Source organism: Marinobacter pelagius, assembly GCF_900114925.1.
GTDB classification, from domain to species: domain Bacteria; phylum Pseudomonadota; class Gammaproteobacteria; order Pseudomonadales; family Oleiphilaceae; genus Marinobacter; species Marinobacter pelagius.
Genome location: NZ_FOUR01000008.1, coordinates 55,185 through 112,855, shown reverse-complemented (window position 1 = coordinate 112,855; position 57,671 = coordinate 55,185). Strand labels below are relative to the sequence as shown.

The 57,671-nt window shown below is 58.6% G+C and carries 45 protein-coding genes and 1 riboswitch (2 of these 46 cut by a window edge); of the genes, 18 read left to right on the top strand and 27 right to left on the bottom strand.

The features are described from left to right. The 9 genes from BM254_RS15350 to BM254_RS15310 form a co-directional block, all read right to left on the bottom strand. Window positions 1-543, bottom strand: partial view of an FAD-dependent oxidoreductase gene (locus tag BM254_RS15350; protein ID WP_092005842.1) — the start only. Its footprint begins 876 nt before the window's first position; 543 of the gene's 1,419 nt are visible here — the first part of the coding sequence; the start codon lies at window positions 541-543; its stop codon lies off the left edge, out of view. A gap of 78 nt (window positions 544-621) precedes the next feature. Further along, a complete protein-coding gene (gene gltB / locus BM254_RS15345) occupies window positions 622-5,070 on the bottom strand; it encodes a glutamate synthase large subunit (RefSeq protein ID WP_092005679.1) in 4,449 nt (1,482 codons plus the stop codon). Window positions 5,071-5,217: 147 nt separating this feature from the next. Continuing rightward, entirely contained in the window at window positions 5,218-6,312 is a 1,095-nt protein-coding gene (gene aroB, locus BM254_RS15340) for a 3-dehydroquinate synthase (RefSeq protein ID WP_092005676.1), read from the bottom strand. Beyond that, window positions 6,305-6,871: a shikimate kinase AroK gene (aroK, locus tag BM254_RS15335; protein ID WP_092005673.1), complete on the bottom strand. Its 567-nt coding sequence runs from the start codon at window positions 6,869-6,871 to the stop codon at window positions 6,305-6,307. The genes aroB and aroK overlap by 8 nt, the downstream gene beginning before the upstream one ends. Before the next feature lie 89 nt (window positions 6,872-6,960). Beyond that, the gene (locus tag BM254_RS15330) at window positions 6,961-9,027 is read right to left on the bottom strand and encodes a type IV pilus secretin PilQ (protein ID WP_175497288.1); all 2,067 of its coding nucleotides are present in this window, start codon (window positions 9,025-9,027) and stop codon (window positions 6,961-6,963) included. Window positions 9,028-9,092: 65 nt separating this feature from the next. Next, complete coding sequence (locus tag BM254_RS15325; RefSeq protein ID WP_092005666.1) at window positions 9,093-9,641, bottom strand: pilus assembly protein PilP; 549 nt, start codon at window positions 9,639-9,641, stop codon at window positions 9,093-9,095. A gap of 2 nt (window positions 9,642-9,643) precedes the next feature. Beyond that, entirely contained in the window at window positions 9,644-10,255 is a 612-nt protein-coding gene (locus BM254_RS15320) for a type IV pilus inner membrane component PilO (RefSeq protein ID WP_092005663.1), read from the bottom strand. Then, window positions 10,255-10,818, bottom strand: coding sequence for a PilN domain-containing protein (locus BM254_RS15315; RefSeq protein WP_092005660.1), 564 nt, complete (start codon window positions 10,816-10,818; stop codon window positions 10,255-10,257). The genes BM254_RS15320 and BM254_RS15315 overlap by 1 nt, the downstream gene beginning before the upstream one ends. Further along, on the bottom strand, window positions 10,818-11,882 hold the full coding sequence (locus tag BM254_RS15310) for a pilus assembly protein PilM (RefSeq protein WP_092005657.1): 1,065 nt from the start codon (window positions 11,880-11,882) through the stop codon (window positions 10,818-10,820). The genes BM254_RS15315 and BM254_RS15310 overlap by 1 nt, the downstream gene beginning before the upstream one ends. 196 nt (window positions 11,883-12,078) lie before the next feature. On the opposite strand from BM254_RS15310, the gene BM254_RS15305 reads away from it, so the two are divergent. Beyond that, window positions 12,079-14,604: a penicillin-binding protein 1A gene (locus tag BM254_RS15305; protein ID WP_092005654.1), complete on the top strand. Its 2,526-nt coding sequence runs from the start codon at window positions 12,079-12,081 to the stop codon at window positions 14,602-14,604. A 66-nt stretch (window positions 14,605-14,670) separates the two neighbouring features. Here BM254_RS15305 and BM254_RS15300 read toward each other — a convergent pair whose 3' ends face one another. Continuing rightward, window positions 14,671-15,936, bottom strand: a complete 1,266-nt coding sequence (locus tag BM254_RS15300) for a malic enzyme-like NAD(P)-binding protein (protein ID WP_092005651.1) — start codon at window positions 15,934-15,936, stop codon at window positions 14,671-14,673. 222 nt (window positions 15,937-16,158) lie between these two features. After that, complete coding sequence (rpmE, locus tag BM254_RS15295; protein WP_092005648.1) at window positions 16,159-16,380, bottom strand: 50S ribosomal protein L31; 222 nt, start codon at window positions 16,378-16,380, stop codon at window positions 16,159-16,161. A gap of 245 nt (window positions 16,381-16,625) precedes the next feature. Here rpmE and BM254_RS15290 point away from each other — a divergent pair, with 245 nt between their 5' ends. The 6 genes from BM254_RS15290 (at window position 16,626) to hslU (ending at window position 24,635) form a co-directional block, all read left to right on the top strand. Continuing rightward, a complete protein-coding gene (locus tag BM254_RS15290; RefSeq protein WP_175497285.1) occupies window positions 16,626-18,806 on the top strand; it encodes a primosomal protein N' in 2,181 nt (726 codons plus the stop codon). A gap of 407 nt (window positions 18,807-19,213) precedes the next feature. Then, window positions 19,214-19,840 (top strand): hypothetical protein, encoded by a 627-nt coding sequence (locus tag BM254_RS15285; protein ID WP_139227091.1) that lies wholly within the window; start codon window positions 19,214-19,216, stop codon window positions 19,838-19,840. A gap of 134 nt (window positions 19,841-19,974) precedes the next feature. Then, on the top strand, window positions 19,975-21,660 hold the full coding sequence (argS, locus tag BM254_RS15280; RefSeq protein ID WP_092005639.1) for an arginine--tRNA ligase: 1,686 nt from the start codon (window positions 19,975-19,977) through the stop codon (window positions 21,658-21,660). 9 nt (window positions 21,661-21,669) lie between these two features. Next, window positions 21,670-22,299, top strand: coding sequence for an SPOR domain-containing protein (locus BM254_RS15275; RefSeq protein ID WP_092005636.1), 630 nt, complete (start codon window positions 21,670-21,672; stop codon window positions 22,297-22,299). A gap of 461 nt (window positions 22,300-22,760) precedes the next feature. Next, window positions 22,761-23,291, top strand: coding sequence for an ATP-dependent protease subunit HslV (gene hslV / locus BM254_RS15270; protein WP_092005633.1), 531 nt, complete (start codon window positions 22,761-22,763; stop codon window positions 23,289-23,291). 12 nt (window positions 23,292-23,303) lie between these two features. Next, entirely contained in the window at window positions 23,304-24,635 is a 1,332-nt protein-coding gene (hslU, locus tag BM254_RS15265) for an ATP-dependent protease ATPase subunit HslU (RefSeq protein ID WP_092005630.1), read from the top strand. A gap of 227 nt (window positions 24,636-24,862) precedes the next feature. Here hslU and BM254_RS15260 read toward each other — a convergent pair whose 3' ends face one another. The 3 genes from BM254_RS15260 to BM254_RS15250 all read right to left on the bottom strand — a co-directional run bounded on the left by BM254_RS15260 (window position 24,863) and on the right by BM254_RS15250 (window position 29,060). Continuing rightward, the gene (locus tag BM254_RS15260) at window positions 24,863-26,104 is read right to left on the bottom strand and encodes a patatin-like phospholipase family protein (protein WP_092005627.1); all 1,242 of its coding nucleotides are present in this window, start codon (window positions 26,102-26,104) and stop codon (window positions 24,863-24,865) included. 103 nt (window positions 26,105-26,207) lie between these two features. Continuing rightward, complete coding sequence (gene ptsP, locus BM254_RS15255) at window positions 26,208-28,514, bottom strand: phosphoenolpyruvate--protein phosphotransferase (protein ID WP_092005624.1); 2,307 nt, start codon at window positions 28,512-28,514, stop codon at window positions 26,208-26,210. Window positions 28,515-28,529: 15 nt separating this feature from the next. Beyond that, window positions 28,530-29,060 (bottom strand): RNA pyrophosphohydrolase, encoded by a 531-nt coding sequence (locus BM254_RS15250; RefSeq protein ID WP_092005621.1) that lies wholly within the window; start codon window positions 29,058-29,060, stop codon window positions 28,530-28,532. Window positions 29,061-29,231: 171 nt separating this feature from the next. On the opposite strand from BM254_RS15250, the gene BM254_RS15245 reads away from it, so the two are divergent. Then, the gene (locus BM254_RS15245) at window positions 29,232-29,888 is read left to right on the top strand and encodes a histidinol-phosphatase (protein ID WP_092005618.1); all 657 of its coding nucleotides are present in this window, start codon (window positions 29,232-29,234) and stop codon (window positions 29,886-29,888) included. A 162-nt stretch (window positions 29,889-30,050) separates the two neighbouring features. Here BM254_RS15245 and BM254_RS15240 read toward each other — a convergent pair whose 3' ends face one another. The 3 genes from BM254_RS15240 to BM254_RS15230 form a co-directional block, all read right to left on the bottom strand. Further along, window positions 30,051-31,247 (bottom strand): class I SAM-dependent rRNA methyltransferase, encoded by a 1,197-nt coding sequence (locus BM254_RS15240; RefSeq protein WP_092005615.1) that lies wholly within the window; start codon window positions 31,245-31,247, stop codon window positions 30,051-30,053. A 291-nt stretch (window positions 31,248-31,538) separates the two neighbouring features. Next, entirely contained in the window at window positions 31,539-31,931 is a 393-nt protein-coding gene (gene gcvH / locus BM254_RS15235) for a glycine cleavage system protein GcvH (protein WP_092005611.1), read from the bottom strand. Between the two features lie 45 nt (window positions 31,932-31,976). Then, entirely contained in the window at window positions 31,977-32,867 is an 891-nt protein-coding gene (locus tag BM254_RS15230; protein WP_092005608.1) for a LysR family transcriptional regulator, read from the bottom strand. 130 nt (window positions 32,868-32,997) lie between these two features. Here BM254_RS15230 and metE point away from each other — a divergent pair, with 130 nt between their 5' ends. Further along, entirely contained in the window at window positions 32,998-35,310 is a 2,313-nt protein-coding gene (gene metE, locus BM254_RS15225) for a 5-methyltetrahydropteroyltriglutamate--homocysteine S-methyltransferase (RefSeq protein WP_092005605.1), read from the top strand. Here metE and cpdA read toward each other — a convergent pair. The 4 genes from cpdA to thiC form a co-directional block, all read right to left on the bottom strand. After that, entirely contained in the window at window positions 35,304-36,110 is an 807-nt protein-coding gene (gene cpdA / locus BM254_RS15220; protein ID WP_092005602.1) for a 3',5'-cyclic-AMP phosphodiesterase, read from the bottom strand. The genes metE and cpdA overlap by 7 nt on opposite strands. 161 nt (window positions 36,111-36,271) lie before the next feature. Beyond that, window positions 36,272-36,757: a DUF1249 domain-containing protein gene (locus BM254_RS15215; RefSeq protein WP_092005599.1), complete on the bottom strand. Its 486-nt coding sequence runs from the start codon at window positions 36,755-36,757 to the stop codon at window positions 36,272-36,274. Then, a complete protein-coding gene (locus BM254_RS15210; RefSeq protein ID WP_092005595.1) occupies window positions 36,757-37,374 on the bottom strand; it encodes an NUDIX domain-containing protein in 618 nt (205 codons plus the stop codon). Before BM254_RS15210 ends, BM254_RS15215 begins: the two co-directional genes overlap by 1 nt. 487 nt (window positions 37,375-37,861) lie before the next feature. After that, window positions 37,862-39,739 carry a phosphomethylpyrimidine synthase ThiC gene (thiC, locus tag BM254_RS15205; protein ID WP_092005592.1) on the bottom strand — a complete coding sequence of 626 codons (1,878 nt, stop codon included), beginning with the start codon at window positions 39,737-39,739 and terminating at the stop codon, window positions 37,862-37,864. Between the two features lie 90 nt (window positions 39,740-39,829). Continuing rightward, window positions 39,830-39,945, bottom strand: a riboswitch (TPP riboswitch). A gap of 184 nt (window positions 39,946-40,129) precedes the next feature. Between thiC and BM254_RS15200 the strand changes: the two genes are divergently transcribed. Then, window positions 40,130-41,488: a TolC family outer membrane protein gene (locus BM254_RS15200; protein WP_092005589.1), complete on the top strand. Its 1,359-nt coding sequence runs from the start codon at window positions 40,130-40,132 to the stop codon at window positions 41,486-41,488. 36 nt (window positions 41,489-41,524) lie between these two features. On the opposite strand, the gene waaA is transcribed toward BM254_RS15200, so the two are convergent. Beyond that, a complete protein-coding gene (gene waaA, locus BM254_RS15195; protein WP_092005586.1) occupies window positions 41,525-42,778 on the bottom strand; it encodes a lipid IV(A) 3-deoxy-D-manno-octulosonic acid transferase in 1,254 nt (417 codons plus the stop codon). A gap of 102 nt (window positions 42,779-42,880) precedes the next feature. Between waaA and lpxL the strand changes: the two genes are divergently transcribed. From lpxL to BM254_RS15175, 4 genes are read left to right on the top strand one after another with little or no spacing between them, the layout of a single operon-like run. Next, window positions 42,881-43,834, top strand: coding sequence for an LpxL/LpxP family Kdo(2)-lipid IV(A) lauroyl/palmitoleoyl acyltransferase (gene lpxL, locus BM254_RS15190; RefSeq protein ID WP_092005840.1), 954 nt, complete (start codon window positions 42,881-42,883; stop codon window positions 43,832-43,834). A 15-nt stretch (window positions 43,835-43,849) separates the two neighbouring features. Then, the gene (locus BM254_RS15185; RefSeq protein WP_092005837.1) at window positions 43,850-44,812 is read left to right on the top strand and encodes a mitochondrial fission ELM1 family protein; all 963 of its coding nucleotides are present in this window, start codon (window positions 43,850-43,852) and stop codon (window positions 44,810-44,812) included. Continuing rightward, on the top strand, window positions 44,809-45,921 hold the full coding sequence (locus BM254_RS15180) for a glycosyltransferase family 4 protein (RefSeq protein ID WP_092005583.1): 1,113 nt from the start codon (window positions 44,809-44,811) through the stop codon (window positions 45,919-45,921). Before BM254_RS15185 ends, BM254_RS15180 begins: the two co-directional genes overlap by 4 nt. A gap of 44 nt (window positions 45,922-45,965) precedes the next feature. Beyond that, window positions 45,966-46,952, top strand: a complete 987-nt coding sequence (locus BM254_RS15175) for a glycosyltransferase (protein ID WP_175497283.1) — start codon at window positions 45,966-45,968, stop codon at window positions 46,950-46,952. Here the strand turns inward: BM254_RS15175 and BM254_RS15170 are convergent. After that, the gene (locus tag BM254_RS15170; protein WP_092005578.1) at window positions 46,934-47,749 is read right to left on the bottom strand and encodes a glycosyltransferase family 2 protein; all 816 of its coding nucleotides are present in this window, start codon (window positions 47,747-47,749) and stop codon (window positions 46,934-46,936) included. The genes BM254_RS15175 and BM254_RS15170 overlap by 19 nt on opposite strands. A gap of 127 nt (window positions 47,750-47,876) precedes the next feature. Here BM254_RS15170 and BM254_RS15165 point away from each other — a divergent pair, with 127 nt between their 5' ends. From BM254_RS15165 to BM254_RS15150, 4 genes are read left to right on the top strand one after another with little or no spacing between them, the layout of a single operon-like run. Next, a complete protein-coding gene (locus BM254_RS15165; protein WP_092005575.1) occupies window positions 47,877-49,298 on the top strand; it encodes a mannose-1-phosphate guanylyltransferase/mannose-6-phosphate isomerase in 1,422 nt (473 codons plus the stop codon). Then, window positions 49,295-50,200 (top strand): lysophospholipid acyltransferase family protein, encoded by a 906-nt coding sequence (locus BM254_RS15160; RefSeq protein WP_092005572.1) that lies wholly within the window; start codon window positions 49,295-49,297, stop codon window positions 50,198-50,200. The genes BM254_RS15165 and BM254_RS15160 overlap by 4 nt, the downstream gene beginning before the upstream one ends. A 15-nt stretch (window positions 50,201-50,215) precedes the next feature. Further along, window positions 50,216-52,102, top strand: a complete 1,887-nt coding sequence (locus BM254_RS15155) for a DUF3413 domain-containing protein (protein ID WP_092005569.1) — start codon at window positions 50,216-50,218, stop codon at window positions 52,100-52,102. A gap of 11 nt (window positions 52,103-52,113) precedes the next feature. Further along, a complete protein-coding gene (locus tag BM254_RS15150) occupies window positions 52,114-54,132 on the top strand; it encodes an O-antigen ligase family protein (RefSeq protein WP_217647762.1) in 2,019 nt (672 codons plus the stop codon). A gap of 24 nt (window positions 54,133-54,156) precedes the next feature. Here the strand turns inward: BM254_RS15150 and BM254_RS15145 are convergent, their stop codons facing one another. The 4 genes in view from BM254_RS15145 to BM254_RS15130 are tightly spaced (each overlapping or abutting the next) and all read right to left on the bottom strand, a layout consistent with a single transcriptional unit that may run on beyond the window. Then, entirely contained in the window at window positions 54,157-55,146 is a 990-nt protein-coding gene (locus BM254_RS15145; RefSeq protein WP_092005563.1) for a polysialyltransferase family glycosyltransferase, read from the bottom strand. Beyond that, window positions 55,143-56,216 carry a CDP-glycerol glycerophosphotransferase family protein gene (locus BM254_RS15140; RefSeq protein WP_092005561.1) on the bottom strand — a complete coding sequence of 358 codons (1,074 nt, stop codon included), beginning with the start codon at window positions 56,214-56,216 and terminating at the stop codon, window positions 55,143-55,145. Before BM254_RS15140 ends, BM254_RS15145 begins: the two co-directional genes overlap by 4 nt. Next, window positions 56,217-57,338, bottom strand: a complete 1,122-nt coding sequence (locus BM254_RS15135; protein WP_092005558.1) for a glycosyltransferase family 4 protein — start codon at window positions 57,336-57,338, stop codon at window positions 56,217-56,219. It lies immediately after the preceding gene. After that, on the bottom strand, window positions 57,335-57,671 hold the end of the coding sequence (locus tag BM254_RS15130) for a 3-deoxy-D-manno-octulosonic acid kinase (protein WP_092005834.1). Its footprint extends 380 nt past the window's final position; only the last 337 of its 717 coding nucleotides appear in the window; its start codon lies off the right edge, out of view — the gene reads right to left on this strand; it ends in the stop codon at window positions 57,335-57,337. The genes BM254_RS15135 and BM254_RS15130 overlap by 4 nt, the downstream gene beginning before the upstream one ends.

The following is a 57,671-nucleotide window of genomic DNA, read 5'->3' as shown; positions in this document are numbered from 1 at the left end:
GTAGCGATCGAACACCACCGGCTTGACGCCGTTACGGACGAGGATGTCCGCACAACCCAGTCCGGCAGGACCGGCGCCGATCACCGCAACCTTCTTGTCGGTCCACTTCACCCGGGACATATCGGGTTTCCAGCCCAGGGCAAAGGCGGTATCGGTGATGTATTTCTCCACGGAACCAATGGTCACCGCCCCGAAACCGTCGTTGAGAGTACAGGCACCCTCGCACAAACGGTCCTGCGGGCACACCCGGCCACACACTTCCGGCAGCGAGTTGGTCTGGTGGCACAACTCCACCGCCTTCATGATGTTACCCTCGGAAACCAGCTTCAGCCAGTTCGGGATGTAGTTGTGTACCGGGCACTTCCATTCACAGTACGGGTTACCGCAGGCCAGGCAACGATGGGCTTGGGAGGCGGCGTTGTCCGCCGTGAACGGGTGGTAGATTTCGCCAAACTCTTTCTTCCGCTTTTTGGCCGGAACCTTCTTGGGGTCGATCCGCCCAACTTCGACAAACTGGAAGTCGTTACTCAGTCGTTCTTTCATCATGATGCTCTCATCAGCTCAATTTCGACCGGGGTGCCGGACCCGCCGTACACCCCCAAACCTCTTCGAACCGGGCGGTTACTCCGGGCGCGCCCGGGTGCTGGCCAGCAGGCTGCGCAGACTCGCCGCCTTGGGCTTGACCAGCCAGAAACGGCCGATGTAGTCGTCGAAATTCTCAAGAATGTGCTCCGCCCACTCACTGCCGGTCTCCGCGATATGCTCACGGATAACACCGCGCAAGTGGTTGCGGTAGGACTCCATTTCCTCGCTGGAAATACGCTGGATCTCTACCAGTTCGTGGTTGTACTTGTCCACGAAGGCATTGTGCTGGTCCAGTACGTAGGCAAAACCACCGGTCATGCCGGCACCGAAGTTATGCCCGGTGTTACCGAGTACCGTTACCAGGCCGCCGGTCATGTATTCACAGCAGTGATCACCGGCACCCTCGACCACCGCGTGGGCACCGGAGTTACGGACCGCGAAACGCTCACCGGCAGTACCCGCTGCAAACAGTTTGCCACCGGTGGCACCGTACAGACAGGTGTTGCCCATGATGGAGGTTTCCTGGCTCTTGAAACCGCTGTTGCGGGGTGGCTTGATGACCAGCTTGCCACCGGTCATGCCCTTACCTACGTAATCGTTGGCATCACCTTCGAGGATCAGGTTCAGACCACCCACGTTCCAGACACCGAAACTCTGGCCGGCAGTGCCAGTAAGATCCAGGGTAATCGGAGCGTCCACCATGCCCTGGTTACCATGCCGCTCGGCAATCTCGCCGGACAGGCGGGCGCCGATGGAACGGTCACAGTTGGTAACCCTATAGGACCAGGCTCCACCGGACTTGTTCTCGATGGCGGTCGCCGTATCCTTCACCATCTGCTCGGCCAGGGTACCCCGGTCGAACGGCTCGTTCCGCTCAACCTGGCAGGTCTGGGGCTTGTCCGCCGGAATGCTGTCGTTCTCCAGCAGGCGGGTCAGGTCCAGCTTCTTCTGGCGCTCGGTATCACCCGGCAGACGCTCCAGCAGGTCCACGCGGCCCACCAGCTCTTCCAGGCTGCGAACGCCGAGTCTGGCCATCCATTCCCGGGTCTCTTCCGCCACGAAGCGGAAGAAGTTCATCGCCATTTCCACCGTGCCCTTGAAGTGCTCTTCACGCAGGTGGTCATTCTGGGTGGCAACACCGGTGGCACAGTTGTTCAGGTGACAGATCCGCAGGTACTTGCAGCCCAGCGCCACCATTGGAGTGGTACCGAAGCCGAAGCTCTCGGCACCGAGAATGGCGCCTTTGACCACGTCCAGGCCAGTCTTGATACCGCCGTCAGTCTGCAGGCGGATCTTGCCACGCAGGTCATTCGCGCGCAGGGCCTGCTGGGTCTCGGTCAGGCCCAGCTCCCAGGGGGAGCCGGCATAACGGATGGAGGTCAGCGGACTGGCCGCGGTACCGCCGTCGTAGCCGGAGACGGTAATCAGGTCGGCGTAGGCCTTGGCCACACCGGCCGCGATTGTGCCGACGCCGGGTTCGGAAACCAGCTTCACGGAAACCAGCGCCTGCGGATTGACCTGTTTAAGGTCAAAGATCAGCTGCGCCAGGTCCTCGATGGAGTAGATGTCGTGATGCGGCGGCGGCGAGATCAGGGTGACACCGGGCACGGAGTACCGCAGGCGGGCAATCAGGTCGTTGACCTTGCCGCCCGGCAGCTGGCCGCCCTCACCGGGCTTGGCGCCCTGGGCCACCTTGATCTGCATGACATCGGCGCTACGCAGGTATTCGGCAGTCACACCAAAGCGGCCAGACGCCACCTGCTTGATCTTGGAACGCTTCTCGGTGCCGTAACGGGCCGGATCTTCACCGCCCTCTCCAGAGTTGGAGCGCCCACCCAGGGTGTTCATGGCTACGGCAAGAGCTTCGTGTGCCTCCGGAGACAGGGCCCCGAGGGACATGGCTGCGGAATCGAAACGCGGGAAGATGTTCTCCACCGGCTCCACTTCGGAGATATCAATGGGCTTGAGATCCTTTCGGAAGCCAAGCAGGTCCCTAAGAGTTGCCACCGGGCGCTCGTTGACCAGGCCAGCATATTCCTTGTAATGGCCGTAATCGCCGCTGGTTACCGCTTCCTGCAGCTTGCCGACCACATCCGGATTGAAGGCATGGTACTCCTGGCCGTGAACATACTTTAGCAGGCCGCCCTGGGAGAGCGGCTTGCGGGCCTTCCAGGCAACGGAAGCCAGCTTCTCCTGGTCTTCCTGGAAATCGATGAAGCCCGCACCCTGGATACGACTGGGTACGCCCTTGAAGCACAGATCCACGACGTCATCCGCCAGACCAATAGCCTCGAACAACTGGGCACCACGATAGGACGTGATGGTTGAGATACCCATCTTGGACAGGATCTTCAGCAGCCCCTTGTTGATACCCTTGCGGTAGTTGTTCTTGGCCTCGATCGGATCAATCAGCACCTCACCGGTGCGGATCAGGTCGTTCAGCACCTGGTAGGAAAGGTATGGATAAACCGCGGTGGCACCGAAGCCGAACAGCACGGCAAAGTGGTGCGGATCCCGAGCCCAGCCGGTTTCAACAATGATATTGGAATCACAACGAAGACCCTTGCGGACCAGGTGATGATGGACTGCACCAGTGGCCATCAGGGCATTCACCGGCAACTCGCCTTCTTTCAGATCCTTGTCAGTCAGGATCAGCAGGACCTTGCCGTCACGTACCGCCTGCTCCGCGCGATCGCAGACATCACGAATCGCCTGCTCCAGGCCCAGTTCCGGCCAGTAGCTCATGGGAATCCGTGCCACCTCGAAACCGGGACGGTCGTTATTGCTGATGCGAAGGTACTTGGCCGGAGACAACACCGGCGTCGTCAAAATGATCCGGTCCGCGTGCTCCGCGGTTTCCTCGAAAACATTCCGCTCTGCCCCAAGACAGGTCTCGAGGGACATGACGATGGATTCACGCAGCGGGTCAATCGGCGGATTGGTCACCTGGGCAAACTTCTGGCGGAAATAATCCGCCACATGGCGCACTTTGCTGGAAAGCACGGCCATGGGGGTGTCATCACCCATGGAGCCCACGGCCTCCTGACCATTTTCGGCCAGCGGGCGCAGCACCTGGTCACGCTCTTCAAAGGAGATATTGAACATCTTCTGGTGTACCAGGAGCTCGTCGGGATCCATCAATTTGAATTCCGGGGTGTCCTGGTTGAGCGTGGTTTCAATGCGCAGTGCGTTTTCACGCAGCCAGCGTTTGTAAGGCTGTGCGGTCTTCAGGCGCTGATCGATGTCCCTGGTGTGCAACACTTCACCGGACTCGGTATCGATCGCCAGCATCTGGCCCGGACCGACCCGACCCTTGGCGACCACATCATCCGGCTCATAACTGTAGGTGCCAATCTCGGAAGCCAGGGTGATGAAATCATCCTTGGTAATGACCCAACGCGCCGGACGCAGGCCGTTGCGGTCGAGCATACACACAGCGTAACGGCCATCGGACATAACCAGACCCGCCGGACCGTCCCAGGGCTCCATGTGCATGGAGTTGTACTCATAGAACGCCCGCAGCTCGGAATCCATGGTGTCCACATTCTGCCAGGCGGGCGGAATCATCATGCGCACCGCACGGAACAGGTCGACGCCACCGGCCAGCAGTACTTCCAGCATATTGTCCATGCTGGAGGAGTCGGAGCCGGTCAGGTTAACCAGGGGCTGCAGAGTCTGCAGATCCGGCAGTTCCGGCGAGCTGAACTTGGCCGCCCGGGCAATCGCCCAGTTCCGGTTGCCATCGATGGTGTTGATTTCACCGTTGTGGGCCAGGTAGCGGAAGGGCTGTGCCAGCGGCCACCGGGGCATGGTGTTGGTAGAAAAGCGCTGGTGGAACACACAAATGGCGGTCTGCAGGTCCGGATCACCCAGATCCTTGTAGAAGTTCGCCAGATCCGCCGGCATCATCAGGCCCTTGTAGGCCAGGGTGCGGTGCGAAAGGCTGCAGATATAGAACTCTGAATCATCAGCCATATCGCTCTCGGCGTGGCGCCGGCCGATAAACAGACTGATTGCGAACTCTTTCTCGGCCTTTCCCGCCGGCACCACGAAAACCTGCTCGATTCGGGGCAGGCAATCCAGTGCCATGGGGCCAAGGCAGCTGTCATCAACGGGCACTTCCCGCCAGCCCATCACTTCCAGCCCCTGCTCTGTCAGGCGCTTTTCAAGCGCCGCACGGCCCGCGGCAGCCTTGCTTTCCTCCTGAGCTAAAAAAACCTGGCCAACTGCAAACAAGCTGCCAGGTTTTTTGCCAAACGCCGCTTCAGCAGCTTTTTGAAGGAAGGCCGTGGGACTCTGTATAAGCAGGCCACAACCATCGCCCGTCTTGCCATCGGCGGCAATGCCTCCACGATGGGTCATGCAGGTAAGGGACTCGATGGCCGTTTGCAACAGCTTATGGCTAGCCTCGCCCTTCATATGGGCAATCAGGCCAAAACCACAGTTGTCCCTGAACTCATCGGGATGATACAAGCCTGTTGTCATAAGCGTTCTCTCGCGTATAAATGCTTTTCAATCAGTGAGTTACGCACCAAAATGGTGCAAAACATGCACTGACTCCAAAAAAATGGGGAAGCGATTTTACACACGTAGATCTACGTATACAAACTTTTTTGTTTTTCTTCCCGGTTTTCAGGCCTCCTGACAAAAAGAGCTCAGGGTCCCAGAAAGGTGTCCAGAGGAAGCACCAGCTGTCACTATTGCATTACCGATGGCTTTCAGCAAAACCAAACGCAACTGACCGTCCACGTTTTTCTTGTCCACTGCCATCAGACGCATAAAATCATCCGGCACCATGGTTTCCGGGGGTAATCTCGGCAACCCAGCGCGAATGATGAGATTCGCGGTACGCTCGTAATCGGTTCGCGAAATCATGCCTTCACGAACAGACAGGTCCGCCGCCATGAGCATTCCGGTACCCACTGCCTCGCCATGGAGCCAGGTTCCATAACCGGCGAATGTCTCGATGGCGTGACCAAATGTGTGGCCCAGGTTAAGGATGGCCCGCAGCCCCCCTTCCCTCTCATCAAGAGCCACGACCTCCGCCTTGCAGGCACAGGAGCGATAGATCGCTTCGGCCAGCGCCCCTGCTTCCAGCCCCACCAGCGCATCCATATTGTCTTCGAGCCAGGCAAGAAACTCTGTATCCCGGATCAAGCCGTACTTGATCACTTCCGCCAGCCCCGCTGACACTTCCCGCGGTGGCAGGGTTTGCAGGGTATCGGTGTCGATCAGCACCACCTGCGGCTGATGGAAGGCTCCGATCATGTTCTTGCCAAGCGGATGATTGATGCCGGTCTTGCCGCCGACAGAGGAATCAACCTGTGACAAAAGGGTTGTAGGCACCTGGATAAAAGGCACGCCCCTCTGGTAACAGGCAGCGGCAAACCCGGCCATATCCCCGATGACACCGCCGCCGAGGGCCACCAGCGTGGTCTTCCGGCTGTGCCGCTGCTCCAGCAGCGCATCGAAAATCTGATTGAGGGTTTGCCAGTCCTTGAATTTTTCGCCGTCCGGAAGCACGACGGTATCGACCTGCTTGCCCGGAAAACTGTTGCGGATCTTGTCCAGGTAAAGGGGAGCCACGGTGTCGTTGGTTACGATCATGACTTGGGAGCCGGCGACGTAAGGGGAAAGATCGGTGCTACCCAACAGCCCTGAACCGATGATGATCGGATAGCTTCGCTCACCCAGATCAACGGTGAGCTCCCGGAATATCTCAGACATGGTTGCGACCTTCCTTACGCACCTGGCGCCGATGCCGTGGCGTTCTCGGGTTAATACGATTGATCAGTTGCCGGACCACCAGGCGAGGGCTTTTCCGGTCCGTATACATGACAACGTCTGCCAACTGCCGGTAGATCGGATCCCGGAGCTCGAATAACCGGCGCAAGACCGCCTCGGGATCATCATTCTGCAACAGCGGGCGATTCCTGTCTTTGCGGGTTCGCTCAACCTGTTGATCGATCGAGGTCTTGAGGTAGACCACGATTGAATCCCGCTTCAACAAAGGATGATTCTCGGGACGCATTACCGCCCCCCCGCCCGTGGCAAGGACGGTTTGAGGCTCAGCGGACAACTCCTCAAGCATGGCAGTTTCCCGCTGCCGGAAACCATCTTCGCCTTCAACATCAAAAATCCACGGGATATTGGCACCGCACCGCTCTTCGATGATCCGGTCGGTATCGAGAAAACGGTAACCCAGCTCACGGGCCAGCATGCGACCGATAGTACTTTTCCCGGCGCCCATCGGGCCAACCAGAACAATGCGTTTGGGCAAAGACATAACTTCCGCTCAACAGGTTTCAGGCGGGTGAGAATATCACAAAAAAAGCCGCCGGTTTTACGCGGCGGCTTCTGGCTTCAGCAGAACGATTACCGGAGCAAATCGTTCTTGATGATTTTCGGCGTGATGAAAATCAACAGCTCGCTACGCTCGTCGATGTGTTCGGTCCGCTTGAACAGGCGACCCAGATAGGGAATGTCGCCAAGGAACGGCGTCTTGGTCACCTGGGTGGCCACCTCAGACTGGAAGATACCGCCCAGAACCACGGTTTCACCATTACCGACGAGCACCTGCGTGGTGACCTCATTGGTGTTGATGGACGGGATACCGGCAGTAACCTCGCCGCGGGAATCCTGGTTCACCACCAGATCCATGATGATCTTGTCATCCGGCGTGATCTGCGGAGTCACTTCCAGGGACAGCACCGCTTCCTTGAAGGATACGGAGGTGGCACCGCTGGAAGAGGCCTCCTGGTAAGGAATTTCCTCACCGGACTTGATGGAGGCCGTCTGGCGATCAGCGGTCACGACACGCGGCTGGGAAACAACCTCGGCTTGACCGTCACTTTCCAGGGCCGACAGTTCCAGATCCACCAGGAAGTCGTCGCTGCCCCAGCCGATAGCGAAGGAAGAGGCGCCCTCACCACTGACACCCAGATCCACAGCCAGCGCACCCGGGAAGGTAATGGTGCTGTCGGTGCCGGAGGCCGCGTCACGGGCCTCCTGCAGGGTACCCTGAGAGCCACCGACGGTGAACACGTTGTCGCCGCTCACATCGTAAGCCGCGCCACCCCAGCGAATACCCAGGTTCTCGGCAACGTTGGTCTGGGCGCGAACGATCCGCGCTTCAATGGACACCTGGCGTACCGGTACGTCCCAGGTGGACACCAGACGGCGGATTTCCTCGAGCTTCTGGGAGGTCTCACGCACGCTGATGGTGTTGGTACGCACATCTGAAGACACGAAACCACGATCCGAAATGAGCTCTTCGTCCGCTTTGATCAGCTCGACGACATCGGCGGCCTTGGCGTAGTTGACCTGGATGATATCGAGGCGAACCGGCGCCAGCTCGGCAATTTGCTTGGTGGTTTCAAGTTCCAGTTTCTCGCGGGCTGCGATTTCATCCGCTGGCGCAACCAGCAGAACATTACCGATCTGGCGCTTGTCCAGGCCCTTGGTCTTGAGAATCAGGTCCAGAGCCTGATCCCAGGGTACGTTCTGCAGACGCAGTGTGATGCTGCCACTCACGGTGTCACTGGCTACCAGGTTCAGGCCGGTGAAATCCGCGATCAGCTGCAGCACCGAACGCACTTCGATGTCCTGGAAGTTCAGGGACAGCTTATCCCCTGTGTACGGGAACTTCTCTTCGCGACGGGCTTCGGCCTCCTGTTCGGTCAGTTTTTCCACACTTACGGTGAACTCGCTGCCGGACTGGTAAGCGATGTAGTCGTAATTACCTTCGGGACGGATCTCGACGACAGCATTGCCATCTTCGGTGTAGGTGTCGATACGGGTTACCGGAGTCGCGAAATCGGTAACATCCAGGCGACGGCGCAGGTTCTCCGGAACTGACAGCTCAGGCATGGTCAGGCGGATCCGGCCACCGAGCTCGGACAGATCGACCGGCGTGCTGCCGGAACCGAGATCGATGATGACACGCCCCTCGCCATCCTTGCCGCGGCGGAAATCCACACCCGCCAGGGTATTGGGAGCAGTGCGAGTAGACGTAGTGGCCGGAGCCGCGGAGCCACTAGTACCGGCAGATGCCTCGGCAGCGCCTTCACCGCCAATGGTCATCACCAATGAGTTGTCGCGGCGAACTGTGTCGTAAGGCACCAGTTCCACCAGATTGAAAATCAGGCGGGTGCGATCGGGCGTTTCCACTACCGTCATGCTCTGGGCATTGCCACCGCCGAGGGGGATGCTCCGGCTGTCCAGACCGCTGGTGGTATCACGCAGATCCACAGCGATACGAGCCGGGCGCTCGATAGTGTAGCCGGAGGGCTCGGGCGGTTGCCCGTCAAACTGGAGCGTTACCTCCAGGCGTTCTCCCGGCAGCGAGGAAAACGACACGTCTTCCAGCGTGACCGCACTGGCCAGGCCGGAGAACAACCCCAAAGCAATCACGCCGACGTATACATTGAGTTTTTTGAACATCGCTAGCCTCGACCCCAAACCTTTTTGTTCGTGCATGTTTCTTTCAAATTTCATTGTGCCGCTCCTTAGCCTTGTTCCTCGTCCAGAGACAGGGAACGAGGACGCTCGACCCATCCGCCCGAGCCATTCGGAACGATTTCAATCAGTTCGATGCGGGTTTCGCTGACACCAACAATCCGGCCATAATTCTGGCCCATGTAATTGCCGGAACGAACGCGGTGAATACCACCGGAGTTATCGCGAATAAGTGCGAACAGATTGCCTGTCGGCCCCTGAAGCGTGCCCACCATGCTGAGCTCTTTCAGATCAAAGTTCTCCAGCACCTCACGGGGCCGATCCAGATCCGGCTCGACGTCGCTGACAGGCTGGTCATCGACCATGGTCAGCTGAACGTCCACCGGTGGCTCGAATGGCGCACGCCGGTCCGCTGCCGAATAGGTAAACGCCTCATACGCCTTGAATTCCGGCAATGGCTCTACGTGCCCTCGGGGCTTGGCCCGGGTTTCTGCCATGAACTGATCCAGATCCGAAAAACCGCTTTCCTGGGTACAGGCCGTCAGCAAGGACACCAGACACACTCCCAGCCAGGCCTTACCTGCATGCTTTGCTGCCATGCTCACTCTCCAGCCCGGTAGCGGTAAGTACGAGCGACAACCTGCATATCAAGCTGCTCTCCATCTCCGCCTGTTGGTTTGATGGTTAAATCGTGCAGTGTCACGATCCGCGGGAGACTTGCAACACTGCTCACAAATGACGCCAGCTCGTGGTAGGTGCCGGAAACCCGGATATTGATGGGCAACTCAGCATAGAAATCACGCTGCTGCTCCGGTTGCAGTTTGATTTCCTGCAACGACAGCCCGCTGCCAAGAGCGGTGTTGGTGATATCCTCGAGCAGGCCGGGCACCTCGGTTTCACTGGGCAACTGACGCACCAGCGCGCCAAAGGTTTCCTCCATTTCGGCCATTTGCGCCTTGAACACATCCAGGTTGGCTACCTGATAGGCTTTCTCTTCGTATTTCTTGCGCAATTCCTGTTCGGTTTTCTGCACCCGTTCGAGCTGGGCATACTGATCCTTGACGAAAAACCAGTAACCGCCGCCGACGATCAGTCCGAACACGATCAGGGCAACAATGATCTTGACCGGTGTCGGCCAGATGCCGGCGTTGTTGAGGTCCAGATCATTGACGTCGAATTCATTCAGGCTTTTGAGAGAGTCCGCGAGGCTCATTACTTATCCTCCCCTTCGGGCTCGGGGGTTTTCTGTTTCACAGACAGGTTGAACTGGCTGTATCCGGCGCGGCGCTGGTCGGCAGCGGCAACATTGGAGAGGTTTGGATCGGCGAACCAGTCTGACTTCTCGAAATCGCGCATGAGGGTGGAAATCCGGCTGTTGGACTCGGCCATACCGACAATCTGGATGCTGTCGCCGGTTTTCTTCAGGTCCGTGTAGAAAAGACCGTCCGGGAGGGTTTTTACCAGTTCATCAAACACCCGAACAATCACCGGACGCTTGCCCTGGAGATCCTGGATAACCTGCATCCGCGCCAGCAGCTCGTCGCGCTTGCGCTTGAGGTTCTCGATTTCCTTGATCTGGGCATCCAGTTTCTTGGACGCTGTTTCTATGTAGGCGTTACGGGATTGCTGGTAGGCAATCCGGTTGTCCATGTCGGTTTTCCAGAGGAACACACTACCGGCGCCAATAATCGCTGCAGCCAGGATCATGACCACGAACTGCTTCTGCTTCTCGGCGCGCAGCTCTTCCCGCCAGGGTCTGAGGTTAATCTTTGCCATCAGTCGAAGCTCCTCATTGCCAGGCCACACGCAATCATCAGTGAGGGCGCATCATTGCTCAGTGCCGATGCGTTTACCCGGGACCCGACGGCCATATCGGCAAAGGGGTTTGCCACCAATGCAGGCGTTCCGGTCTTCTCCTCCACCATCTCGATCAGGCCCTGGATAGACGCGGTGCCACCGGCAAGTACGACATAATCCACTGCGTTATACTGACTGGCTCCGAAGAAGAACTGGAGGGCCCGGGCCACCTGCTGGACCACGGCTTCCCGGAACGGCGTCAGCACTTCGGATTCATAATCGTCAGGCAAGCCGCCCTGCTTCTTGGCCAGACCGGCCTCCTCAAGGGACAAGCCGTAGCGACGCTGAATTTCTTCGGTCAGCTGCTTGCCACCAAAAATCTGTTCGCGGGTATAGACGGTCGTCCCGCCAGCAAGCACGCTCAGCGTGGTCATGGTCGCACCGATATCGACGATGGCAACCACCAGCTCCTCACCCTGGGATTCAAGCTGAGGCTCGATCAGGGCGTAGGCACGCTCCAGCGCATAGGCTTCTACATCGACGATCTTGGTAGTAAGGCCGGCAATCTCAAGCGCGTCTTCCCGGATATCGACGTTTTCCTTCCGGCACGCCGCCAGCAAGACATCAACCTGATCGGGATTGGATTCTGATGGCCCCTGTACCTCGAAGTCGATCGCAACTTCATCCAGGGGATAAGGAATGTACTGGTCTGCCTCCAGGGCGATCTGGTCTTCCATCTCGAATTCATTGAGACCGCCGTCCATCTGGATCAGCTTGGTGATCACAGCAGAGCCGGAGACCGCAACCGCGACCTGTTTAAGGCTGGTACGGGACTTGGATGCGACGCGCTTAAGGACTTCTCCGACCGCCTCGACATCCGTGATGTTTTTTTCTACCACGGCGTTGGCCGGTAGTGGCTCCACCGCGTAGCTTTCAACCTTGTACCGGCCGCCCTGCTTCGACAGCTCCAGAAGTTTGACCGAGCTGGAACTTACATCCACGCCCAGCACTGCACTGGATTTCTTTCCGAACAATCCGAACACGCGCTCACCCTATACCTGGTTACATGCACCCGGTTAAATAACTTATGTGTTTTTTATGTAAGAGAATTTCTTCTGCTTTCCGTCTACAATGCCTGTTCTTCTTTTTTGAGATGCATTGCTTAACAGCGAAGTGAGTTACTCTTCCTAAAGCAATTTCTCAAATGATAGACCTATATCCAACAGTTGTCAGAAAAAAATGTCTCATTTGTTGCGTACATCTCGTCTTTTCGCCTGGCTGTTTCTAACCGGACTGAGTGTCGCCGTTATTACAGCGTCAGGCTTCTATCTTTACCTTCGTCCCGGGCTACCCCCCGTCGAGCAATTGCTGGACATCAAACTCCAGACGCCGCTGAGGGTCTACTCCAAGGACCACAGATTAATAGCAGAATTCGGGGAAAAGAGAAGGGCACCAATCACAATCGAACAGATCCCTACAATTCAGTTACAAGCCTTCATGGCGGCTGAAGACGCCCGGTTCTATGAACATTTCGGAGTCGATATCAAAGGCCTGATGCGGGCTGCAGTGCAATTGGTCTCCACCGGTGAAATCCAGTCCGGCGGCAGTACCATCACAATGCAGGTTGCAAAAAATTACTTTTTGTCACGGGATCGGACCTTTATACGGAAGTTCAATGAGATACTTCTGGCTCTTCAGATAGAGCGTGAGCTGGACAAGAATCGCATTTTCGAGCTGTACCTGAACAAGATCTACCTGGGCAACCGGGCCTACGGCATTGCCGCGGCGGCACAGGTTTACTACGACAAACCTGTCAATGAGCTGACACTGGCTCAGATGGCCATGCTGGCCGGCCTACCAAAGGCTCCCTCGGCCTATAACCCGCTGGCCAACCCGGAGCGCGCATTGATCCGCCGGAACTGGATCCTTGGGCGCATGCAGGAACTGGGCTACATCACCGCTGATGCCTATGACCTGGCAGTAAACGCCCCGCTGACCGCCAGCTATAACGCGACCGAAGCGGAAGTGGATGCCGACTATGTTGCGGAAATGGCGCGGGCCGAGATGGTGCGCCGATTTGGCGAGGACGCCTATACCGACGGCTACTCCGTCACCCTGACGGTGGAAGGTGACAAGCAACAGACGGCGACAGAAGCCCTGCGTGCCGGACTGGAAGCCTATGACCAGCGACATGGCTACCGGGGGCCGATCGGCCAGCTTGAACCTTCAGAGCTGCAGGAACGCGACGTAGCGGAACTGGCCAGCAATTACCCGCGGGTCGAGTCTCTTCTGCCCGCAATCGTCACCTCAGTCAGCGATGAGGAACAGCAGGCCCTCGTCCATGCCAGAGGTATAGGGCAAGCCGTCATGCCCTTCGAAACCATGACCTGGGCCAAACGCTACAAAACCGAGGACCTGGCCGGACCCGAGCCCAAGAAGCCTTCCGATGTGGTTGCGGTCGGTGACGTGATCTACGTGAAGCTGCAGAACCCGGCCATGATCGACCCGGAAGACACAGGCTCCGAAGAGCCTCGAATCACCCCGGTCAAGGTGGCCCTGAGCCAGGTACCGAGAGTTGAGGGCGCACTGATTTCCCTCAAAGCAGACACCGGCGCCATCGAGGCGCTCGCCGGTGGCTACAGCTTCAATCAGAGCAAATACAACCGGGCAACCCAGGCTGATCGCCAGCCCGGCTCCACCTTCAAGCCATTCCTGTACCTGACGGCACTCGAGAACGGCATGACTCCGGCGACCATCTACAATGATGCGCCGATCGTGTTCGAGGACTCAGAACTGGAAACCGCCTGGCGACCGGAAAACTCGTCAGGCCGCTTCGGTGGTCCGACCCGGCTTCGAGAGGCACTTTATAGCTCCAAGAACCTCGTTTCCGTCCGGCTGTTACGCGATGTCGGCATCAGGACCACGCTCGAGAACCTGGAACAGCTTCGCATCCCCGTCGATAACATGCCGGACAACCTGTCTCTGGCGCTCGGCAGTGGTCTGATCACCCCCATGCAACTGGCCCGCGCCCAGGCCGTTATCGCCAATGGCGGCTTCGATGTGGAACCCTACCTCATCGAGGAAATTCGGGACATGAACGGCGAGGTGGTCTACCAGGCTCCCAAGACCATCCTTTGCGAGGACAACTGCGACGACCTGGTCGCCAAAGAAGAGCTCGAAGAGACTCCCGAATCGCTGACAGACGCCAACCCGAAGGACCTGACCAGCGAGGGGCTGACAGACACCCGGGATGACCAATCGATTCGGCTCATGAAGCGGCTTGCCGACGAGCGCTCTGTCTATATCCTGCACTCGATGATGCAGGACGTGATCCGCCGCGGCACCGGCCGCCGGGCACAGGCCCTCGGTCGCAGCGACATCGCCGGCAAGACCGGAACCACGAACGAGCAGCGGGATACCTGGTTTGCCGGCTTCAACCACAAGGTTGCCACCACCGTATGGGTAGGCTTCGACCAGCCGGCGCCTCTGGGCCGCGGCGAGTACGGCGCCAGCACCGCCCTGCCGATCTGGATCGATTATATGCAGGTCGCCCTCAAGGACGCGCCACCAGCCGTGATGCCACGCCCGAACGGCATTGTGAACGTGCGCATCAATCCGGAGACCGGCGAACGGGCGCGCCCCGGGGAGGAAGGCATATTCGAACTGTTCAAGGAAGAGGAAGCGCCACCAGCACTGACAGCCGAGGACAGCAACGGTGGCGGCAGTGACAACGGTGGCAGTGACCTCTCCCGCCAACTGTTCTGACCCCTTTCCTTCAGGCACAAAAAAACCGGCGGGATCACCGCCGGTTTTTTTATATCCCGGGAACGATCAGATGATGTCGTCCATGGACTTGAGCGGGTAGTGGGCCGGATACGGGTTGCGGGCAACACCGGAATCCACGGCTGCACGGGCAACCGCCGCCGGAACCACTTCCAGCAGGCGCACATCCATCGGCTTCGGAATGATGTATTCCTTGCCGAACTCCAACTTGTCTACGCCGTAGGCTTCACAGATTTCCTGCGGTACCGGCTCTTTCGCCAGTTCGCGGATCGCGTTGACCGCAGCCACCTTCATTTCCTCGTTGATCGCGGTGGCACGAACGTCCAGCGCTCCACGGAAAATGAATGGGAAGCCCAGAACGTTGTTGACCTGGTTCGGGTAGTCGGAACGGCCGGTAGCCATGATGAGATCATCACGAACCGAGTTCGCCAGCTCGGGGCTGATTTCCGGATCAGGGTTAGAACAGGCGAACACGATCGGGTTCGGAGCCATTTTCTTCAGCTGCTCGGCTGACAGCAGATCCGGACCGGAGAGGCCAACAAACACGTCCGCACCATCAATGGCGTCGTCCAGTGTGCGCTTGTCGGTATCGTTTGCGAACATCGCCTTGTACTGGTTGAGATCGTCACGACCAGAGTGGATCACACCCTTACGGTCGAGCATGAAGATGTTCTCAGAGAGAATACCGCAGCTGATCAGCAGCTTCATGCAAGCGTTAGCGGCCGCACCGGCACCCAGGCACACCACTTTCGCCTCTTCAATTTTCTTGCCCTGCAGTTCAAGGGCATTAATCATGCCGGCTGCAGTCACGATTGCCGTACCGTGCTGGTCGTCATGGAAGACAGGCACGTTACATTTTTCGATCAGAGCTCGCTCAATCTCGAAGCACTCAGGTGCCTTGATGTCTTCGAGGTTGATACCACCAAACGTATCGGCGATACGCTCGACCGTTTCAATAAACGCCTGCGGGCTTTCGGAATTGACCTCTATATCAAAGACATCAATTCCGGCAAAGCGCTTGAACAGTACGCCCTTGCCTTCCATTACCGGCTTGCTCGCCAGCGGACCCAGGTTACCCAGACCAAGAATCGCGGAACCGTCAGAGATGACAGCCACCAGGTTGCCCTTGGCGGTGTACTTGTATGCGTTCTCCGGGTCCTTTGCGATCTCGCGGACCGGTTCGGCAACCCCGGGGCTATACGCCAGGGAAAGGTCGCGGGAGGTCTGGGTGGGCTTGGTGATTTCAACACTCAGCTTACCAGGCCGCGGCTTGGCGTGATATTCAAGGGCTGCTTCTTTCAGATCTTGAGACATTGCCACTGTTCCGTTTGTCACGTTTAAAGGTAATAAACCGCCGGAGCTTGCCCAGCGGAGCGCGCCATTATGGCCCGCCCGTCCCGAAACGACAAGTGGCAACAGCGCAATTTGTGATCAGTCAATAGGGCTAATTGCGTATATCGTAAATTACTACACACTAACAAATGGCCATAAAAAAAAGCGCCCGGAGGCGCTTTTTTTTGCGTGCAACAGTCGATATCAGGACTTGTTGCCACCGATACGGCCACCGAAACGCTTGTTGAAACGCTCGATACGACCGCCGGTGTCCATAACCTTCTGCTTGCCGGTGTAGAACGGGTGGCACTGGGAACAAACGTCCAGCTGCAGATCGTGGCCAACGGTAGAACGGGTCTTGATGACATTACCGCAGGAACAGGTGGCGGTAATCTCTTCGTACTTCGGGTGAATACCTTCTTTCATGGCGAACCTCTTTCGGTCATGCCGCTACCCGGTCACGGGGAATCAATCCCTGGCGCCTGGCACCGCATGTTTGAATCAAAGTGAAAGGCGAGGCACAATCATGCCCTGCCGAAAACAGACCGCGAATCATACTTGCAATCCCTGTAGCAGGCAAGCCTTAAGGGCGCTTCATTACCTGCTTCGCAGCCACGATACCACCAGGCTGCCGGGCCCGACCCCTAAGTGAAAACCACAACATCACCAAAATGGAGTCCCGAGTGCCCCGAACCGCACGAATTGCCCTCAACCGGCCACTACGGAGACTGTTCGATTACCTTGTCCCTGAAGGCATGCAGGTTACCCGGGGGCAAAGAGTGCAGATTCCGTTCGGGCGGCAACAGCTGACCGGCCTGGTGGTGGAAACAGATGTGGAGCCACCCGCAGGCATCACCCTGAAAACCATCAGCCATGCTCTTGAGGACTGGCAGGCGCTGCCACCGGAAACCTTTGAACTGCTTAGCTGGGCCAGCACCTATTACCAGCATCCACTCGGAGAATGCCTGTTCACCGCACTACCACCTGCCCTCCGACGGGGCCGGCCCGCACGGGAAAAAGAGGAAGATAGCTGGACGGCAAAAAGTTCGGGTAGTGAATTGCCGGCCAATGCCCACCGCCAGAAGGCCCTGCTGCAATGGATGAGCCAGCAACCGGGTCCTGCCAGTACCAGCGCCATCATCAAGGCCGGATTTACCCGCGCCCAGGTTACCGGCCTGGCCGGGAAGGAGCTGATCGAGAAAGCACAGCAAGATCATAACCAGGCAGGCGCACTGTTATCCCCGGACCTTCGACCGACCCTGACACCAGCACAGCAGAACGCGGCAAGCCAGCTTCCCGCAGGCCGGAAAGGCTTTGACGCCACCCTGCTGTACGGAATCACCGGCAGCGGTAAAACCGAGATCTACCTTCATTACCTCAAGGAACGCCTGACCGATACGGGCCAGGCGTTAGTGCTGGTGCCGGAGATCAACCTGACCCCGCAAACCGTTGCCCGTTTCCGACATTATTTCGGAGACCGCATCGTGGTGTGGCACTCGGCGCTGAATGACGGCGAACGGCTGAACACCTGGCTCAAGGTCCGCCGCGGCCAACCGGTCATCCTGATCGGCACCCGCTCCGCCGTGCTGCTGCCCTTTACCGGCCTTGAAACCATCATCGTTGACGAAGAGCACGACAGCTCCTACAAGCAGGGCGAGGGCTTCCGCTATTCAGGGCGGGACCTGGCGGTTTACCGGGCCCACCTTAACAAGTGCCCGATCATACTTGGCTCTGCCACCCCATCCCTGGAGTCCTACCACAATGCCAGACAGGACAAGTACCGGCTGGTGAAACTCGAAGAACGGGCGAAGAAGGCAGTACCGCCAACCCTCAGCCTGCTCGATATCCGCAGCCGTCCACTCGAGGGAGGCCTTTCCCGCCCTGCCCTGAACGCCATCCGGGACACCCTTGATCGGGGTGAGCAGGCCCTGGTGTTCGTGAACCGCCGAGGCTATGCCCCGGTCATGATGTGCTTTGATTGTGGCCACATGGTCGAATGCCCCCGCTGCGACACCCGGCTGACCTACCATCGCCGGGACCGTGCCATGCGCTGCCACCACTGCGACTACCAGGCCGCCGCCACCAGTCATTGCCCCAAGTGCCAGAGCGAGGCGTTCAAGCCGGTTGGCCAGGGTACCGAGCGGACCGAAGACACGCTGGCCGAAGCTTTTCCGGCCGTGCCGGTGGTTCGGGTCGACCGGGACAGCACCCAGAGAAAAGGCAGCATCCAGGCCATCCTGGACAAGGTGAACAGCGGCGCTCCCTGCGTGCTGGTGGGAACCCAGATGCTCGCCAAGGGCCACGACTTCCCGAATGTGACACTCGTGGTGGTGGTGAATGCCGACGGCGGACTGTTCAGCGTGGATTTCCGCGCACCCGAGCAGCTCATCCAGACCCTGCTCCAGGTCAGTGGCCGGGCCGGCCGTGGCAGCAAGGCCGGCAAGGTGCTGATCCAGACCTGCCACAGCGACCATCCGCTGCTCAAATCACTGTGCACGGAAAACTACCTGAGCATTGCCGACCAACTGATGGCAGAACGGGAGCAGGGCCAGTTCCCACCGTTCCGGCACATGGCCATCTTCCGCGCCGAAGCCGACACCATGCAGAACAGCCTGGAACTGCTGGACGCCATCAAACCCTCAGCCTCCGGCCCCGGCATCGAAACCTGGGGGCCCCTGCCCGCCCTGATCGCCCGCCGCGCCGACCGCCATCGCGCCCAGCTGGTACTGCTCAGCAACCAACGGGGGCGGCTCAACGCGGTTCTCGCCGGCATCTGCCAGCACCTGGATCAGCAGAAGCTACCGCCAAAGGTGAAATGGATGGTGGATGTGGATCCGCTGGAGATTGGGTAACAAGCCTGCCAGCCACGGTATCAGTCTGAATTTTTGGAGTTTTCGCGGCGGGAATGGACATCAGCGCAGACGATGCTAATATCAAGAATACATATTAACATTTCTTTATTTTCATTAATCGTCTAAGCCTTTTCCAGAAACTCTAATCGAGCACTAGGCTAAGCCAAACATAATTCAGGGAGATTCGTATGCGAGGGAGACACACCGTACTTGGTCTAACATTATCTGTGACTTTCTTGTTGGCCGCGTGCGGCGGCGAAGAATATTCCCAACCTCTGGCTCCGCAGGGGAATCCACCTTCCCCCCTATTCGAACCGTGGACCCCACCAACCAATACCCAGACTGAAACGGGCGATTCCGAGCAAGTAGTTTCACTGCCGATCAGCCCCGGCTTTTACGAGACGACTGTGACTGTTGAAGGTGGCGACACATTCGCGGGTGTTGCGACAATCATTGACCCAGACGGCAGTTTCGTCACTTTTATCTCACAGACAGACGCCACATTCGGCGTATTGGCAGGCACTGGGGAAAATCAGATTATTGGAGCCGGCACCAATATCTTTTATTCCGACACATGGAGCCAGGTTGACGGCTCCGTCAGCGGCCAGGCAGCAGACTCGGAATCTGCCACATTGAATGTCGAAGCACCAGAAACCGGCTATCAATCGGTGGTCGAAATCTCCAGAAACAACTCCATCAGCGATACGCCCATTTCTCTTGCGGAGCTATCCGGCTCATATCTGATGCAGGATACCGGGCTCGTCACAACCCAAATATCCATCGATTCGGACGGTGTTGTTACCGGCACTGACCAGCGCGGCTGCATCTTTAACGGTTTGGCAAACATTCCAGACGAATCCGTTAATGTTTTCCAGGTGCGATTCACCGCTGAGAACTGCGGTAGTGCTGGAGGCTCAAGCGCAGAACAGCGAAATGGAGACTACTCCGCATTGGGAACTTTCGGAGGCGACCAGGTTCTGGTCGTTGGAACCAACGGTGTAGTGGTCGCTTACTTCCGGGGACTCAAAAACTGAATTGGCAAAAAGCCCGGCCCCAGCGCCGGGCTTTTTGCTTACATCCAAACTTTCCGCGATAATACCCGCCTTCTGTTTCCATCGGGCTCCCTGCCCTGACACCCATTCTCCTGAAAACCGAGTCATCTGACAGCATGAAAGAGACCGTTTCCGAGCTGCTCCAGTCTGCGCTGGCGGCGCTGCAATCTGAAGGCACCCTGCCCGCGGACCAGACCTTTACCCCGCAAGTAGGCAACACCAAGGACAAGGCGCACGGCGATTACGCCTGCAACATTGCCCTGGTTGCTTCCAAGGCCGCAGGCTGCCCGCCACGCCAACTTGCCGAGGCTCTGGTTGACCGTTTGCCGGAGAGCAAGGCGGTGGCCAAGGTGGAGATTGCCGGGCCCGGCTTCATCAACTTTTTCATGAGCACGGCCAGTGCCTTCGAAATCGTGGAAGCCGTCCTGAACGAGAGGGACCGGTTCGGCCGCAATGACAGCGGCAAAGGCGAAAAGGTGCAGGTGGAATTTGTCTCCGCCAACCCCACCGGCCCACTCCACGTAGGACATGGTCGCGGCGCAGCGATTGGTGACAGCCTGTGCCGGCTTCTGGAAGCCAATGGTTACAACGTTACCCGCGAGTTCTACTACAACGATGCCGGCGCCCAGATCAACAACCTGGCGCTGTCTGTCCAGTCCCGCGCCAAGGGCCTGACCCCTGACGATGACAGCTGGCCGGCTGACGGTTACCGCGGCGACTACATTATTGATGTGGCCAAGTCCTACCTGGCGGGTGAGACCGTGACTGCCGACGACCGGGAAGTGACCGGCAAGGGCGACCCGGAAGATATGGATGCTATCCGGGAGTTTGCAGTGGCCTATCTGCGCCGGGAACAGGACCTGGACCTGAAGGCCTTCGGCGTGCACTTTGACGTCTATTTCCTGGAATCTTCCCTGTACGAGGACGGCAAGGTAGAAGCCACCGTCAAGCGCCTGCAGGAGAACGGCTATACCTATGAACAGGATGGCGCCATGTGGCTGCGCACCACCGAGTTCGGTGATGACAAGGACCGGGTGATGCGCAAGAAGGATGGCGGTTACACCTACTTCCTGCCGGATGTGGCCTACCATCTCGACAAATGGCAGCGGGGCTTTACTACCGTCATCAACGAACAGGGCGCAGACCACCACTCCACCGTCACCCGGGTCAGGGCCGGCCTTCAGGCACTCAAGGCCGATATCCCCCAGGGCTGGCCCGATTACGTGCTGCACCAGATGGTCATGGTGACCCGCTCCGGCCAGGAAGTGAAGATTTCCAAGCGTGCCGGCAGCTACGTGACCGTGCGCGACCTGATCGACGAAGTGGGCCGGGACGCCACCCGGTTCTTCCTGGCGGCGCGCCGGGTAGACTCCCAGTTGACCTTCGATATCGACCTGGCCCGCTCCCAGACCAATGAAAACCCGGTCTACTACATCCAGTATGCCCATGCCCGGATTTGCAGCGTACTGCGCAAACTGGCGGACGAAGGCGTTCACCGCGACCGCCATGAATGCGTGGGCGACCTGTCCATTCTGACCCTGGATGAGGAAAAGGACCTGGCCAACCAGCTGGCGAAATACCCGGAACTGGTTGCCAACGCCGCCGCCCAGCGCGAGCCGCACCACGTGGCCCACTACCTGCGCGAGCTGGCCGGGCAGTTCCACACCTATTACAACGCGCACAAGGTATTGATTGAAGATACCGCCCTGCGGGACGCACGCCTTAGCCTGTACCTCGCGGTTCGCCAGGTACTCGAAAACGGCCTGGACCTGCTGGGCGTCAGCGCACCGGAAGTGATGTAAGACAACCCAATGTCCCGAGACTACGCCCGCAAAGACCGGCCCAGCCGGTCTTCCGCCACGCCAAAGAAGGCGCCCGCAAAGCCTGCACGTTCAAAACAGCGTGCCCGGCCTGCAGCACCGGCACACCGCCAGCACGGCAGCCTGTCACTGAAGTGGATCCTGTCCCTCGCGGCGGTGGGCGGCTTTATCGGGTTTATTGTGTACCTCAACTCCCTGCCTGCCACCAGCCAGCAGGCCAAAGCGCCAGCCCAGGTTCAGGCACCGGTACAGAAGGCGCCGGAAACCGCCACCCAGGAAGAAAAGAAGCAGAATTTCCGCTTCTACGAAATGCTGCCAGAATCCGAGGTGGTGCCGCCCAAGGTAGAGGAATACAGCCCCTCCCCCACCAAGCAGAACTTCGATTACCTGGTCCAGTCCGGCTCCTTCCGCAGCCGTGAAGACGCCGAACGCCAACGGGCCCAGATTGCCTTCCAGGGACTACGGGCCAGCGTCCAGCGGATCGACCTGGACAACGGTTCGGTCTGGTACCGGGTGAATGTCGGACCGTTCACCTCCCGCAGCCAGATGAACTCGGCCATCGACAAGCTGGTTTCACTGAACATCCAGCCTTTGATTCGGAAGATTCCCAAAGAGGGCTGATTTCCAACCTTGGTGTAAGCACCTTTTAGGTCTGGCTTTCCGAAACACGCTGTGAATACGTCCATGTACGCTCCGCTCCGCCATCCATGGCTCCGCAGGGTTTCGGAAAGCCAGACCCAAAAGGTGCCCAGAGTCCTCAGGTTGATTCAACTTAATTGAGGTTAACTCACAGATCTGAGGCCGGCTTTGGAGACCCGTTTCCAAAACTGTGCGGAGCCATGGATGGCGGAGCCCAAGCGCCACATGGGTGAGGCCGAGCGTTTATGAAGCGAAGCTTCATGCGACAGCCGAACGACCGCAATCTGTGATTGCGGGCTGGACCCCGGAGGGGTGCCGCAAGGAGCGTGTTTTGGAAAACGGTCTCCAAACCCGGCCTACTCCCAAAGCCAAACCTCTTGAATTCCCACCATAAGCCTCCATTACTTCGGAATACCAATTTCAAACAGGCAATTGGAGCCCCAATGACTACCATTCTTTCTGTCCGGCGAGACGACGAAGTCGCCATGGGAGGCGACGGCCAGGTTTCCCTCGGCAACACCGTGATGAAAGGCAACGCCCGCAAGGTACGCCGTCTCTACAACGGCCAGGTAATTGCCGGCTTTGCCGGAGGAACCGCGGACGCCTTCACCCTGTTCGAACGGTTCGAAGCTCAACTGGAAAAACATCAGGGCAACCTGACCCGGGCCGCGGTCGAGCTGGCAAAAGACTGGCGAACGGACCGGGCTCTCAGAAAACTCGAAGCCCTGCTGGCCGTGGCGGACAAGACCGCCTCGCTGATCATTACCGGCAACGGTGACGTCATCGAGCCCGAGCAGGGTCTGATCGCCATCGGTTCCGGCGGCCCCTTCGCCCAGGCATCCGCCCGTGCCCTGCTGGAGAACACCGAGCTGTCCGCCCATGAGATTGTGGAAAAAGGCCTGGATATCGCGGCCGACATCTGTATCTACACCAACCACAATCGCACCGTCGAAGTGCTACCCACCAAAGATTGATCCGGAGCGACCATGTCTGCAATGACTCCCCGAGAAATTGTCCACGAGCTCAACAAACACATCGTGGGCCAGGAAGAAGCCAAACGCGCGGTGGCCATCGCACTGCGTAACCGCTGGCGCCGGATGCAGCTGGACAGCAGCCTGCGGGACGAGATTACCCCCAAGAACATCCTGATGATCGGCCCCACCGGTGTCGGCAAGACCGAAATCGCCCGTCGCCTGGCCAAGCTGGCCGATGCTCCCTTCCTGAAGGTGGAAGCCACCAAGTTCACCGAAGTGGGCTATGTCGGACGGGATGTGGAGTCCATTGTCCGCGATCTGGCGGACATGGCAGTGAAAATGTTGCGCGAGAAGGAAATGAAGCGCCACGAAAGCCGCGCCCTGGATGCCGCCGAGGAACGGATCCTGGACGCCCTGCTGCCGCCGCCCCGGGATTTCAACGAAGAAAGCCAGCGGGCCAGCAACGATTCCTCCACCCGCCAGCTATTCCGCAAGAAACTGCGGGAAGGTGAACTCGATGACAAGGAAATCGAGATCGACCTGCGCAGCGCCGGTGCGGGCGTGGAGATCATGGCGCCTCCGGGCATGGAGGAGATGACCAACCAGCTGCAGAGCATGTTCTCCAACCTGTCTTCCGACAAGCGCAAGACCCGGAAGATGAGGGTGGCCGACGCGCTCAAGCAGGCCAAGGACGAGGAAGCGGCCAAACTGGTGAACGAGGAAGAGATCAAGCAGAAGGCCATTCAGGCGGTGGAGCAGAATGGCATCGTGTTTCTTGATGAGATCGACAAGGTTGCCAAGCGCTCGGAAAACACCTCCTCCGACGTTTCCCGGGAAGGCGTGCAGCGGGACCTGCTGCCGCTCATCGAAGGCAGCACGGTGAGTACCAAGTATGGCTCCGTGCGCACCGATCACATCCTGTTCATCGCTTCCGGTGCCTTCCACCTGTCCAAACCTTCGGACCTGATTCCGGAACTGCAGGGTCGCCTGCCGATCCGGGTTGAGCTGCAGGCCCTGACGCCGGATGACTTCAAGCGCATCCTGACCGAGCCGGATGCGTCACTGGTCCAGCAGTATGAAGCGCTGATGGCGACCGAGGGGGTCAAACTGACCTTCGGCGAGGATGCCATTGCCCGGATTGCGGAGGTGGCCTGGAAGGTCAACGAGACTACCGAGAATATTGGTGCCCGTCGCCTGCATACGGTGCTGGAGCGGTTGCTGGAGAGCCTGTCCTACGATGCGGGTGACCAGGTGACCGAGAGCTTTGAGGTGACGGCAGAGTATGTGGACGAGAAGCTTGGGGAGTTGTCCGAGGATGAGGACCTGAGTCGGTATATTCTCTGACGGGAACATGGGGTCAGATGAAGGTTTTCATCAGACCACGGCCTGAAGTTGGGGTCAGAAGAAAGCTTTCTTCTGACCCCGATTTGGACTTCATCTCCGAGGCCTGTTGGTGAAGATGGGGTCAGATGAAGGCTTTCATCAGACCCCGGCCGGGACAGCAACTTCGAGGTTTGGCGGTAAAACGTGGGGTCAGATGAACGCTTTCATCTGACCCCTTTTTCATTCCGTCACTGGGCCCTGGAAAACAGGTGCGTCACGTTCTCCAGGCTGGCGGCGATCTTTCCCTTCTCCGCCTGATTTTTCCTGCCTTTCGCCACGTACAACGGCAACATCTCACCGTACAGGCTGGTACTGATGGTTCTCTGCTCATCCTCGAGACGGTCCCGGCGCAGCTTGATTCCATAGCGGGCCAGTTTCGGCTCCAGTTCGTCGGCCCGATTTAGCAGATCCCGGCGGGTCATCTGGTAGGCGTGTTCGCACACCATCCGGCGGCTCTGGAAACTGAACACGTTGGAGAAGAACAGCTTGGCATCATCGCGGGTCGGCTCGAACAGGAGAATTTCCTTGTCCGGATAATCTCTCGCGTATTGGGCGATGCCGGACTGCATGCGCGAATAGACCATGGTCCGGAAGGTCTGGGACAGCAGGTTGGGCATACCTGAGCGAGTGAGTTCACCCGGCTTCATGGTGCCGGCCCGCACGGCGGCGCTGGCGTCAATGGGTACCTGGGGATTCACGGCAAATACCACATCGGCGCCATCCTCGAAGGCAACCGAGGCATGCAGGCCTTTGCGCAGGGTGCCGTCAACATAGTAACGGCCATCGATTTCCACCGGCACATAGAGCCCCGGCGATGCGGTGCTGGCCTGGATAGCCTTGGATATCGGTACATGGTCAAAACCCGGCGCCCCGAAACACACGGCTTCAGTGCTTTCCACATCGGCCGCCACCACATAAAGGCTGCGCTTCAGCTCCCGGAAATCGTTGGTGCGCCCGAGCATGGTGAAGGCACGCTTGAGGTAGTCGTGCAGCCCTTCATTATCGAACAGGCCGGCCGGGGCGGCCTGGGCCAGGATGGTCAACGCCTCCAGGAAACTCTGATCGTAGGGGTTATTGATGAACCGGCTGACCGCGGTAGACATCAGGCCCGGTACCGCCAGCAAACGGCTGCCGATTTCACGGAACGCCGGACGATAGAAGACTTCCGGATGAAACGGGTGCACCTCCGCCTCATTTCGAACAAAAATCCGGCACAGCTGGGCTGTGGTCATCTGGTTTGCCAGATTGGCAGCGGCGAAGGAGCCGGCATTGACGCCCACATAGACATCCAGATTGTTGAAATCCAGGCCATCCAGCGCCTCATCGAGCGCCCTGAGTGCACCGATCTCGTAAATGCCGCCCAGCGGCCCACCGCCACCGAGGGCGAGGCCGATTCTGGGTTTCGGTTTGAGGTCTGTTGAGGCACTCATAATCAGTCAGTCTCCGGACCGTAGCGTTGTCGGTATCCCTTGACCACAACATAACAGTCGAATTTAGAAAACACACCCTATATTCCCCGGGCGGGGCCGGGGGTCAGGAAACGGCCTGTTCGGAGAAGGCCATGGAGGAGCTACGACCGGGGCGCAGGTAACGGCCAAAACCGGCGTTCCGAAGTGCCAGATCGACGCAACTCTTGATGACATGGGGAGAATCGAGCAGCAGGACGTCTTCCAGAAGCTGTATCGCCCACTCGCGGCTGATGCTCCGGATGACTGATTTTACCTTGGGCAGGCTGGCTGCGTTCATGGACAGGGAGTCGTAGCCCATGGCCATCAACAGCAACGCCCCACCGGGATCGCCCGCCAGCTCACCGCAGATGCCTACCGGTTTTCCGACCGCATGGGCGTCCTGGGCAATCCGCACCAGGGCCTGCAGTACTGCCGGATGGTAGGAATGGTACAGCTGCGCGACCCGGGGGTTGTTGCGGTCCACCGCCAGCAGGTACTGGGTCAGGTCATTGGAGCCCACGGACAGGAAATCCACCCGGTCCGCCAGTTCACGGATCTGGTAGACGGCCGCCGGAATTTCCACCATGACGCCGACCTTCGGCATGTGGATGTCATAGCCCTCTTCCCTCACCTCGTGATACACGCGGTAGATCAGGTGCAGGGATTCCTCGACTTCCGAGATATTGCTGATCATGGGCAGCATGATCTGAAGGTTATTCAGCCCTTCGCTGGCCTTGAGCATGGCCCGGACCTGTACCAGGAAGATTTCCGGATGGTCCAGGGTGACCCGGATGCCACGCCAGCCGAGGAACGGGTTTTCCTCATTGATCGGAAAATACGTCAGTGCCTTGTCGCCACCGATGTCCAGGGTGCGCATGGTGACCGGATTGGGGGCGAAGGCTTCCAGCTGTTCCCGGTAATACTCCCGCTGCTCCTGCTCGGAAGGAAAGCGGTCCTTGATCATGAACGGCACTTCGGTACGGTACAGGCCGATACCCTCGGCACCGTGGGAGAGCGACCGCACCACGTCGGTCATCAGACCGGTGTTCACCAGCAGGGAGACCCGGTGGCCGTCGGTGGTCTCGCAGGGCTTGTCACGAAGCGCCTCGAGCCCCCGGATCAGCTCATCCTCTTCGTCACAGATGGCCTGGTAGAAGGCGCGGAGATCCTGTGACGGCGAGGCGAAGATCTGGCCCTCGAAGCCATCAACGACCAGCTCCTTGCCATCGAGCTGATTGACCGGGATATCCACCAGGCCCATCACCGTGGGCACGCCCATGGCCCGAGCCAGGATCGCCACATGGGAGTTGCTGGAGCCCTTGACCGAAACCAGGCCCACCAGTTGTCCCTTGGGCACCTCCCCGAGCATGGCGGGCGTCAGCTCCTCGCTGACCAGCACCGTTCTCTCCGGGTAGACCAGGTGCTTCTGTTCACCTTCCTGCAAATGGGACAACAGGCGCCGTCCGAGATCGCGAATATCTACCGCTCGCTCCTGCAGGTAGTGGTCATCCATCATCTCGAAGTGGCGGACATACTGCTGGACCACCTGCTTGAGAGCGCCCTGGGCCCAGGTGCCGTCAGCAATCTTGTTGGCCACTTCGCCGGGCAACGCCTCGTCTCCCAGCATGCGCAGGTAGACGTCGAACAGCGCCTGTTCTTCAGGCCGCAACTGGCTGGCCAGTCGCTTCGCCACGCGTTCAATATCTTCCCGTACCGCCTTGACCGCAGCCTTGAACAGCTTCAGCTCACCCTCGATATCTTCCGTGGGTTTTTCCGGGACCACATCCAGGTCTGCCGCCGGATACACCACCACACCGGTGCCGATGGCGACACCGGGGGCACCGGGCACACCGTTGAAACTGACATCCCGGGCTTCCTCGCCGGTGAGGGACAGACCACTGATCGCACCGGTGGCTTCACTGTGGGCGATAACCCCGGCCAACTGGGCAGAGACCGTCACCAGAAAAGCTTCTTCACCCTCGTCAAAACACCGGGAGCTCTCCCGCTGCTGAACCACGAGCACACCGAGTACCCGGCGATGGTGAATGATGGGAACCCCCAGGAAAGAGCGGAAACGCTCTTCACCGGTCTCGGGGAAATAGCGATAGCGGGGATGAGAGGGAGCATCCTCGAGGTTGATGGGCTCCTCGCGGGAGCCCACCAGACCAACCAGACCTTCCGAGTACCCCAGGCTCACCTGCCCCACCGCCTTGCGGTAGAGGCCCTCGGTGGCCATCAGGATATAGCGGTTGGTGGCGGGGTCGAGCAGGTAGACGGAACAGACCTCTGTATTCATGGCCTTTTGCACCCGCGATACAATGATATCCAGCGCCTCCTGCAGATCGCGGGCGCTGTTTACCTCTTGTACAAGACTTCGCAGTATGCTCAGCATGGCAGGGTCAGTCCGTCATCTTGAGTGATCCTTCAGCCGCCGGTTCTGCTCGGCTTTCCGCCACTGTTCCATGTTGTAGAACAGTCGTGGAGCCAGCTCCCGCAGCGCACGTCTGTAAACTTCTCGTTTGAATGAAACCACCTGGCCCAGCGGGTACCAGTAGCTAACCCACTGCCACCCGTCGAATTCCGGTGAATCCGTGCCGTCCACACGCACCTGCGCGTCCGGCGATAACATCCTCAGCAGGAACCATTTCTGTTTTTGGCCCACACACACAGGGTGTGAATGATGGCGCACCATCCTCCTGGGAAGACGGTACCTCAGCCAGCCCCGTGTACAGCTGATGATTTCCACATCACTGGCTGTGAGACCGATTTCCTCTCCAAGCTCCCGGTAAAGCGCATCCTCCGGTGATTCGTTGTGCTTGATTCCACCTTGGGGAAACTGCCAGGAGTCCTGACCTATTCGCCTTGCCCAGAGAACTTCGCCCCTGTGGTTGGCCAGAATGATTCCGACATTGGGTCTGAAACCGTCTGAATCGATCACGGCACAGTCCTCGCAAAAGTCGGCCGCCGGTCAATTTCTGACCGGCGAGAATTGTCCAAGTTGCTCTCATTCTTACAGAATCCCAAGGGTTCGGCAAACGGAGCCGATGCCGACAGGTCATGGTAGACTGTGAGCCTTCCTGAAAGCCCTTGTAACAGCGGAGGACACCCTTTGACGCTCGCACTTTTTGATCTGGACAACACCCTGCTGGCTGGCGACAGCGACCATGCCTGGGGCGAATTTCTGGTGGAAGAAGGTCTGGTCGATGCCGAGGAATACCGCAAAGCCAATGACCGGTTCTACGAGGAATACCTGAACGGCGAGCTGGACATCTTCCATTACCTCCGCTTCGCCCTGCAGCCACTGGCCCGGCATGACATGGACGAACTACTGGCGTGGCGTGAAGCCTTCCTCGAGAAAAAAGTGCGCCCGATGATGCAGGACAAGGCCCGGGAACTGCTGGACCAGCACCGCCAGCAGGGCCACACCCTGATGATCATCACAGCCACCAACCGCTTTGTCACCGAGCCGATTGCGGAGTTGTTAGGGGTTGAGCACCTGATCGCCACCGAGCCGGAACTGGTGAATGGCCGGTATACCGGGGAGGTCGCCGGTGTCCCCAGCTTCCAGGACGGCAAGGTGACCAGGCTGAACGACTGGCTTGATCATCACAAACGCACGCTGGAGGGGGCCTGGTTCTATAGCGATTCCCATAATGACGTGCCGCTTCTGAAGCAGGTGGAGAATCCGGTGGCGGTGGATCCGGACCCGAGGCTGGAGGCGCTGGCGAAGGAATCGGGGTGGCCGGTGATTTCTTTGCGGGGGTGAGTTCGGGGTGAAGGAGGGGTCAGAAGAAGGCTTTCTTCAGACCCCGGGTTTGCACGGGGGCGAATTCAGAGTGAAAGAGGGGTCAGATGAAAGCTTTCATCTGACCCCGGGATTAAATTGGGGTCTGAAGAAAGCCTTCTTCTGACCCCGTTTTCAGGCCCTTCACATAAACCCGGTCAACGATCGCACGAAGCACGACTTGATGTAATCCGTTTCCGGAATCCCCGGGATCACCGGATGATCCGGCGCCTGGTGGCCCTGCTCCAGCAACTGCACGAACCGGTCAATCTTGCGGCCGCTGCTGCGGATGATGTCGATCAGCTTTTCCTGGGACAGATGCATGGAACAGGACGCCGACACCAGCAATCCGTCCCGCTCGAGCAGCCGCAGCCCAAGCTGATTCAGCCGGGCATAGGCCTGTTCGCCGGCTTTCTGGTCCCGGCGCCGCGGAATCAGCGCCGGCGGATCCAGCACCACGATGTCATACTTTTCTTTCTCGTCCGCCAGGGCCTTGAGCGCTTCGAAGGCATCGCCCTCGATGGTTTCGATATTGTCGAGCCCGTTGATCTTAGCGTTGTGGTGCACCGCATCGATTGCCGTTGCCGAGGCATCGACACAGGTCACATGGGTAGCACCGGCACAGGCGGCCTGCAGCCCCCAGCCACCGACATAACTGAACACATCCAGCACCCGCTTACCGGGCGCGTAGGCCTGCAACCGCTGACGATTCATCCTGTGGTCATAGAACCACCCGGTTTTCTGACCACCGGCCAGCGGCACCTCAAAGCGAACGCCATTCTCCTCGACCTGCAGAAGATCCGCCTCCGGCCCATGCGCCTGTTCCACATAGGTCTCAAGGCCTTCAACCTTCCGCATCTTGCCGTCGTTTTTCAGGATGATCGCATTGGCATGCACCAGACGCTGAACAGCGCGAACAATCGCCTCCTTCATCAGCTCCATGCCCGCCGTGGAAATCTGCACCACCACGGTATCCCCGAAACGGTCAACCACCAGCCCGGACAGCCCGTCGCTGTCACCAAACACCCAGCGGTAGAACGGCTTGTCGAACAGCCGCTCCCGCACCGCCAGCGCAAGCTCCATCCGTTCCGTCAACCGCTGCGGTGTCATCCCCTGGGACGGATTCCGGCTGATCAACCGGCCACAAATCAGCGCATGGGGGTTCACAAACACCGTTCCCAACGGCTTGTCATTGGACGCTCGCAGCTCGGCCTGATCACCGGGCTGGAACTCCGTCAGCGGCGTACGGCGGGTATCCACCTCATTGCTGTAAACCCACAAATGGCCGGCACGGAGGCGGCGTTCAGCGCCTTTTCGAAGATACAAAATCGGGAAATTCATCAGATACACCAGCCAAACAAGAAATCAAAGGATGCGAGATTATAGCCAATTGGCCACTGCACCCAGACATGGGAGCAGTCGGGCAGGGCTTTCGAAAACTGTGCGGAGCCATGGATGGCGGAGCTCAAGCGTCACATGGGTGAGGCCGAGCGCTTATGAAGCGAAGCTTCATGCGACAGCCGAACGACCGCAATCTGTGATTGCGGGCTGGACCCCGCAGGGGTGCCGCAAGGAGCGTGTTTTCGAAAGCCCTGCCCGACTGCTCCTGCACGGAGTATGGCGCCAGAGCTTTTATTCCTCGGCAGCCACATGCTCTGCGTAAGCGGCGGCATCCATCAGCCCATCCAGCTCACCGGCATCCTCCAGCTTCACCTTGAACATCCAGCCATCACCATACGGATCCTCATTGACCAGCTCCGGCTCATCCTCAAGGTTCTCATTGACCGCAATCACCTCACCGGTCACCGGACTGAACACATCAGAAGCCGACTTCACCGACTCGGCAACACCGGCTTCCTCACCACCGTTAACCGTCACACCAACATCCGGCACACCGATGTAGACCACATCGCCGAGCTGCTCCTGGGCAAAATCGGTAATACCTACGGTAGCTGTGCCATCGTCAGCCACCCGCACCCACTGGTGGGTCTCAATGTATTTCAGGTCTGAGGGAATATCACTCATGATTGTGCTTCCTGTTGAATTTTTCGCGCAGTTTAACGCAAGAGCCTAGCCCCAGCGAACCTCCCGGGCCAGGTTCATGAACGAATTCAGGTAATCTACCTCACAATCCCGTTCACGAAGGCCCAGAAAGATCTGCTTCGGCAGCCCTTCCTCTCCCAGACGCACCGGAACCACCGGGAGCTTCTCAGCATACTCCGCCACCAGCCATTTCGGCAGCGCAGACACACCCCGCCCGGCGGCGACCATCTGCAACATGATGTCCGTCGTCTCGATGGTCTTGTGCCTCGCCGGGCTGGCATGAGCCGGCAGGAAGAAGCGGGTATAGATATCCAGCCGCTCCACCTCCACCGGATAGGTGATCAGGGTTTCCCGCTCCAGATCACCGGGCACAACAAACTCCCTGCTCGCCAACGGATGATCCCCGGAGACCACCAGGACCTGCTCATAATCGAACACCGGCTCAAACACCAATCCGGGCCGATGCAGCGGGTCCGGGGTCACCAGCATATCGATGTCATGACCGAACAGCGCGCCGATCCCACCAAACTGGAATTTCTGTTTCACATCCACATCCACATCCGGCCAGCCCTCAAGATAGGGCCCAACCACCTTCAGCAACCACTGGTAACAGGGATGGCATTCCATCCCGATACGGAGCGTACCCCTCTGCCCCCTGGCAAACTGGCCAATCACCTGCTCGGCATGCTCAAGCTGGGGCAACAGCCGGTTGGACAGTGACAGCAGATACTCTCCAGCCTGAGTCAGCCGCAGCTGACGACCGTCCCGGAGCCACAGGGATGTGCCCAGGTAACGCTCCAGTTTTCGAATGGCATGGCTAAGTGCCGACTGCGTCAGGTGCAGGGACTCTGCCGCCGCCGTCAGGGAGCCGTCGCGATCAACGGCACGGAGAATCTCGAGATGGTGTCGATCAATCATGGGCCAACCCGCCAGTTCGTGAATTTATTTCATGGAATATTGAAATAATACCATTTTTATTCATGTCACAGCCCGCCTAACCTGACCGACTCTTATCCGAAGCAAAAAAATCAGACGTCAGGAGCAAAAGATGGTTACCACTCACTCACTGGGATACCCCCGTATTGGCGCCCAACGGGAGCTTAAATTCGCTCTGGAAGCCTACTGGCAAGGCCGGCTGACCGAGGAGGAGCTGGAGATTACCGCCAGTGACCTGCGACGCCGCCACTGGCAGGACCAACAGGCGCTGGATCTCGTGCCGGCAGGAGACTTTTCCCTGTACGACCAGGTACTGGACATGAGCGAAACCCTCGGACACCTCCCTGAACGGGCGGGCAAGCCGGGCGGTCACAAACTCGACCGGTACTTCCGGGCCGCACGGGGCCGCGGCGCCAACGACGATGGCTGCTGCGGCACCCAGGCCGGCGAAATGACCAAGTGGTTCGACACCAACTATCACTACATTGTCCCGGAGTTTCACCGGAACACGGAATTCGGGCTCGATAGCACCCGGATACTGGCCCAGCTCGACGAGGCGAAGAAACAGGGTTTCCGTGCCAAACCGGTCATCATTGGCCCGGTCACCTATCTCTGGCTGGGCAAAGCCAAGGACGGAAGCGATCCCCTGGCACTGCTCGAGCGACTCCTGCCCGTTTACGGTGAGTTGCTCGACCAGCTCGCCGAGGCCGGCGCGGAATGGGTTCAGGTGGATGAGCCTGCCCTGGTCACCGAACTGGACGATCGCTGGCGCCATGCCTTCAGCCTTGCCTACCATCACCTCAAGGCCGCCCGCCCAAAACTCCTGCTGACCACCTATTTCGGCCAGCTGCGGGAAAACCTCCAGCTCGCCTGCGAATTGCCAGTGGCCGGGGTGCATCTGGATGCCGTGGCGGCCCGACCTGAAGCGGACCGGCTGGCCGACTGGCTGGCGCCACACAAAGTGCTGTCGCTCGGGGTCATCAACGGCCGGAATATCTGGAAAACCGATCTCATTGCCACCCTGGACTGGTTGGAACCCTTGCATTCACGGCTCGGCGACCGGCTATGGCTGGCCCCGTCCTGCTCACTGCTGCATGTTCCTGTCGATCTGGAGCGTGAAGACAAGCTCGATCCGGAAGTTCGTCAGTGGCTTTGCTTTGCCCGTCAGAAACTCCGGGAGCTCGCCACCCTGGCCAAAGCCCTGAATCATGGCCGGGCCAGTGTTGCCCGGGAGCTTGAGGACAATCGCATCGCCGTTCACTCCCGCAGGCGGTCGCCGCGAACCCGCAACCCGGCAGTTCGCGAGGCGATTTCCCGAATTACGCCGCAGCTTGGCCAGAGAAACACCACTTTCGAGGCTCGCCACAAGCTCCAGAGCAAGGCCCTGCCCCTCCCCCTGTTTCCGACCACCACCATCGGATCTTTCCCGCAGACCGGAGACATTCGGCAGGTGCGGCAACAATACAGGACCGGAAAGCTGTCCAAAGCAGATTACCTGACCCGGATCAAGCAGGAGATCGCCCACTGCATCCATGAGCAGGAATCGCTGGGCCTGGATGTTCTGGTCCATGGTGAAGCGGAGCGGAACGACATGGTGGAGTATTTCGGGGAGCAACTGGATGGTTATGCCTTCAGCCGGTTTGGCTGGGTCCAGTCCTATGGCTCACGGTGTGTCAAACCACCCATCTTGTTCGGTGATATCACTCGCCCCAGGGCAATGACCGTAGACTGGATCCGATATGCCCAGTCGCTGACCGATAAGCCGGTGAAAGGCATGCTCACCGGACCGGTCACCATGCTCAACTGGTCTTTTGTCCGGGACGACCAGCCCCGGGCCGAGACCTGCTGGCAGCTGGCCCTGGCCATCCGCGAAGAGGTGCAGGAACTGGAGAGGGCCGGCACCCGGATCATCCAGATTGACGAAGCGGCGCTACGGGAAGGTCTGCCCCTGCGAAAATCCGACTGGCAGGACTATCTGGACTGGGCCATCGACGCCTTCCGGATTGCCGCCAACGGGGTCGATGACACAACCCAGATCCACACCCACATGTGTTACTCGGAGTTCAATGACATCATCCAGGCGATTGCCCGGATGGACGCTGATGTCATTACCATCGAGACCTCCCGTTCCGACATGGAGCTCCTCGATGCCTTCCAGGATTTCGAGTATCCCAACGATATCGGCCCCGGTGTCTATGACATTCACTCTCCCAACGTGCCGGAACAGGCGGGGATCATTGCCCTGATGGAGAAGGCAGCGGAGAGGATTCCGGCCCAAAGGCTGTGGGTGAATCCGGACTGTGGCCTGAAAACCCGGCAATGGCACGAGGTGAGACCGGCCCTCCGGGCGATGGTCGCGGCAGCCAGAGAACTCAGACAGCGACTGCCGCAACCGGCCGACAACGGCGAACTGGTATCTCAGTAGCCGGAGCTTTTCTGATCCAGCTCGAACTCGAAGGCCCTGGCGCGATGAACTTCGGTGCTGAAGTGACCATCCGGTTGGAGTTCGAACCAGCGGTAACCCGGCGCCAGCGGCTCCACGGAAAAGTCCCTGGCGCCGGAGGTGAACTGGATACAGGTGGAGGGTGTGGCAAGCAGCTGCACCCCGTTCCGGATTTCTGCGTGCTCCTGATGAACATGACCCCAGAGCACGATCCGCACCTGGGGATGGCGGTCGATCACCGCCCAGAAGGCGTCGCGATTGCGAAGCCCGATTTGCTCCATCCAGTCCGCCCCGATGTCCACCGGATGATGGTGCAGCGTGACCAGTGTCGGCACATCGGGATATTCGGAAAGCGCGCGTTCGAGAAACGCCAGCTCACTGTCCGCCAGCTCACCATAAACCTTGCCATGGACGGAAGAATCCAGCAGGACGAAATGCCAGCCGCCCTGCAGAATCTGGTGGCGATCGGCCTGATACTCCGCCGCAACACGGTTGAGCACTCCGGAGTCATCGTGATTGCCGGCCAGCCAGGCGGAGCCGCAGTGGAAGGAGGAAAGACTGTCACCGAAAACGCGATACGCCTGTTCCGAGGCGTCCTGGGCCAGATCTCCGGTGGCCAGGATCAGGTCCGGCTGGCCATGGGCCTGCAACACCTCATCGACCACGGCCGCGAGACTGTCCCGCGTATTTACGCCCAGCAAGGCACCGTCCTCACGGGCCATCAGATGGGGGTCTGTTATCTGGAGTACCCGCAAGGGGCGGGCCTCGTCCGGTCTGGTCATGGCGAACCTGTTAAGCCTGATGCAACCACTTGAAACAGGGACAAGTGTACGACGAACGCGTCAGAAAGGGTCAACGGCAATTGCAACCGGAATCACATTCCCGCCCGGCGCCGTCAACATATTGCTATTTTTGACAACTATGACACATCCACTGCGGACCGTCAGTCCACACCCTCGCCGGCTGGCCAGGCGGCGTACTCCATGGGCAAATGACCAAAACGCAGACAATAATCCAGCCAGTCAGCCAGGAATCCATTCACCTGAACCTTTTCGTCCGGGTGATGCATGAAGCGGTTGGGATAGTCATTGACCGGCGCAATCTGTCGGTCCCGGTAACAGCTGATCACCTCGGCCATGGCAGCGTCGTGATACACACGTACGGTCATCTGGGGATTGTTCAGCCAGCGACCGGAATTGTGGATCTGCTCCAGCAACAGGGTTTCGGTAAATCGCGCCGTCTGCAGGACCTTGATCCGGACCCGACCCAGGTACTGGTTCTCCCGGTGCAACTCGAACTCGCACACCGGCTTGCCATCGGCTTCCAGCTGACGCAACTTGTTCAGGCGCTGGTAATTGCCGTCGCACAGGGCGCCGAGCTGCCGGAGATCCGGCACGTAGCGCTTGGGTTTCATGGTCCACTCGGTCATCACTGCTTTCCTTCACGGAGTCTTGAACGGTTCAGTTCAAGCCATTGAAGCGCGATGATAGCGGCAGCGTTGTTGATCCGGCCATCGTGGATCATGGCTATGGCTTCGTCCGCAGAAACCACGTGGGCCCGGATATCTTCGTGCTCGTGTTCCATCCCATACAGGCCGCCAGCATCTTCGGTGCTGATATGGCCACAGTACAGGTGGATCATTTCCGTGCTGCCGCCCGGAGACACCAGGTAATCGCAAATCTTGTCGAGCCGGCTGAAGGTGAGCCCGGCCTCTTCCTGGCCTTCCCTCTGGGCTACTTCTTCGGGGGTTTCACCGTCTTCGTTCATTCCGGCCACGAGCTCGAGGAGCCATGGGGACTGGCTGCGGCCGAGGGCGCCGAGGCGGAACTGTTCGAGCAGGACGACTTCGTCCCGGTCGCAGTCGTAGGGCAGCACGCAGGTGGCGTCGCCCCTTATGAAGAGCTCCCGGGTAAAGACCGGCATGTCTCGGCCATCAAAACGCGGGTGGGTCAGCCAGAGCTTGTCCATGCGGAAGAAGCCCTGGAAGACGGTTTCGCGTTTTTCGACTTTGACGTCGCTGGCTTTGAACTGGAACGGTTCGGTCATCGCTCACCCCGGTTGGTAATCGACTTTGAACGATAGCCGGTTGTTGGGGCTTCCTGCAAGCGCATGGTGTAGCCCTTCGGCTCCTCACCTAGCCTGTTGGCTAAGGAGGTGGATGAATCGGGAAGCGCCTCCCAAAACACGCTCCTTGCGGCACGTCCATGTGACGCTTGAGCTCCGCCATCCATGGCTCCGCACAGTTTTGGGAGGCGCTTCCCGATTCACCCGATCTGACGCCCTGCAAATCGCAAGTCGAGTCCCTGCCACTTAGATAACAGGGACCTATCGTTTCTGATTTCCCGGTTTCTTAAAGCGAATTCCCGTGAGTCTAGTAGAGCTCGGTGGGTGGCCCGGTTCAGGACTGTGCGGAGCCAGGGATGGCGGAGCCCAAGCGCCCCAGGGATGGGCCGTCAGGAGCGTGTCCTGAACCGGGCCACCCACCGGGCTCCAACCACGAAGTCACAGTCCTGGGAACCAGAGCACCAAGCTATCAGACCTTGTCGTAAAGCTTCCCGCCGGACTCCACAAACTCGCGGGACTTTTCCTGCATCCCGGCGTCAATCGCGGAAACCTCGTCCAGCCCGTTTTCTGCCGCGTAATCCCGGACTTCCTGGGAGATTTTCATGGAACAGAATTTGGGCCCGCACATGGAACAGAAGTGAGCCACCTTGGCAGAGTCCTTGGGTAGGGTTTCGTCGTGGTAGGCCCGGGCGGTGTCCGGATCGAGGCCGAGGTTGAACTGGTCTTCCCAGCGGAACTCGAAACGGGCCTTGGACAGGGCGTTGTCGCGGATCTGGGCGCCCGGATGGCCTTTGGCCAGGTCGGCGGCGTGGGCGGCGATCTTGTAGGTGATGATGCCGGTTTTCACGTCATCCTTGTTGGGCAGACCCAGGTGCTCTTTCGGGGTGACGTAGCAGAGCATGGCACAGCCGTACCAGCCGATCATGGCGGCGCCGATGCCGGAGGTGATGTGGTCGTAGCCCGGAGCGATGTCGGTGATCAGCGGGCCGAGGGTATAGAACGGAGCCTCGTCACAGCATTCCAGCTGTTTGTCCATGTTCTCTTTGACCAGATGCATGGGCACGTGGCCGGGGCCTTCGATCATGCACTGGACGTCGTGCTTCCAGGCGATTTTTGTTAGTTCGCCCAGGGTTTCCAGTTCGCCGAACTGGGCGGCGTCGTTGGCATCGGCTATTGAGCCGGGGCGCAGGCCGTCGCCGAGACTGAAGGAAACATCGTACGCCTTCATGATCTCGCAGATGTCCTCGAAGTGCTCGTACAGGAAGCTTTCCTTGTGGTGGGCCAGGCACCACTTGGCCATGATGGAACCGCCGCGGGAGACGATGCCGGTCACGCGATTCGCCGTCAACGGCACGTGGTGCAGACGCACGCCGGCGTGGATGGTGAAGTAGTCCACGCCCTGCTCGGCCTGTTCGATCAGGGTGTCCCGGAAGACTTCCCAGGTCAGGTCTTCGGCCACACCGCCGACTTTCTCCAGGGCCTGGTAGATGGGCACGGTGCCGATGGGGACCGGGGAATTGCGGATGATCCATTCCCGGGTTTCGTGGATGTTCTTGCCGGTGGACAGATCCATGATGGTGTCAGCGCCCCAGCGGATGCCCCAGGTGAGCTTCTCCACTTCTTCCTCGATGGAGGAAGTGACCGCCGAGTTACCGATGTTGCCGTTGATCTTCACCAGGAAGTTGCGGCCGATGATCATGGGCTCGATTTCCGGGTGGTTGATGTTAGCGGGGATGATGGCGCGGCCGCGGGCCACCTCATCCCGGACGAATTCCGGGGTTATTTCCGGCGGGAGGTTGGCGCCAAAGGGCTGGCCGGGGTGTTGCTGGTCCAGCAGACCCTGTTCCCGGGCTTCCTGGAGCTTCATATTCTCCCGGATGGCGATAAATTCCATCTCCGGGGTGATGATGCCCTGGCGGGCGTAGTGCATCTGGGAGACGTTCCTGCCCGGCTTGGCCCGCAGGGGTTTGCGCTCGTCCATGAAGCGGAGCGGGTCCAGTTGCGGGTCTTTCATGCGTCGGCGGGTGAATTCGGATGTGTAACCTTCCAGCTGTTCGACATCGCCCCGTTCGGCGATCCAACCGGCGCGGATGGGCTCCAGGCCTTTGCGCAGGTCGATGTTCGCTTCGGGATCGGTGTAGGGGCCGGAGGTGTCGTAAACGACCACCGGCGGGTTCTTTTCGCCACCCATTTCGGTGGGCGTATCCTCCACAGTAATTTCCCGCATGGGCACCCGGAGATCGGATCGGCTACCCTGCACGTAGATTTTTCGTGAGCTTGGTAACGGTTTAATTGCTGCGGAATCAACTCTGGCGGAATCGCTGAGGTAGGATGGCAGGTCGGTCATCATTCGCTCCCGGTAGATGGACTGGGGTTTCGGGTCGCGTATGACGGAGCCTGCATGGGCAGTCAAAGCCACTCTGGCCGGACTGCTTTTGGGTCATCTGGTCTTAATCCCTACGCCGGTATTATCCGGATCAGGTCGCGGGTTCTGCGATGCAATCTCAGCCGGCCACCCAGGAATCAGGTAAGCCAGCACCCCGTCAAGACGCGAGTAAAATTCGGTTCAGCACACAATTTGTGTGACGTTTGCAAGTGTAGAGGCCAGGGGAAATATTGTCCATAATGGCCAACCATAAGCCCGCCGGATGCGCAACCTGCTGCTTGAAAGCACTGTGCGGCCGGTTACCAGGCGTCCCAGACTGACGCCCATGTGCACAGGTACCCAGGAGAAAGAATGAAAAAACGACTGCTTTCCGGACTGATTGGCGTGATGGCTGCCCAACCGGCCCTTGCCCTTGACCTGATCGAGACCTACGAAAAAGCCCTCTCCTATGACTCCGGCATTGCGGCCGCCCAGGCCAGTTTCGAGGCCCAGCAGGCCGCGAGCGATGTCAGCAAGAGTGCACTGCTGCCACAAGTGGGCGCCTTCGGCAATGCCAACCATACGGACCTGGATGGCGACGTCCAAGACGAAAGCTACAAGTCCACCAGCTACGGTGTCCAGCTGACCCAACCGCTGTTCCGGGCCGACTCCTGGTTCCGTTACGACGCCAGCCAGTTCCAGACCGAATCCGCCCGGGCCCAGTACAACCTGGCCCAGCAGCAGCTGATCCTGGACGTGGCCACTGCCTATTTCAATGTGCTCAGGGCCCAGGACACCGTCACTACAGCCCTGGCCACCGAAGCCGCAATCCAGCGCCAGTACGAACAGGCCCAGGAGCGCTTTGATGTTGGCCTGATTGCGATTACCGAGGTATATGAGGCCCGCGCCAGCTATGACGACGCCAAGAGTCAGCGCATTGCCGCCGAAAACCAGCTCAACGTGGCCAAGGAGCAACTGGCACGGCTGACCGGGGAGTACCCGGAGGATCTGGAGAACCTGCGCCGGAACTTTCCGCTTGGTCGCCCTGAACCGATGGATCCTTCGGCCTGGGAAACCACGGCCCTGGACCAGAACTGGTCGATTCAGTCCGCGCTCTACGATCTCAACGCCAGCGAGGCCAACCTGAAGGTTGCCAAATCGGGCCACTACCCGACCCTGGATCTGACTGCCTCCTACGGTGACAACGAAATTGACGGCGGCAGCCCCAACCAGTTTGAAGGTACTCAGGGCGTCATTGGCCTGGAACTGAACGTACCCCTGTACACCGGCGGCGGTACCCAGGCCGGTGTTCGCCAACAGCGTTCACTGGTGACGGTATCCGAGCAGCAACTCAACACCATTCGCCGGGATGTCCGGGTGAATACCCGCAGCCTGTTCCTGACCGTGAACAACAACGTCGAGACCGCTTCGGCCCTGTCACAGACCATCATTTCCCGCCGCAGCGCACTGGATGCCACCCGTGCCGGTTATGAAGTGGGTACCCGGAATATCGTGGAAGTGCTGGATGCGGAACGGGCCTATTACGTGGCGCTGCGTGACTACGCCAATGCCCGGTATGACTACGTGATCAACACGCTGCAACTGAAACAGGCCGCCGGCACCCTGAGCCCACAGGATCTGGTGGACCTGAACAACTGGTTGAGCGAAACCGCCCCGGGCATTGAAGCTCTGGCCAATGAGGAGCAGACCCTGGACGATCCGGCCCAATAAGGTTCCGGCGGGCAGTTGCGCTGCCCGCCTCTCCTCTCACACCCGCTCGATAATCCCCTCGACCACTTTCTCCAGCGCCCCCCGGTTCTTGTTCACCACAGACAATGCGCGGCGGCCGATCGCCTCCCGCTCTGCGGAGTGGCTGAACAGGGAAATCAGGAAGGTCGCCAGCTCTTCGGCGTTGGCCACGATCTTTACGCCGGTATCATCCAGCAGGCGCTGATAAATGGTTTCGAAATTGAACACATGGGGGCCGGAGAAGACCGGGATTCCCCAGCCCGCGGGCTCCAGGGGATTGTGTCCACCGCGCTCAATCAGCGAACCACCGACAAAGGCGATGTCGCTGGCGCCATAGAGCATCATCAGCTCACCCATGGTGTCACCAAGGTAAACCTGGGCATCAGCCGGATCCTCGCCGAGGGAACGCCTGGCAACTGTCAGTTCCCTGGACATGGCCTTGTTGGCCACCGAATCGAATCGTTCCGGGTGCCTTGGCACCAGGATCAGGAGGGCATCGGGATGGGCGGCCAGCAATTCCTGGTGGGCCGTCAGTAACTGGACGTCCTCACCACCGTGGGTACTGCCGGCAATCCAGACCGGCCGCCCCGCCAGCCGCATACGCAGATCCCGGGCGGCCTGCCGGACATCCGGTGGTATATCCACGTCGAACTTGACGCTTCCGGTGACTTCCACCTTGTCCGGGACTACCCCGATACGCCGGAAACGCTCGGCATCTTTCTCGGCCTGCGCTGCCACCCAGCTGATACTCTGCATGATCGGTAGCGCCAGACTCCGGATCCTTTCATAGCCGCGGGCAGAACGTTCCGATAACCGGGCATTAATCAGGAATACCGGCACCCCACGGGCCCGGCTCTGACGTATCATGTTCGGCCAGATCTCGGTTTCCATGATGACCAGAATCCGGGGGCGGGTGCGATTCAGAAAACGGCGGATGGAACCAGGCGTATCGTAGGGTGCATAGGCATAACGAACCCTGTTACCGAACATCTTACGGGCCTGGGCCAGGCCGGTGTCGGTCATGGCGGTCATCAGGATGGTGATCTGCGGGTCCCGCGCCAGCAGGCGTCGCACCATGGGTGCCGCCGCGATGGTTTCGCCGACTGACACCGCATGGACCCAGACCACCGGTCCCGGAAGCCGGGGAACCAGCCCGATGCGATGGCCAAGATCCTGGCGCAGGGCGGGCGCCTTTCGGCCTTGCCACCACAGTCTCAGCAGGATGAACGGCAGGATCAGACGGATGAGCTGGGAATAGAGAAATTGGAACACGCAGGACTCCCGGCAAAACAGTGCGTTATCATAGCGCAAAAATCGTGAAGGGGCCGCATGGTGCCCCCGGATTCACTCATTGTCGATGCAAGGTTCCCTGTTTTGAAGAAGAAGTACCGCAAACTGCCGCGCAACACGGATTACTCGGCCTACCGGCATCCACGCTGGTGGCCGACCTGGCTGGGTATCGGCTTCATGTGGCTGGTAGCCCAACTGCCGATCCGTCTGCAGTGGGGGCTGGGCAAGCTGGCCGGACTGCTGGCGTGGAAACTGGCGCGCAGCCGCCGTCACATTACCGAAGTGAATATCCGGCTATGCTTTCCCGAGCTGACCGAACAGCAGCAGGCGGCGCTGGTGCGAAAAGCCTTCATCGCCAACGGCATCGGGCTACTGGAGCTGGGCATTGCCTGGTTCCGGGACCCGGCAAAGCTCACCGGAATCACCCGCATCCACGGCATCGAGCATTTCGAAAAGGCCCTGGAGGCAGGGCGCGGTGTATTGCTGCTGGGCGGTCATTACAGCACCCTGGACCTGGGAGGCAGCCTGGTGACTGAATACATCGAAGCCGATGTCATGCAGCGGGATCACAACAATCCGCTGATGAATGCGGTCATGACCCGCGCCCGGGGCCGGCGTTACGGCAACGTACTTGGGGCCAAGGACCTTCGCGGCCTGTTCCGCAGCCTGAAGAAAAACCGCGCGGTATGGTACGCCACCGATCAGGATTACGGGCGCAAGGATATCGTGTTCGCGCCGTTTTTCGGCATTCCGGCCGGTACCATTACCGCCACCTCACGGATTGCCGAGCGCAGCGGTTGCACGATCGTGCCGTTCAGTCACTTCCGACGGGATGACAAGCCGGGCTATGACATTTACTTCCACCCGGCACTGGAGGACTTTCCCAGTGGGGACGACCTTGAGGATGCCACCCGCATCAACCGGATCATCGAACAGGAGATCCGCAAAGCCCCGGACCAGTACCTCTGGATGCACCGGCGCTTCAAGACCCGGCCGGACCCCGACGACCCTGGTTTTTACCGGCGCAAGAAAAAGTAGGAGTCGCCCTTGAGCCTGGAGCCAGAGAACGATGCGCCAGTGGTCTGGCTGGTGACCGACGGCAAACCCGGCCACCGGAACCAGTTGAGAGGCCTTGGTAACCGCCTGCGCGCCCACACGGGGGCACGCTTGTATTGGCTGGATGCAACCGACTACCAGGTGCCATTATGGCGCGCCCTGCTCGGAGTGGCACCGACCCTGCCAACTGACCTGCCCCGCCCTGATCTGATCGTGGCCGCCGGCACCGGCACCCACCGGTTGTTGCTCTCACTCCGACGCCTTGGCAACGCCCGAACCCTGGTGATCATGAAACCGGCCTTCCCGCTGTCCTGGGTGGACGGCGCCATCATTCCCGCCCATGACGAGGTGAAAGCCTCCGTCAATGTTTTCGTCACCGAAGGCGTAATGAACACCATCACCCCGCTGGCAAAGCTGACCGACAACCGCCAGGCTCTGGTTCTGGTCGGCGGTCCCTCCCCCCACTTTGACTGGGACGACGATGCCGTTCTCACCCAGATCAATGACCTGGTTGCCCGTTACCCGGACTGGCGCTGGACCATCAGCGATTCGCGGCGGACGCCGCCGGCAATGCGGGAGCGCCTCGCGGATCTTGCCGCCCCCCGGATCACGGTGGTGAGCTGTGAAGCCACCCACGAGAACTGGCTCAAACATCAGCTGTCTGCTTCCAGGGCGGTATGGACAACGCCGGACAGCATGTCGATGGTGTGCGAAGCCGCCACTTCCGGCGTGCCTACGGGACTGCTAGACCTGCCCGCCAGACCGGGCAGCCGGGTGGCAACTGGCGTGAATCGTCTGGCCGAGGCGGGAATCGTCGCCCACTGGAGCGATCATCGCAGTGTCATGGACCGGCAAACGGTTGCCAGCAGGCAACTCTGGGAGGCCGACCGCGTGGCCAAATGGGTTATAGAACGGTTTCTCAAGAGCCAACGAACATCCAAACAAGGAAACACAGCGTGAGGATTCTTCAGGCACTGCCAGCCCTGTACAGCGGAGGCGTGGAACGAGGCACCGTGGATCTCGCCGCCGAGCTGGTTCGCCGCGGCCACGAATCCTACGTGGTTTCCAACGGCGGCCCGATGGCAGAACAGGTGCGGGGGCATGGCTCCACCCATATCCACATGCCAATCCATCGCAAATCCCTGGCTTCATTCGGGCAGATCCTGCCCATGCGCAGGCTAATACAGGACCTGAAACCGGACATCATCCACGTGCGATCCCGCATGCCCGCCTGGATCATCCACCTGGCCCTGAAAAGCCTGCCGGCGGAGGATCGACCTGCGGTCGTCTCCACTTTCCATGGCATGTACTCGGTGAACCCCTACAGCGCCATCATGGCCAGGGCCGATCACGTGATCGCCGTGTCGAACTGTGTGCGGGATTACGTGCTGAAGAATTTCAACGTCCCGAAAGAGAAACTCACCGTCATCCAGCGCGGCGTGAATGTGGAGGCCTTCCACAACCGGGCACTCAGCCAGCAATGGCTGGATCACTTTTTATCCCGCTACCCCCAGCTGGCCGGCAAGAAAATCATCATGATGCCCGGCCGAATTTCCCGCTGGAAAGGCCAGCTGGACTTCCTCGCCATGATGAACCAACTGATCCGCCTGCGCCCGGACTGCCATGGCATCATCGCCGGCGGTGCGGAACCGGGCAAGGAACGCTTTCTGGAGGAGCTTGAAAGGGAACGCAGCCGCCTGAGCCTGACCGACAAGGTGACCTTCCTGGGCCAGCGCAACGACATGAACAGCCTGTATCTGTTCGCCGATGTGGTCTGCCACATGTCTACCAAACCCGAACCCTTCGGCCGCACGGTGACCGAAGCCCTGGCCTCAGGTACACCCGTCGTTGCCTACAATCGCGGAGGGGCGGCAGAGACCCTCCAGGCCTGTTTCCGCGAGGGACTGGTACCTCCGGACAACACCGGGGCCTTTGCTGCGACCGTTCAGAGGATTCTTGAAGCACCGGAGCACGAGATCCTGATTCCGGACCGGTTCCGGTTGGAGGCGCAGACGGAGGCGACTCTCGAGGTCTATCGCAACGTTCTGAAACAGCGCCATCGTCCATGATCATTGCCATGATATTGGGAACCCCGGGAACCGGATGGGGTGGCATGGAAAAACACACCGCCGATCTCGCTGGCGCGCTTGCGGAGCTTGGCCACGAAGTGCACGTTCTCGCCCATCCATCCTACCGGCAGCAATTTGTCGAACGGGTCTCGTTTCATCCCTGCCCCATGCAACTGGGCAGGCGGAATCCCTGGCTCAGTTACCGGATGCGACGGATCCTCAACGCTGTCAATCCGCATGTGCTCCACGCCCAGGGGAGCAAGGCGGCCACGATGGTGAGCCGTATGCGACTATCTCCCGGATGCCAGAAAATCGGAACGGTTCACGGCAGCAAGTCGACCGAGAGGCCATTCCTGCAGCTGGACAAAGTGATCGCGGTGAGCACACCGGTATATGACAACCTGACCCACCCCCGAAAATTCCGGATTTTCAACGGCATTGATGTGCATCACAGCAACGAAACCGTATCGCGAGTAGAGAGTTATCCCCTGCCTCAAGCCATTAACGTGATTGCTGCCGGCCGGCTCGAGCCGGTCAAGGGTTTCCGGAAGCTCATCGCGGCATGGCCCGGAGTGCTGGAACGGTTTCCGGCGGCGCATCTGACCATTTTTGGTGATGGCAGCGAGAAAACCGGACTTCTGGAGCAGGCGAAGCAACTGGGTTGCAGCGAATCCATTACCCTGGCGGGCTATCTGAACAACCTGATGCCGGTCCTGGAGCAGGCAGATCTCCTGGTGATCAGCTCCGAGCGGGAGGGATTCCCCTACATCCTTGTCGAAGCCCTGATGGCGCAATGCCCCGTTGTATCAACCCCTGTGGCCGGTTGTGTTGAGATCCTCCCCAGCGAAGCCATCTCCAAGGATCACTCCGCCCGCGCGTTATCGACCGTGATCAGTGCAGCCTTGTCGGCACCAGAGGAACTCAGGCGCTCGGAGCAACCGGCTTTTGACTACGCCCGAACACATCTAACCCTGGAAGCCATGGCCAGTGCCACACTGGAGGTCTACGTCGATCAGGCCCCCGACGACTGAGCATCGGATTTGCCCGATGCTTCCAACTCCGCGAGCATCTGTATCTCCTTTGCCTTCGCCAGGCGCATGAAGTTGCGGTTGGCAGCGGTAATTGACACGCTGAGACCAAACCAGCCATTGAGAATCTGGCGATGGATCAGGTAATACTTGAGGAACTTGAGGGGAAACTCCACGAACAATCGACCTGAGGAAATCTTTCGGCCTCTGGCGGCCATGTATCTGGCCTGCTCGGAAGACAACTGGCAGTACTTGCGTTCCATCTGTTCCAGGGACATGAGTGTGCGATGGAGGACGTCACCCTTCAAATCGAGCACTTTGCCCGACAACACTCTCGGACGGTCGTCATTGCTATCCTTTTCCGCGTGTATGGCTGCCCGGGAACGATTGTAGAGCCGCAGAATTTTTTTGGTCTTGTCATGACGAAACGGGTGCCCGGGGATTGGCTGGGACAGCACCCAGCGCATCCGATAACCTGCGACCCCCTCTGGCAACGGAGCAGAAAACAAGGCCTTGATATTGGCCACCAGTTGCCCGGAGAGCACCTCATCCGCATCAAGGTCCAGAACCCACTCATTTCGGCATAAACTGGCTGCGTAGGCCTTCTGGCTGGCAAAGCCCTCCCAGGGGCGATGCACAACCCTCGCTCCAAACGACCGTGCAATAGCTACGGTGTTATCAGTGCTGCCCGAATCCACCACAATGACCTCATCGGCCCAGTCATGAACCTGTTCGAGGGACTCCGGGAGCCTTTTTTCCTCGTTTTGGGTGATGTAGTAGACAGATAACGGTAATTTCATAGCTCAAAACCGCCAAAACCTTAACAGTAGAATGATCGCTGGCCTGCCGAAACAGAGCGCCTGTGGTAGAATTCTTGCCCACAAATTCTGAGTGATGCTGGACCAACCCAATCCCCGGAGCAAATCCATGATACACCCCGTCATTATGGCCGGCGGCACCGGCTCCCGCCTCTGGCCGCTTTCCAGACAGCTGAACCCGAAGCAGTTCCTGAAACTGACGGACGAGCGGCTGTCCATGCTGCAAATGACGGTAGCCAGACTGGACGGAATAGCCGCAGCTGACCCCCTGTTGATCTGTAACGAAGAACATCGGTTTCTCGCCGCAGAACAAATGCGTCAGTCCGGTTTTGACGATGCACGCATCATTCTCGAACCTTGCGGCCGAAACACCGCACCCGCCATTGCTCTGGCGGCTCTCCAGATGGTCAACGAGCTCGGTGATGATGACGAAGACCCTGTGATGCTGGTATTGGCCGCAGACCACCTGATTCAGGATGTGGCCGCGTTCCAGGCAGGCATTTCCCGGGCCATTCCCCTGGCGCAACAGGGCAGCCTGGTGACCTTCGGGATTGTACCGGGGCACCCGGAGACCGGATACGGCTACATCCACCGCGGTTCGGAACTGGCTCCGGGATGCTTCGCGGTAGACAGCTTCGTGGAAAAGCCGAACCTGGATACCGCCCGGACATACCTCGCTTCCGGAGACTATCTCTGGAACAGCGGAATGTTCCTCTTTGGTGCCCGACGTTACCTCAAGGAGCTGGAGAAGCACCGGCCGGACATCCTCGCAATTTGCCGGGCGGCCGTTGACGATGCAAGTCAGGACCTCCATTTCACCCGCATCAATGCCAGTGTCTTCGCCGACTGCCCCGAAGAGTCCATTGACTATGCCGTGATGGAAAAGACTAATGATGCCGCCGTGGTATCCCTTGATGCCGGCTGGAGTGATATCGGTTCCTGGTCGGCCTTGTGGGAAGTCAGCGAGAAGGACGAGCGTGGCAACAGCTTCAGCGGTGATGTGATCGCCCATGAGACCAGCAATACCCTCGTGCGGGCAGACAGTCGGCTGGTCGCCACGGTTGGCGTGGAGGACCTCGTCATCATTGAAACCAAGGATGCGTTACTGGTGGCCCACAAGGACAAGGTTCAGGACGTGAAGAAGGTTGTGGAGACCATCCGCAACGACGGTCGCCACGAGCATATGAATCACCGGGAAGTGTATCGCCCATGGGGTGTTTATGATTCCATCGACAGCGGCAAGCGATACCAGGTCAAACGGATTACCGTAAAGCCCGGCGCCAAACTGTCGGTACAGATGCACCATCACCGCGCCGAGCACTGGATCGTGGTAAGCGGCACTGCCCAGGTGACCAACGGGGAAAAAACCTACCTGGTGACTGAGAACCAGTCCACCTACATCCCCGTGGGCCAGGTCCACTCGCTGGAGAACCCCGGAGTGATCGATCTTGAACTGATTGAGGTCCAGTCGGGCTCCTATCTGGGCGAAGACGATATTGTTCGATTCGAGGACCTGTACGGCAGAACATGAGCAAGCTGAAGTACTTTCTGATTGCGGGGCTGCTTCGCATAGTTGGCTCAATGCCCCTTGGCATGGCGCAGAAGCTGGGGCGGCTGGTGGGCTTGATTGCCTGGGTACTGCCGACAAAATCCAGAAAAGTGACTGATACCAACATTGCTATCTGTCTTCCGGAGCTTTCTGAGGACGAACAGCACCGCCTTTCCAGAGAATCGATGGCCCAGACGGGTATGACGTTGTTGGAAATCCCGCTGATGTGGGAGTGGCCGGTAGAGAAGTGCCTTGGATTGATCAAGGAGACCCGGGGACTGGAACTCGTGGACCAGTCCCTGGCTTCTGGCAAGGGACTGATCCTGCTGGCCCCTCATCTTGGCAACTGGGAATTGGCAGGGTTATTTTTCTCCTCCCGTTACAAAATGGCGGCGCTATACAGCCCCCCGCACCTACCGGAATTCGAGGATTACATGATCCGGGTAAGAGGTAGATTGGGCTCTGAACTGGTACGGGGTGATCGCCGGGGGCTCACCCGCCTGATGGCCATTCTCAAGGAGGGCGGCGTGGCCGGCATCCTCCCTGACCAGTCTCCCCGGGGCAAAACCAATGCCTTCGCGCCATTTTTTGGCATGGAGGTCAAAACCATGACCCTCGTGGGAAAGCTGATTCAGAAAACCGACGCCAATGTTCTCGTTACCTATGCCGAGCGGCTCCCTGACGGAGAGGGCTTCCGCATACTCGTTACCGAGGCGGAACCCGGGATGGGTGATGACAACCCGGCGGTTGCGGCCACGGCTCTCAACCAGTCGGTTGAAAAAGTGGTGCGCCTGTCACCGGAACAGTATCAGTGGGAATACAAGCGCCTGAGACATCGCCCGCCTGGAGAAATCAACCCCTACAACCCTGACCGGGTCTGTTAGCCCTGTTTCATCCGATTGATTCAGCTCAACACCAACTCCACGATGCGAAACATCCGGCCGACACTCAAGCAGCGCCTCAACTGGGCGCTGACATTCACCTTGGCAAACGGCCTGATCGCGACAGTGATCGGGTTGAACTATCTGAGGTGGATGTCCGTTAGTGACGGTTATACTACCGCGTACGTATTTACCCTATACGGCGGCCAGTTCTTTCTGCTGGCAATGGTCTTCGGTCTGCCCCTGATCCTTCTCGCTTTTGCTCCCTGGCGAACTCTCCTTATCACGCTGGGAAGCTTTTGGGCAGCCATACTCATCTGCCTGCTCAGCCTCGATACAGCCGTCTATGCCCAATACCGCTTCCATCTGTCCGGATTCGTCCTGGAGCTGGCCGCACAGGCGGGACAGGAAGTTTTCAATTTCTCCGGGCGAACGTGGCTTGAGGCAGGTTTTGTCGCCACTGGCGTACTGATCGGAGAAATTGTGCTTGCCTGGGTAATATGGCACTGGCACCCGAGGTTCCTGTGGCTCGGAGCAGCATTCGCGACCACACTGGCCTTCCAGATGACCGCCCATGGCTGGCACGCCTGGGCAGATGCTCACTATGACACCCGGATCACCACTATTACTCGGCATGTACCACTGTACTACGGGGCAACGGCCAAGCGCTTCTTCAAGGAAAATGGCCTGATCGATCCAGAAAAGATCCGGGAGCAGGCGCAGCTCCAGGAAATGGTGGGAGCGCGCTCCCGGGCTGAAAAGCCGGATTACCCCAAGCATCCACTGGCATGCTTAACACCGGAATCGCCACCCAACATCCTGATCATTGCAGTGGATTCATTGCGTTGGGACATGCTGGATGAGCAATGGATGCCTGCTGTGAGCCGCCTTGCAAAGTCCTCACTCGTATTTCATAACCACCGGAGCAATGGAAATGCCACCAAACCGGGCATTTTCACGTTGTTCTATGGCTTACCGGCCAGTTATTGGGATCTGTTTTCCTCAACCCATACTCCCCCGCTATTGATCCAGCGCATTCAGGAGCTCGGGTATGTGCTCCGGATCTTGAGTTCTACCACGCTGGTAAGCCCTGCTTTTGACCGCAATGTATTCTCCTCGGTCGAGAATCTGAGACTACAAACCCCCGGTAGCAGTGCGTGGGAAAGAGATGCACAAATCACGGACGACTGGTTAGCTTCCATGGAAGAGTGGCAGCAAGAGCAGCGGAACCAGCCATTTTTCGGTTTTCTGTTCTACGACAGTCCCCATTCATTCTCACCACCTCCCGATTTTCCGAGAGTTGAACCGTTCTGGGATCCGGTCAATGTACTGGAGCTCGATAACGACTTTGATCCCGAACCCTACTTTAATGTATACAAGACCACTGTCCGATATACGGATCATCTTATCGATCAGGTTCTGGAGGATCTCCGGCAACGCTCACTGCTGGACAACACCATCGTTCTGATAACCGCTGACCACGGCAAGGAATTCAACGAGAATGGCAAGAATTACTGGGGCCACGGGAGCAACTTTTCCGATTACCAGCTCAGGGTCCCCCTGATCATTCACTGGCCCGGAAGGGAGCCTGCGGAAATATACCGGGATACCGTTCACTTTGACATTGCCCCAACGCTACTGAGATCGGTGCTGGGATGTTCAGAAACTCCCGCTGAAAACCTTGCTTCAGACTTCGGCCTTTTCGCGGAAAACAGCCGGCACTGGACAATTGCTCACAGTTACATGAGTCACGCCCTGCTGATAGACGATACGATCGTCGTAACCGACCCGGCTGGCAACGTCGATATCCTTGACAAGAACCTTGAGCCAAAGGCCTCATTCCCGGCATCCGCCGTGCTGGTACAGAGTGTGCTCCAAGAACTGGCCAGATTTAACAAAAACTGATGGAACCCCGTATGATGCACCTACCCCATGCCCTCCTGCCCCTACTGTTCATGACAGGTCTGGGCGGTGCCCTGTTTTCTTCTAGTATCCTGGCGGGTGCCACTGCATTACTCGCCATCGCGGGTATCACACTGATCTTTCGCAAATCCCTGAACCAGTCCGGGTGGGTAGTTCCGAAAGAACTCAGGCTGATGCATTTCGCCTTCTGGTTTTTCGTCCTGGTGAGTTTCTGCTCATGGGCATTAGAGGGATTCACCTATGAAGGCGGAAAAAACCTTGGTACGCACGCCCGGCTAATCCTGTTCTGGCCATTGATTATTGCCCTCACCTACTCCGGGATCAGGGCCCGCGGCATCTTCACCGGTCTCGCATTGATTTCCGCGTCCGTGATCATTGTGTTCCTGATGGCCCTTGCCGCACGGAGCGGCGCCTGGGACAAGCTTCTCAACACCCGGTTCGGCGGAGGCATCAATCCCATCAGCTTTGGCAACATCGCCCTGCTCGGGGGCATGCTCACAGTGACCGGGGGACTGTTCTTTGTCCGAAGCAAGCGGCCGCTACCGGCGACCTTAATGTGCATAGTCGGCGTGACCGCTGTGATCGTATCAATGTTTTCGGAAACACGAAGCAACCTGGTGGCCCTGCCGGCCCTGCTACTCCTGCTGCTGCCTCTGATCTCCAGAAAGCTCCGGATTGCCGGTGCAATAGCAATCCTGGTTATCGTTGTTGCGACTATAGCCAACAGTGACCGGATGTCCCGGTCTGTCGAGCACCTCCTGGAAGGTGGAAAACTTGATACATCCATGGATGTCCGCATCGAGGTGTGGGGACTGGCATGGGATCTTTTCCTCGAATCACCTCTCACAGGCTCCGGACTCGGCGGCTATACCCGGGGAGTCGAGGAAGCCGTTACCGCAGGAGAAGTGCCCAGGAAAATTGGCGACTGCTGCACGGGACATGCACACAATGATTTCCTCAATAACGCGGCAACCAGTGGAATACCGGGCATCCTGAGCTGGGCTTTCCTGATCTTCATTCCACTTTCAGTATTTTCGCGTCACATCTTCAACAAGCATGCGCCTACCGCTCATATTGCAGTTGCAGGCTCCATGGTGGCTACAGGATATCTGGTGTACGGTCTGACGGAGGCAACATTCGATCGCAGCCTTTTCCTGACCTTCTATCTGCTGGTCATGGCCGGGCTGGCTTCGGCACTCTTTACGGAACTCAGAGCCTCCTGCTACCGGGAACGCAAGGTCCGGGTTTCTGCTACCGTCATCGCCAAGAACGAGGAAGACCATATAGCTGACTGCCTGCAATCCGCCCGCCTGGTGGCTGATGAGATCATTGTTCTTGACAGTGGCAGCAGTGACCGGACAGCGGAGATTGCCAGACAGTACGCCGATATTGTCGAAGTTACCGACTGGCCCGGTTTCGGAATCCAGAAGCAGCGGGCCCTGGAGAAGGCAACTGGCGACTGGGTACTTTCCCTGGATGCGGACGAGCGGATCACACCCGAGCTTGCCCGGGAAATCAACCATCATCTTGCCGATCCCGATGCGGACGCCTACAAACTGCCCTGGGCCGTAACCATCTATGGCAAACGACTGGATTTCGGTCGCAGCGGGCGAGCACCTTTGCGCCTGTTTCGTCGCGAGGGAGTGCGTTTCTCCGATGCCCTCGTTCACGAACGAATCCTGATTCCGGAAGGTCGTAAGATCAGAACGCTAAGAGGACGGCTGACCCATTACACCCACCGGGATTTTGGCCATTCCCTGGAAAAGAGCGCAAAGTACGCCTGGCTCGGTTCACAAGAGAAACATCGAAGAGGAAAGAAAACCCGCACCATGATCTATCCCACCTTGCGCGGGTTGATGACCTTTATCCAGGTCTATTTCATCCGGTTCGGCTTTCTGGATGGTGCGGTCGGCTACCTGACGGCGGTCACCTATGCCCAGGTGACCTTCAACAAATATGCAGGGTTGTGGACATTAGGTCGCCCGACGCAAGACAACCGGAACACCGAATAGCGACTGCGAAAACCAACCCCGGCTTCAGAGCCGGGTTGTCTCTACCCCTATGCCCTGAAACATGCTCTGGATCTCACTGTAAAACGGGAGTTTTGCCGCAAGAACCGCATCATCGATCTGATAGACGGAGAGCTCCGGAAAAATCTTCTTTAGCGTAAACAGGGCTGTCGAAGTGAAACTGTAGAAGGCTATGTATGGCTCCCGGGACAGCGACACCTCAACTTCAATGGGCCAACGAGGAGAAGATCTCAGCTCAACAGGAAATTCCGCCAAAGTTTGTTCCAGCTCCCGGCGCCGCTCTTTACGGTGCATAAAATAGACAATCCGAGCATCCGGGTGCCGTTCGACCACATGAGCCAGCTGAGATCGCATTTGCTTTAAACGGTCTCCCCCCCCGAACGGCTGACCAATAAATCCCACGAGAGGGATTCCCTCCTTCCCCTCCGTTCGCGGCGGGAAGATCTGACGAAATACAGGGAAATCGTGAGTCTCAACATCCACTTTGCCGGAGCTCTCCAGAGGAAAACAGGTGAAGAAACTTACCCTGTCAGGAACAATGCCCTGCAGATCAACTCCGAGCCTTGCCAGCAGCCTCCGCTTGCCTTCGGTGATCCTGGAGGCGAGACCCTCACTATGAATTGCATGGTAGTACCTGACCGTTGCAAGGCCATCGTCAACGAAGATCAGCTGCTTCCACGCCAGCCCCAGGTAAAAAGCTTCGTGAATCCAGCTGGACTTATTCCCGATGAACAATCGATCGATCCGGTGGCCTGACAGTTTCCGGAACGCAGATCTCAGGCGCAGATAGAAAGTACTTTTCTTCAAGTAGATTGTCTGGATATCGTTGAGGCGCAACCTTTCCAGCAGGAAAGCCATCTGGTTTTCGGTGACCTTGTTGTCAGGCCTGGCGATAATCAACAGACAGGATGAGGCCTCACATTCATATCGGGCACGGGCTTCAGCACAACTGATAAGCTGCAACGGTGTGCTGGCAACGAAAACGTTCAGATTCATTCACTCCTTCGCATTTTTTTCAGTTCCTTCCTCAACCGTCGCCTGACCTTGAGCTTTCGAACCAGATTCATTGGCTTTCGTTCCAACCCTGACTGCTGGTGCACGAGGAAATCCTCTACCGCATCCAATACACGAGAACTGGACCTGCCATCCCGGTAACTGTGCAGTTCCTCACAGAGCGAGCGAGTTGACGCCATCAGGTCTTCCGGATACGTCAGCGCCTTTTCCAGTGCCGCTTCAACGTCGTCTACCCGGTCCACGTCGATCAGGTAGGGGCCAGGCATTTTGGTCCTGAACGTCACTACGGGGCGGTCGAGGAACATGAATTCGAACATGATGGAAGAAGTGTCACAAAGCATGACATCTGCCTCTGGCAATATCGGCAGCAAATCCTCATCACTTTCAACAAATCTCAGATTTTCTCCTGCCAGCTGCCGGTACCGCTCCACAACTTCCGGATCCATTTTCGGATGCAGGGTCACGATAAAGTTCCAACGCCCACTGCGCGAAAGCTCACCGATCTTTTCCACCAGATCCGGCGCTGAAGTCACAGAGCGGCTGAATGTTGAAGCATAAAAAACAACCGGTAGTTCGCCGGACTGTCTTACTCGGGGACCCTGGACAGCCGCGGACAACAGCGGATCCAGTTTGGGCCAACCAGTATGGGCTACTGCAAAGTGCCGATACTTATCTGCCAGCTCCCGGAATTTGGCGGTATCCTTCTCTGCGTGGGTACAGTAGAGGTCAAACCAGCCACGTATCCGGTAATGATCGCTCTCGTCCTCACTGCTGTGCCCACGTTTGTTCCTGGCCATGCCATGGAAAACCTCGACCTTGATTCCGGGGAAAAAGTACGGCACCCAATCGCCCGGCACGAACGTGGCATCCGCCTTGTACTCCATTACCTCCTGGACGGTTTTCAGATGTCGCTCATCAGGTCTGAGAGGATCAGTAGTACACCCGGCGACGAACCAGGCAGACTCATGGCCACGACGCCTTATCTCGTCCTGTAGTGGCCGAAGAATCGAGTAGGAATAGGGCTGATTAACGAAAAACAGAAAACGACGCATTCAGTCTCTGCCGGTCAAGGATTTATAAAGCTCACCGGTCTCGCGAACGGTTTGTGAGGTATGGAAACGCGTCGCGATCCGCTCTTTTGCGGCCGCCCCCATCCGGCCCAGAAGGTCACGGTCCCGATAAAGCTGCTCAATACCCCCCGACAATGCAGAGGCGTCTTTTTGTGGCACAACCAGCCCACTCACTCCGTTTTCGACCAGTTCGGGCATTCCGCCTACCCGGGTGACTACCGGAGCCACGCCATATGCCATGGCTTCTATGACTGCCCTGGGGAGCCCTTCCCGTTCGATGGAAGGCAGTACAAAGACATCACTGGCCGCTGCAATGCCCGGAGCATCCTGTCGATAACCAGTGAAATGGATCCGTTCGGGGTGCTTCGTGCCGGCTACCTGGGACTTGAGCTCCTCATTGTTGATCACATCACCCACCAGAAGCAGGTGTACCTCAACATCCTCAGGCAGCTCATCAATTGCTCTGACAAGAACATCAAAGCCTTTTCGGGGTCGGTCCCGGCCGGTGCAGCAAACCACGAAGGCATCTTCTGGCACTCCGAACTGGCCCAGGTCCGTGGGAGGGTCCTGATACCAATCAAGATCATGCCCCTTGTAGATTCGCTGAAGTTTCTTCGGAGGAATACGCATCCAAAGGAAACGGACCTCCTCGGCCAAATGCTCCTTGATGGCATCTGCCACACACACGATCTTGCTGACCCGGGGATGCAGGAAGGTTAGCCAGGACTCGGGATTAAGGAAACTGATATTCCCGATCACCCCACGATAGGCCACCACACGGATATCAGTACCTTTTGAGGCCCGCAGCCCGCAGGCAAGCGACCTGGGATTGAAGGCATGAATTATGTCGTATTGCTTGCGGGCCAACTGCTCCCGGATTGCAGCAGTGCCCTCTTTATCAAAGCGGTTTTTCAACGCCATGGGCTGGGCAACGAGACCTTCATCCACCAATCGCTGATAGTTTCGCCCCTTGGGATTGCACATGACATCCACATCAAACCCGGCGTTTCTCAAACCGATGAACAGCTCGGTTTCAGGGCGGTCACAGGCATCCGTCAGACACAGAATGGCTGGCAGAGCACGGTTTTGCTGCTGATCGCTCAAGAGGATTGGCTCCCGTTATATCCGTTCATGAATGAATCCCACACCCTATCCAGGGCTGAATTGCCCGCCACCTTCCGGATCGAACGGGCGAAACGCTCAAGGTTACCGGCCTTCCACTTTTCTGCCGGCTGGTCCGGCATGATACGCCCCTTGTCAAAATCAATCAGGAAGTAGGTACCGTCTCTCACCAGAACATTGAAACAGTTCAGGTCGGCGTGGTGCACACCGGCATCATGAAAGCGGCGAATTGTTGCCCCAAGGACTTCCCAGTCAGCGACGTCAAGCCCAGGGATCAGATCGGCAAGGGGAGTTGTACCTTCCAGGCGTTCAATA

What these genes read in the sequence shown, in the direction of transcription:
- gltB (WP_092005679.1), bottom strand. Translation starts at nt 5,070, where the DNA reads ATGACAACAGGCTTGTATCATCCCGATGAGTTCAGGGACAACTGTGGT.
- aroB (WP_092005676.1), bottom strand. Translation starts at nt 6,312, where the DNA reads ATGTCTGAGATATTCCGGGAGCTCACCGTTGATCTGGGTGAGCGAAGC.
- aroK (WP_092005673.1), bottom strand. Translation starts at nt 6,871, where the DNA reads ATGTCTTTGCCCAAACGCATTGTTCTGGTTGGCCCGATGGGCGCCGGG.
- BM254_RS15330 (WP_175497288.1), bottom strand. Translation starts at nt 9,027, where the DNA reads ATGTTCAAAAAACTCAATGTATACGTCGGCGTGATTGCTTTGGGGTTG.
- BM254_RS15325 (WP_092005666.1), bottom strand. Translation starts at nt 9,641, where the DNA reads ATGGCAGCAAAGCATGCAGGTAAGGCCTGGCTGGGAGTGTGTCTGGTG.
- BM254_RS15320 (WP_092005663.1), bottom strand. Translation starts at nt 10,255, where the DNA reads ATGAGCCTCGCGGACTCTCTCAAAAGCCTGAATGAATTCGACGTCAAT.
- BM254_RS15315 (WP_092005660.1), bottom strand. Translation starts at nt 10,818, where the DNA reads ATGGCAAAGATTAACCTCAGACCCTGGCGGGAAGAGCTGCGCGCCGAG.
- BM254_RS15305 (WP_092005654.1), top strand. Translation starts at nt 12,079, where the DNA reads ATGTCTCATTTGTTGCGTACATCTCGTCTTTTCGCCTGGCTGTTTCTA.
- BM254_RS15300 (WP_092005651.1), bottom strand. Translation starts at nt 15,936, where the DNA reads ATGTCTCAAGATCTGAAAGAAGCAGCCCTTGAATATCACGCCAAGCCG.
- rpmE (WP_092005648.1), bottom strand. Translation starts at nt 16,380, where the DNA reads ATGAAAGAAGGTATTCACCCGAAGTACGAAGAGATTACCGCCACCTGT.
- BM254_RS15290 (WP_175497285.1), top strand. Translation starts at nt 16,626, where the DNA reads ATGGAGTCCCGAGTGCCCCGAACCGCACGAATTGCCCTCAACCGGCCA.
- argS (WP_092005639.1), top strand. Translation starts at nt 19,975, where the DNA reads ATGAAAGAGACCGTTTCCGAGCTGCTCCAGTCTGCGCTGGCGGCGCTG.
- BM254_RS15275 (WP_092005636.1), top strand. Translation starts at nt 21,670, where the DNA reads ATGTCCCGAGACTACGCCCGCAAAGACCGGCCCAGCCGGTCTTCCGCC.
- hslV (WP_092005633.1), top strand. Translation starts at nt 22,761, where the DNA reads ATGACTACCATTCTTTCTGTCCGGCGAGACGACGAAGTCGCCATGGGA.
- hslU (WP_092005630.1), top strand. Translation starts at nt 23,304, where the DNA reads ATGTCTGCAATGACTCCCCGAGAAATTGTCCACGAGCTCAACAAACAC.
- BM254_RS15260 (WP_092005627.1), bottom strand. Translation starts at nt 26,104, where the DNA reads ATGAGTGCCTCAACAGACCTCAAACCGAAACCCAGAATCGGCCTCGCC.
- ptsP (WP_092005624.1), bottom strand. Translation starts at nt 28,514, where the DNA reads ATGCTGAGCATACTGCGAAGTCTTGTACAAGAGGTAAACAGCGCCCGC.
- BM254_RS15240 (WP_092005615.1), bottom strand. Translation starts at nt 31,247, where the DNA reads ATGAATTTCCCGATTTTGTATCTTCGAAAAGGCGCTGAACGCCGCCTC.
- gcvH (WP_092005611.1), bottom strand. Translation starts at nt 31,931, where the DNA reads ATGAGTGATATTCCCTCAGACCTGAAATACATTGAGACCCACCAGTGG.
- BM254_RS15230 (WP_092005608.1), bottom strand. Translation starts at nt 32,867, where the DNA reads ATGATTGATCGACACCATCTCGAGATTCTCCGTGCCGTTGATCGCGAC.
- metE (WP_092005605.1), top strand. Translation starts at nt 32,998, where the DNA reads ATGGTTACCACTCACTCACTGGGATACCCCCGTATTGGCGCCCAACGG.
- cpdA (WP_092005602.1), bottom strand. Translation starts at nt 36,110, where the DNA reads ATGACCAGACCGGACGAGGCCCGCCCCTTGCGGGTACTCCAGATAACA.
- BM254_RS15215 (WP_092005599.1), bottom strand. Translation starts at nt 36,757, where the DNA reads ATGACCGAGTGGACCATGAAACCCAAGCGCTACGTGCCGGATCTCCGG.
- BM254_RS15210 (WP_092005595.1), bottom strand. Translation starts at nt 37,374, where the DNA reads ATGACCGAACCGTTCCAGTTCAAAGCCAGCGACGTCAAAGTCGAAAAA.
- thiC (WP_092005592.1), bottom strand. Translation starts at nt 39,739, where the DNA reads ATGACCGACCTGCCATCCTACCTCAGCGATTCCGCCAGAGTTGATTCC.
- BM254_RS15200 (WP_092005589.1), top strand. Translation starts at nt 40,130, where the DNA reads ATGAAAAAACGACTGCTTTCCGGACTGATTGGCGTGATGGCTGCCCAA.
- BM254_RS15175 (WP_175497283.1), top strand. Translation starts at nt 45,966, where the DNA reads ATGGAAAAACACACCGCCGATCTCGCTGGCGCGCTTGCGGAGCTTGGC.
- BM254_RS15170 (WP_092005578.1), bottom strand. Translation starts at nt 47,749, where the DNA reads ATGAAATTACCGTTATCTGTCTACTACATCACCCAAAACGAGGAAAAA.
- BM254_RS15165 (WP_092005575.1), top strand. Translation starts at nt 47,877, where the DNA reads ATGATACACCCCGTCATTATGGCCGGCGGCACCGGCTCCCGCCTCTGG.
- BM254_RS15160 (WP_092005572.1), top strand. Translation starts at nt 49,295, where the DNA reads ATGAGCAAGCTGAAGTACTTTCTGATTGCGGGGCTGCTTCGCATAGTT.
- BM254_RS15150 (WP_217647762.1), top strand. Translation starts at nt 52,114, where the DNA reads ATGATGCACCTACCCCATGCCCTCCTGCCCCTACTGTTCATGACAGGT.
- BM254_RS15145 (WP_092005563.1), bottom strand. Translation starts at nt 55,146, where the DNA reads ATGAATCTGAACGTTTTCGTTGCCAGCACACCGTTGCAGCTTATCAGT.
- BM254_RS15140 (WP_092005561.1), bottom strand. Translation starts at nt 56,216, where the DNA reads ATGCGTCGTTTTCTGTTTTTCGTTAATCAGCCCTATTCCTACTCGATT.